We start from the raw sequence: 44890 nt of genomic DNA on the forward strand, positions 1-44890 counted from the left end.
GTCCGGTCAGAGCGGGCGACAGGGTCCTGACGAACTTCCAGGTCACCTCCTCCCCACGGAACCGGACCGATGCCACCCGGTCCGCATGTTCCGTGAGGAACGCGAACATCCAGCCCTTGGGTGCCATCCCCGGGCCGAAGACCGGAGCCACCGCCGCGTCTCCCTCCGGCTTGGCCGTTGCGGGATCGCCGCATTGCCGTGCGTCGAAACCGCCGGAGAGTCCCGTCTGCGCCAGGCAGAGGTGGCCCTTCGTCGATTCCCAGAGGAAGCTCGCGTGATCAGGCTCCCGAGCAAGCTCGGAGACGCCCGCCTCGGTGGGCGTTTCGCCCGCGGCCGCCGCCTTGGCCAGCGCGGCCGCCTTCAGGTCGACTGCCGTCGGAGTCGCGGTCGGCTCCGACGGGCCGGCGACGCTCGGCGCCTGTCCGGTGGGCGCCGTGGCCGACCGGTCCACCGCGCCGCAGCCGAGGAGGAGCCCCAGGGCGAGCGGCGCAGGAACCAGGCGGGCCAGACGCCGTATCAGTCGGCCGGTCAATTGCGGGGATTCCGGACGATGCTGGCCGACAGTTGGACCTGGTTCTCCGGGATCGCCGAATACGTCACCGGCTTCCAGTTGGTCACGTTGAATGTCCCCCATGTCCTGGTGGAAGTGTGGCCGTCCGCGTAGTGGTACGTCGTCTCGTACGGGGTGAGGACACCCGAGGGTGACAGGCCGAACCGCTGGCCTCTCTGAACCTCGGTCGTCCTCGTCACCGCCACCGTGTCCGACGTCGTATCCGTCTTGCTGTCACCCCAGGTGTAGGAGCCGTTGACGCCGACGGTGACACCGATCTTGCCCTCCGCCACGAGGGGGATCTTCCCCTTGAATTCGGCGTTCACGCTCACACTGGCCCCGAGCGTCTTGGAGACCTGCTCGGTGGTCTGAACCATGGCATTGATCGTGAAGGTGTAGGCGATGGTCTCCTTGTCCATGTCCTCCACGGAGTAGAGCGCACTCGTGTTGTAGTCGGTGTAGTCCCCCGGTTCGTAGCCGATGGTGTCGGCCCACATCACGTCCTTGCCGCCGTCGGGCACCACGACACCCTTGGGCAGCTTGGGCGGCAGCGAGCGACAGCCGTCGCAGTAGTGGCCGCCGGCGTCGGAGCCGCGCGTGGTGCGACCGCCGCCGCCACCACCGCCGCCACCGCCGCCACCGCCATTGGGGTACTCCCACGGGCGCGGGGACGGGTCTTCGAGTTCGTCCCGGGAACAGTATTTGATGTCGTACTGGCAGGAGTTCGGCATGGAGCCGAGTTCCGTTCCGGCCGGGTCGCTCAGGCTGACCGGATTGTTGTTGCCGTACTGGTAGGCGTTGTGCTGGCGCGGGTCGTCCACCACGAAGAGCGGGTCGACCGAGACGAAGCGGCCCAGGGCTGTGTCGTACTCGCGGGCCCCGAGGTGCACCAGGCCGGTCGCGACGTCGTTCGTACCGCCGACGAAGCCCTTGTCACCGGTCCAGCCGGACGGCTGGGTACCGCGGGTCCCGCCGAAGATCGCGGTCTTGCGGCGCCTGACGACCTGCGCCGCGTCGGCCGTGACCTGCGTCGTACCCGTGCCGTGGTGGTCCGTGACCGTGAAGGCCAGCTTCGTTCCCGTCCGTACCGCCACGGTCTGAGATCCGGCCGTGTAGTAGCGGGTACCCGTGACCGTGCCCGACTTCGACAGCCGCAGCTCGTTGCCGCCCGGCAGGTACAGAGTCGTACCCGTGGTGTCCTTGGCGACCAGTCGCTGGCCTTCGGTGTCGTAGACGTAACTCGCGATCTCGGTGCTGTCGGTCTTGACCGATGCCAGGTTGCCCTCGTCGCTCCAGTTCAGCGTCTGCTGGGCGGCAGAACCGATCTTGCGGGTCTTGGTGTTGCCGGACCCGTCGTAGGTGAAGACCTCGTCGTGGGCGTTGGTGCCGGTCTGAGTGACCTTGGGCAGGTCGTGCTTGCCCGCGGCCGGGGCGGAGTAGGTGCGCAGCGTGTCGGCGCTGGGCCCCGAGGCCGTCTTGTGCTGGGTCTCCGTCTTGCGGTTGCCCATGGCGTCGTACGTGTACGAGGTCCAGTAGGCGTCCTGGCCGCCGACCACGGACGCCGACGGAGCGGAGGCGCAGGCCTCGCCGGTGTTGGTCCAGGCTTCGGAGATCCGGCCCAGGGCGTCGAGCGCCAGGCACTGGGTGTCGGTGGTGCGCCCCGCGTCCTGGCCGTAGGCGGTGCCCATGGAGGTGATGTTCCCCGACGGGTCGTAGCCGTACTTGGTGTCCTCGATCCGCTGCGGTGCGACCTCGCGGTCGGTGGTGCTGCGGGTCAGGGACCCGGTGTGCTCGTCGTACTCGCTGGTCGTCCACAGGTGCCGGCCGAAGTCGCCCAGCTCCGTCCGCGTGTTGCGGCCGTAGTGGTCGTACGTCATGTCGGAGACCAGGGCGTCGGCGCCGGCGCCCATGGTGGCGAGCAGGCCGGACTGCGCCGTGTACGTGTTGGTGACGGTTTCGGCCGGCAGGTCGCCGATGGCGGGCTGCTTGGTCCACATGATCTGGCCGGTGTTGGCGTTGTACGAGGTCGTCCACTTGTAGACGCCCGCCAGCGCGCCCTCGCTGTCCGGGATGGTCAGCTGGGTGAGGACCGGCTTGTAGAGGGAGCTGTAGGAGGTGACGGCCGACTCGTAGGCCTTGCCCCCGACCCAGCGCGTGGACTTCGACAGCCGGCCCTTGGCCACTGTGTCGTACTCCCACGAGGTGAGCGTGGTCGCGCCGTTCTTCACGGCGGTCTTGCGGCCCAGTGCGTCGTAGTCGGTGTGCAGCGTGGTGCCGCGCGCCACGTTGGTGACGTCCGTGAGGCGGTCGCCCTGGTCGTAGGCCGTCTTGGCCGTGCCCTTGTCGGGGTCGTCCGTCTGGATCTGGCGCCCGCGGACGTCGTAGGTGTACGTCCACTTCGCGTTCGACGGGTCGGTGATCGAGGAGGCCCGGCCACGCTTGTCGAACGCGTACAGCGTCGACTGCGAGGTCGTGCGCGCCGCGTTCGTGTACTGCTTCAGCTCGACGGTGCGGCCCAGCGCGTCGACGACCGTGGTGGCCACGGTGCCGCCCTGCGGCGGGATCACCGTCGTGGAGTCACCGGTGTAGGAGGTCGTGACCCGCTTGGTCTCGTCGCCGAACCGCTTCGAGATCACCGCGGTCGGGCGCCCCGCGCCGTCGAACTCCGTGTCCGTGGAAGCGGGGTAGTTCAGCTCCTGTCCGGTCACGAGCACGGGCTCGGCAGCACCGGTGGCGAAGTAGGTTCCGGAGTTGCGCCCGCGCCGGCCGAGTCCGGGACGGCCTTGCCTTCCAGGCCCCGGAAGAAGCGCTCCTCCGTCAGCGTGCGCGGGTCGTCGGCCGCGCCGGTACGGGTCTGGACCCGCCCGTAGCCGCGGGCGACCGAGTAGGTGCGGTCCTCGGCCTTGGAGAGCTCGTCGGTGCCCTTCGTCCAGGCGGCGCCGTCGAGGTAGGAGTACGAGGTGACCTTGTCGGGGGTGGAAGCCAGGTTGTCGCCCTCGACGACCTGCGTGACCACGTACGAGTTGAACCAGTCCGGCTTCGCGTCGTTGCCCTCGTACGCCCACTTCACCTGGTAGCAGCGGGTGGTGTTCGAGCCGTCGGCCGGCGGCAGGGTGCTGCTCGTGCACTCGGGCTGGGAGTAGGTGACCCCGATGGTGGCGCCGGTCTCCGTGGTGACCTGGTAGAGGCGCAGCCGGATGAAGGGGGCGAGGCCGTCACCGGTCTGGTCGACGCGGTTCGCCTTCTGCTCGCCCGCGAAGGTCACCGGGGGAGTGGAAAGGGTCCCGCCCACCTTGCCGGTGCGCTGGATCGACTTGAGCCACATCGGCGTGGAGACGCCGTCACCGGAGGCGGGGAAGTCCTGGGCCAGGGCCCAGCTGTCGACGTCCTTGTAGGCGCCGCCGGTCAGCACCTTCGTGGTGATCGAGGTCAGTCGCTTGCGCGACCAGAAGGTCGCCGCGAACTGGTCCATGCACTCGGTGGCGCCGTCCTTGCAGTACTGGTCGAACGGGACGTCCGGCCAGTTCTTGGCATTGGTGTCGTCGAAGGTGCCGCAGCCCGTCAGGCAACGCTCGGAGACGTCGAACTTCGCGACTGCGGCGGTCAAGGTCGCCGCAAGTGCGCGCGCGTAGGAAATCGACACACCTGTCCCTTCTCTTCACGTTCTCTTCATGAGGTAAAGACGTCGCAGGCTAGCAACGAGCGCCCGCTCGCAGGAGGGTGGTTGAGCTGGATCTGAGCAGGTGGGGGCGTGTCGCCGGGGCAAGTCTTGAAATCATCGGAAATCCATTGCGTGACATGTAAAAATGCCGCATGATCCGCGGGTCGTCGAATTCATGGAGATGGTTTGCTGGCGGTCAACCCGATGGATTTCAAGAGGTTCCGCGCAAAGATCTTCCGAAAAGCCGCGCGAGGGGGGTCGACCCGTCCGACCACGGGCTCGTCGCCGGCGCGTCATCGGCCGGCCCGGAGGAGCTCCCGGCACCCGCAGGTGCTGGGCAAAGATCCTCCCTGAGCAGTAGGGTCAGATTTTTGCTAACGCATTACTCTTGTTGCAAGGCCGCGCACGGTGGCCATGGAGGAGTGAGATGAGGAGCAGCAACCCGGTCTTCTCGCGACGGGGGTTCAGCCGCGACAACGGTGGCTACGCGGGCTTTGACGCGCAGCACCAGCAGGCCGGGACCAACCCGTACGCGACGAATCCTTACGCCGCTGACGTCACCACCGGCATGCCGCAGGCGCCCGCCCGCGCCGACGTGATGACCATGGACGACGTCGTGAGCCGTACGGCCATGACGCTCGGCACGGTCATCCTCACGGCGACGATCGCGTGGATCGCCATGCCGGTCGACCCGGCGAACGTGAACAAGTCGTACGGCATCGCCATCGGCGCCGCGCTCGTCGCGATGGTCCTCGGGCTCGTGCAGTCCTTCAAGCGCAAGGCCTCCCCGCCGATCATCCTCGCGTACGCGGCCTTCGAGGGCTTCTTCCTCGGCGTCCTCAGCGCGGCCACCAGCACCTACTTCGGTGCCGGCGTGGTCATCCAGGCCGTGCTCGGCACGATGTGCGTCTTCGCCTCCGTGCTGTTCGCGTACAAGATGCGCTGGATCCGCGTGACCCGCCGTTTCTACGGCTTCGTGATGGCGGCCGCCATGGGCTTCATGCTGCTCATGGTCGCGAACCTGCTGTTCTCGGTCTTCGCGGGCGGTGACGGCCTCGGCTTCCGCAGCGGCGGCCTCGGCATCCTGTTCGGCATCGTCGGCGTCGTCCTCGGCGCCTGCTTCCTCGCCCTGGACTTCAAGCAGGTCGAGGACGGCATCACCTACGGCGCCCCGCGCGACGAGGCCTGGCTGGCGGCCTTCGGCCTCACGCTGACCCTGGTGTGGATCTACCTGGAGCTGCTGCGCCTGTTCCAGATCCTCTCCGGCGACGACTAGTCGTACCGGTGTCCGCGCCGGCGCGGACGACAGGGGGAAGGCCCCGCGAGCTCACCGCTCGCGGGGCCTTCCCGCGTCTCGGGGTCGGGGACGGGGGATCGAGTCGGGTCGGGGGATCGGGTCGGCGGAGGGCTCAGCCGAATTTGCGGGCCGCCCTGCGCAGGTCGTACTCGTGGATGATCGCCTTGGCCTGGCCGTACGAGAGCTCGTGCGCGCCGCGCAGCCAGCTGACCTTTTCCTCGAACCGGACGAGGGAGGGGCCGTCGTCCACGGCGCGGAGCCAGTCGGACACTTCACGACCGGTGGTCAGGGGGATTCTGTCGATCATGTTGCGGTGGGTCTGCTCGGAGAACTCTACGGACATGGGCGCCTCCGGAGGTATCGCCGTGCTGTGCTGTTCTCTTCACGCCACCGTGCCGGAGAGTTCGCCCGTTGGCAATGGCGCCGCGGCGGCGCGTAAGGTCGGCCGGGTGCTTGATACTTCGCCTCTGACCGCCGCCGTGGAACGTTTCGCCGACCGGCTGCGGGCCATGCCGCAGAGCCGTCTCCAGCGGGGGGCCGCCGCCGAGGCGCTGGAGCTGGCCCGGGAACTCTCCGTACGGGCCCAGGCGCTGGAGGCGCCGCGGCGGGGCGCGGGGGCGGCTCCGGCGCGGGAGATGCCCGACGCGGGCGTGTTCGTGGTCGGGGACCAGGTGGCGGTGGCCGGACTGGACCTCGCGGAGGCGCTGCGCGCCGCCGCCGAAGACCCGCTCGGGCCCCCGGGAACAGCGAAGGCCCCGTCCGAGATGCTGGACGAGGCCGTACGGCTGGTGGAGCAGGCGGAAGCCGGAGCGACACGGTGATCACGGCGGCGCCGTGAGCGCGGCGGCGCCGTGGATCAGGCCGTGGATCAGAGCGACGCGATGACGCGGTCCGCGAGGATGTAGACGTTGCTGTCCGGGTCCTGGGTGTCACCGCAGGAGAAGGTCAGCGCGTAGGCGCCGGAGATGCCGGAGCCGCCCAGCAGCACCGGCGCGGTGCCCGAGCGCAGTGCCTCGGCGAGGCGCTCCGCCGTCTCCCGGTGACCCGGGGTCATGCAGAGCGTGGTGCCGTCGGTGAAGACGTACACGTCGAGCGTGCCCAGCGGGCCCGGGCGGACGTCCGCGAGGGCCGTACGGGCCTCCGCGAGCTCCTCCAGGCGCGAAACGGTCCGCTCGTGGTCGGCGCCGGGGGCCGGGGCCTGGACCGGTACGAAGTCGGGGTGCGAGGGGTGGCGCCGGCGGGCGGCGGCCAGCTCGGCCGAGTCCTCGGGGTAGTCGTCGGCGGCCTCGTCGCCGAGGACCGGCTCCAGACCCACCAGGTCGGCCTGGCGGGGCAGGAAGACGGCCGGGCCGTCCTCGCCGAGGCCGGGCAGTCCGCCCAGCAGCGAGGGGGCGTCGGCCGCGTCACGGGCCTCCTGAGCGGCCCAGAACGCCCGCGCCTCGGCGAGCTCGCGCTCGCGCTCCTCGGCCAGGGCCTCGGCGACGGCGGCTCGTATCTCGGCGGCGGGGGACTGCAGGGCAGTGCGGGCGTGCGGGACGGTCGTGCCGCGGGTGTGGGCGGGCGTCGTCGCCAGCTCACCGCGGAGGGCCGTCACCTGCTTGCGCAGGCCGTGTACGGCGTGCAGCGCAGCAGCGCCCACGGTCGCGGCGGCGGCCGTGGTCAGCAGCAGGGCAAGAGACATGGCGCTCACTGACTAACTCCTGATTGATTCGATCCCCCGACTTCCTACATCAGAGTGTCCTGACCTGGGAATGGCGTGCAGTGCATTACGTCACGAATTGGACAGGGCTTTCGTCACATCCAGGACCTGCAAATCTGCCCTGACCTGCGGAAATGCCAAACCCCCAGGGCGAAGGTCACATCCTGGGGGAGATTCGGTCACAGGTCGGCCGCGACGGGATTAGATTCGGCGTCAGTACGCCGCAAGGGATCAAGCGGATCCCTTGCGGCGTCTGGACGGTGAACCCGCCTCTGTCGGTCGCGCCGACCTTCGCCACCGCTGCGGGCACGTGCCGCCGTTCGTTCCTCACGGCGACCCCTACCCTCCGCTCCGGCTCAGCTCAGGCGCTCGCCTTTGCCGGTCGCGCTGACCTTCGCCACCGCTGCGGGCAGGTGCCGCCGTTCGTTCCTCACGGCGACCCCTACCCTCCGCTCCGGCTCAGCTCAGGCGCTCGCTTCTGTCGGTCGCGCCGACCTTCGCCACCGCTGCGGGCAGGTGCCGCCGTTCGTTCCTCACGGCGACCCCTACCCTCCGCTCCGGCTCAGCTCAGGCGCTCGCCTCTGTCGGTCGCGCTGACCTTCGCCACCGCTGCGGGCAGGTGCCGCCGTTCGTTCCTCACGGCGACCCCTACCCTCCGCTCCGGCTCAGCTCAGGCGCTCGCTTCTGTCGGTCGCGCCGACCTTCGCCACCGCTGCGGGCAGGTGCCGCCGTTCGTTCCTCACGGCGACCCCTACCCTCCGCTCCGGCTCAGCTCAGGCGCTCGATGACCATCGCCATGCCCTGGCCGCCGCCCACGCACATGGTCTCGAGGCCGAACTGCTTGTCGTGGAACTGGAGGCTGTTGATCAGCGTGCCGGTGATGCGGGCACCGGTCATCCCGAACGGGTGACCGACGGCGATGGCGCCACCGTTGACGTTGAGCTTCTCCAGCGGGATCTCGAGGTCCCGGTACGACGGGATGACCTGGGCCGCGAAGGCCTCGTTGATCTCGAACAGGTCGATGTCGCCGACGGTCAGCCCGGCGCGCTTGAGAGCCTGCTTCGAGGCCTCGACCGGACCGAGGCCCATGATCTCGGGGGACAGGCCGGTGACACCGGTGGAGACGATCCGGGCCAGCGGGGTCAGGCCCAGCTCCCGCGCCTTGGTGTCGCTCATGATGACCAGCGCGGCGGCGCCGTCGTTGAGCGGGCAGCAGTTGCCGGCCGTGACCAGGCCGTCGGGGCGGAAGACGGGCTTGAGGCCCTGGACGCCCTCCAGGGTGACGCCGGCGCGCGGGCCGTCGTCCGTGGAGACGACCGTGCCGTCCGGGGTGGTGACCGGGGTGATCTCCCGCTCCCAGAAGCCGTTCTTGATGGCGGCCTCGGCGAGGTTCTGCGAGCGGACGCCGAACTCGTCCATGTCCTGGCGGGTCACGCCCTTGAGCCGGGCCAGGTTCTCGGCGGTCTGACCCATCGAGATGTAGGCGTCGGGGACGAGGCCCGCCTCGCGCGGGTCCTGCCACGAGGAGCCCTCGCTCTGCGCGACGGCGGCCGTACGGGCCTCGGCGTCGGCGAAGAGCGGGTTGTGGGTGTCGGGCCACGAGTCGGAGTTGCCCTTGGCGAACCGCGAGACCGTCTCGACACCGGCCGAGATGAACACGTCGCCCTCGCCCGCCTTGATGGCGTGCAGCGCCATGCGGGAGGTCTGCAGGGAGGAGGAGCAGTAGCGGGTGATCGTGGTGCCGGGCAGGAAGTCCATGCCCATCTGCACGGCCACGATGCGGGCCAGGTTGTTGCCCTGCTCGCCGCCCGGGAGGCCGCAGCCGAGCATCAGGTCGTCGATCTGGCGCGGGTCCAGCTCGGGGATCTTGGCGAGGGCGGCCTGGATGATCGTGGCGGTCAGGTCGTCCGGGCGCACGTCCTTGAGGGACCCCTTGAAGGCGCGCCCGATGGGGGAGCGGGCGGCGGAAACGATGACTGCTTCGGGCATCGGGGCTCCAAGGGGGGTGAGTTGCGGCTCGTTGCTGGACCGCAAGCGAAGTTACCGGCCCGTACGGTCGAGGTCACCGACTTGGGCATGTGATGCCGGTCGCTCCGCCGGTGGAACGCGCCCGGCGGGGCTTCTGTTCCGGGCCCACGGCCCGCCCCGCGCCCAGGGGCCTCCGGAACGCCCGCGGGGCCGGACGTGCCCGGCCCCCGGGGCGTCAGCTCGCGGACGGGGAGTCGGCCCGGGGCGGCAGGGCCGGGCCGGCCGACCGCGAGGCCGAAGCCGTGAGGTCCTCGGCCGGGACCCGCCTGCGGCGGCGGTGCTTCAGCAGGGCCCACGGCCCGCGGGCCGCGGTGACCTCCGTGCCCGCCTGCCCGGCGGCGGCCGACGCCGCCTTGGCCACCGGCAGCATGTCCTCGTTCCGCGCCACCTCCAGCCGGTCCGACTCCGGCCACAGCGACAGCGCCGCACACAGCGTGGGCAGGACGGCCATGGCCGCCGTCGCGTAGCCCTCCGCCGACGGGTGGTACGAGTCCGGGCCGAACATCTCGCGCGGGTTCGCCGCGAACTCCGGACCCAGCAGGTCCCCCATGGAGACCGTACGGGCCCCCAGGGCGACGACCCCTATCGTCTGGGCGGCCGCCAGCTGGCGCGAGACCCGCCGGGCCAGCCACCGCAACGGTTGGTACACGGGCTCGATGGTGCCCAGGTCGGGGCAGGTGCCGACCACCACTTCGGAGCCCGCGAGCCGCAGTCTCCGTACGGCCGAGGTCAGGTGGCGCACGGACTGCGTCGGCGGCATGCGGCGCGTCACGTCGTTCGCGCCGATCATGATCACGCACACGTCCGGCGGCGGCCCGTCCCCGTCCAGGAGCAGCCCCGCCTGCCGGTCGAGGTCGTCGGACATGGCCCCGGAGAGGGCCACGTTCCGCATCTCCACCGGCCGCTCGGCCACCGCCGCGAGCCCCGAGGCCAGCAGCGCGGCCGGGGTCTGTCTGGCCCGGCGCACGCCGAGCCCGGCGGCCGTGGAGTCGCCCATCATGCCGAGCCGCAGCGGGGCCGGGCCCGGCTGCGGACCGGCGGCGGCCAGCGCCGCGAACTCGCTCCCGTACAGCCCGTCCGCCCGCGGCGGATCGCCGAGTCCGGTGCCCACCGTCCGCTTCGCGAACTGCACCTCCGCCAGCACCAACCCCACGGCGGCGGCTCCGACCAGCCCGAGCCCGCCTCCGCCGTACGCCGCGCCCGCCGCGATCCGGCGGGCCGTCCTCGCTCTGGACACCCCTCGAGCCACCTCCCTTTCCCGTCCGGTCTCGATGACCTACCTGCCCCGTAGTGCCGGTCGGCCAATCCCTTTCCGCTTAGTCTGGCGGGACCTCCCGGAGAACCCGTGGAGTCCCCTCCCTGGAGAACATGGTGCAATTCCACGACTCGATGATCAGCCTCGTCGGCAACACCCCGCTGGTGAAGCTCAACCGTGTGACCGAAGGCCTGCAGGCCACCGTCCTTGCCAAGGTCGAGTACTTCAATCCCGGCGGATCCGTGAAGGACCGGATCGCCGTCCGGATGATCGAGGCCGCCGAGCAGAGCGGTGCCCTCAAGCCCGGCGGCACCATCGTGGAGCCCACCAGCGGCAACACCGGTGTAGGACTCGCCATCGTGGCCCAGCAGAAGGGCTACAAGTGCATCTTCGTCTGCCCTGACAAGGTGTCCATGGACAAGATCAACGTGATGCGCGCGTACGGCGCCGAGGTCGTGGTCTGCCCGACCGCCGTCGACCCCGAGCACCCGGACTCGTACTACAACGTGTCCGACCGCCTCGCGCGCGAGCCCGGCGCCTGGAAGCCCGACCAGTACAGCAACCCGAACAACCCCCGTTCGCACTACGAGACCACCGGTCCCGAGCTGTGGGAGCAGACGGACGGGAAGATCACCCACTTCGTCGCGGGCGTCGGCACGGGCGGCACGATCTCGGGTACGGGCAACTACCTCAAGGAGGTGTCCGGCGGCAAGGTCAAGGTCATCGGCGCCGACCCCGAGGGCTCGGTCTACTCCGGCGGCTCGGGCCGCCCGTACCTGGTCGAGGGCGTCGGTGAGGACTTCTGGCCGACCGCGTACGACCCGAACGTGACGGACGAGATCATCGCGGTGTCCGACAAGGACTCCTTCCAGATGACCCGCCGCCTCGCCAAGGAGGAGGGCCTGCTCGTCGGAGGCTCCTGCGGCATGGCGGTCGTCGCGGCGCTGAAGGCCGCCGAGGGGCTCGGCCCGGACGACGTGGTCGTCGTCCTGCTGCCGGACAGCGGCCGCGGCTACCTCAGCAAGATCTTCAGCGACGAGTGGATGGCCGGTCACGGCTTCCTGGAGGAGGCGGGCCCCGCCGCGCGCATCGGCGACGTCCTGAACGACAAGGAGGGCGGCATCCCCTCCCTGGTCCACATGCACCCCGAGGAGACCGTGGGCGAGGCCATCGAGGTGCTGCGCGAGTACGGCGTCTCCCAGATGCCGATCGTCAAGCCCGGTGCCGGCCACCCGGACGTGATGGCCGCCGAAGTCATCGGCTCGGTCGTGGAGAAGGAGCTGCTGGCGGCGCTGTTCGCGAAGCAGGCCTCGCTGTCCGACCCGCTGGAGAAGCACATGAGCCGGCCGCTGCCGCAGGTCGGTTCCGGCGAGCCGGTGTCCGAGCTGATGTCCGTACTGGGCGAGGCGGACGCGGCGATCGTGCTGGTCGAGGGCAAGCCGACCGGTGTGGTGAGCCGTCAGGACCTGCTGGCGTTCCTCGCCAAGGGCGCGAAGTAGCCGAACTGCCGCAAGGAATGGCCGAAGTGCCTGTCGCACAAAAGGTACGGGCCCGTCATGTGACGGCAGCACCGGCTTAACACGGCTCCGGCACAGTGGTGGTTGTCGGCAGGAGCGCAAACGCTCCGGCCGGCACCACCGAACGGCGTTGGCGCAATTCCGGAGCGGCTCCCGGACCGCGTGAACGCCACGGACGCGGACGGCCCTGACCCGGCCCGTGTCCTTCGCGGGGACCGCCGTCGTCCCGCCCCTCGCTCAGGCGAGGGTGCGGCGGTCCCCGCGCACACTCCTCCCGGTCCGGTGCTACTCGGCCCGGTCGCGGGGGCGCAGGCGCTTCGTCGCGTGGACGAAGTTCACGCCGAGTACGCCCGCCCACGCGACCAGCAGCCCGCTGAACCCCGCCTGCGTGGCACCGATGGCCGACAGCGGGATCGCCAGGACCAGCGTGACGATGGCGAAGCCGAAGCGCTCGCCGAAGCCGCCCTCCAGCGGGGACGGCCCGCGGCCGGGGCCGCCGCGGGCGGCCGCGAGCCGCTCCTCGGCCAGCCGGCGCCGGACCTGGGTGTCGACCTTCTCCACGAAGGAGTCCACGAGCGCGGCCTCGTAGTCCGGCCCCAGCTCGCGCCGGGCGTCCAACGTCGCGTCGAGTTCCTTCTTCAGCTCCTGGGACTCCATGCGCCCAGCGTAGGAACGGCCGTGGGCCGCGGGCACGGGGGTTAGCCCCCGTATTCCGTGCCCTCCCCGCCCGCCGGCGTCTCGCGGAGCGGTCCGCGGCTTGCCGTGCTGCATAACCGCATGCAGAGTGCTCGGTGACTGAATAACCACGGGGACGGAGGGGTCGGGATGAGTGACAGCCCGGCAGCGCGGCTGCAGAAGCTGTTCGAGGGGCACCGGCTGACACCCACCCAGCGCCGGATCGCCCACTGCATGGTGCGCGGCGCGGCCGACGTGCCGTTCCTGTCGAGCGTGGAGCTCGCGGAGCTGGCCGGGGTGAGCCAGCCCTCGGTGACCCGGTTCGCGGTGGCGCTCGGCTTCGACGGGTATCCGGCGCTGCGCCGGCACCTGCGCGAGGTGGCGCCGCCCGAGCGCGCGGCCGCGGCCGCGCAGGACGACGCGTACAACGAGTACCAGCAGGCCGTCCAGGGCGAGATCGAGAACCTGCGGCGGCTGTCGGCGATGCTCGCCGACCCGGCGCCGGTCGAGGAGGCCGGGCGGTTGCTGGCCGCCTCCAGCCCGCTGCCCGTACTGGGGCTGCGGGCGGCGTCCTCGCAGGCGCGCGGGTTCGCGTACTTCGCCGCCAAGGTGCATCCGGACGTACGGCTCCTCGACGAGGGCGGCTCGATGCTCGCCGACCGGATCGACGCGGCGGCGGGTGCGGGGGCCTCGGCGCTGCTGTGCTTCGCGCTGCCGCGCCACCCGCGGGAGGTGGCGGAGGCGCTGGACCACGCGCGGGAGGCGGGGCTCAAGGTGGTGACGGTCGCCGACTCGGCCTTCGCGCCGGTGGCCCGCTCCTCGGACCTCCTGATCCCGGCGCCGGTGGGTACGGGCCTGGCCTTCGACACGGCGTGCGCACCGATGCTGCTGGGCCGCGTCCTCCTGGAGGCCATGGCCGACGCCCTCCCCGACGCCCAGGCCCGCCTGGAGGCCTTCGACGCCCGTGCGGCGTCCCGCGGTCTGTTCGTGGAGTAGCGGCCCGCGGAGCGGGGCTGCGTCACAGGAGCGCGTCACGGAAGTCGCCGCCCGCCTCCGTCACCAGGGACGCGGGGGGCTGGGCCGGGCGGATCGGGGTGAAGCGGGTCCCGCCGGCCGGGGTGGTGCGGAAACCGTGGACCGGGGGGCGGGGGAGGCTGTTGTAGCCGTAGTGGGCCGTGAAGAAGTACGCGCCCGTGTCCGGGACCGCGATCAGGTCGCCGGGGGCCAGCTCCGGCAGGTCCCGGGCCGTGGCCAGGAGGTCGCCGGCGAAGCAGGCCGGTCCCGCGATGTCCTGGGGGACCGGCGGGCCCGTCTTCGGGGCGCCCTTCGCGTCGTACGGCAGGATCCGCAGTGGCCAGGCCGCCGGGGCGTACACCGTACGGGTGGCCAGCTGGACCCCCGCGTGCGTGAGCGCGATCCGGCGGCCCCCGGTGGTCTTCGTGTACTCGACCCGGGAGAGCGCCAGCCCGTGCTTGGCCAGCAGTGACCTGCCGAACTCCGTCACCAGGCCGTAGCGGCCGCCGAACAGGGCCGGGACCGCCTCCCGCAGCGCCGCCGCGTACTGCGCGTACGTCGGCGTCTCGGCGTCCGAGGCGAAGTTCACCGGCAGGCCCCCGCCGATGTCGAGGGTGTCGACCTGGCGGCGTCCGGCCGCCGTGTTGATCTCCTCGGCGAGGGCGTGGAGGTCCCGGACCCCCTCCGCGATCAGGGAGAGGGGGACGCCCTGGGAGCCCGAGTGGATGTGCAGCCGGGTGAGCCACGGGCGGTCGAGGTAGGCGCGCACCAGCCACTCGCGGGCGCCCGGGTCCCGCAGGGCGATCCCGAACTTCGACGTGGCCGTCGCCGTGGAGAGGGCGTCGATGGTGCCCGCGCCGGTCTGGGGGTTGATCCGGATCCCGACCGGTGAACGCGGGGGAGCGCCCGCGACCAGTTCGTCCAGGCGGTCCAGCTCCTGGCGGTTGTCCGCGTTCACCGCGATCCCGAGCGCCAGCGCCTCGCGCAGCTCTGCCACCGTCTTGGCGGGGGAGTCCAGAACCGTGCGCTGCGGCTCCACCCCCGCCGCCCGGGCCAGCGCCAGCTCGCCCGGGCCGGCCACCTCGCAGCCCAGGCCGAGCTCCGCCAGCAGCCGCAGCACCGGTACGAGCGGGCAGGCCTTCACCGCGAAGGCGTGCAGGACCGGCGTACCCGGCGCCACCGCCGCCGCGAAGGCGGCGGTCAGGGCGGCGGCGGAGGCGCGGATCCCGGCCACGTCCAGCAGGCAGACCAGGGGCGGCGTGCCCTCCGCCCCGCCCACCAGGCCCTGCTCCACCGCGGCCCGTACGGCCAGATCCCGGCGCGCCGTCGCGTCCGGAGCGTCCATCGCGTGCGTCTCGGCAGCCATGTCCGCCAGCCAATCATCCGGCCGCCCGGCCCGCAGCTGTTGACTGAATCTATTCAGGAAGTCAGGATGTGAATAGATTGCCCAACATCGGAGGAGGCACCGCCATGTCAGGACCCCGCCCCGTACGTGCTGCGCGAGGCACCGAGCTCAGCACCCTGGGATGGCAGCAGGAAGCCGCCCTCCGGATGCTGCAGAACAACCTCGACCCCGAGGTCGCCGAGCACCCCGACAAGCTCGTCGTCTACGGAGGCACCGGCAAGGCGGCCCGCGACTGGCGCTCGTACGACGCGATGGTCCGCACCCTGCGCACCCTCAAGCAGGACGAGACGATGCTCGTGCAGTCCGGCCGCCCGGTCGGCGTGATGCAGACCCACGAGTGGGCGCCGCGCGTGCTGCTCGCCAACTCCAACCTGGTCGGCGACTGGGCCAACTGGGAGGAGTTCCGCCGCCTGGAGTCCCTCGGTCTGACCATGTACGGCCAGATGACCGCCGGTTCCTGGATCTACATCGGCACCCAGGGCATCCTCCAGGGCACGTACGAGACCTTCGCGGCCGTCGCCGCCAAGAAGTTCAACGGGACCCTCGCCGGCACCATCACCCTCACCGCCGGCCTCGGCGGCATGGGCGGCGCCCAGCCGCTGGCCGTGACGATGAACGACGGCGTCGCGATCTGCATCGACGTCGACCCGCGCGCCATCGACCGCCGCATCGAGCACCGCTACCTGGACGTCAAGGCCGACAACCTGCGCCACGCCCTCCAGCTGGCGGTCGAGGCCCGTGACGCCCGCAAGCCGCTCTCCATCGGCCTCCTCGGCAACGCCGCCGAGCTGCTCCCGCAGATGCTCGCCGAGGGCGCCCCGATCGACATCGTGACGGACCAGACCTCCGCCCACGACCCGCTCGCGTACCTGCCGGTCGGCGTCGACTTCGACGACATGGCGGCGTACGCGGCCAAGGACCCGGCCGGGTTCACCACCCGCGCACGCGAGTCCATGGCCAAGCACGTCGAGGCCATGGTCGGCTTCATGGACGCGGGCGCCGAGGTCTTCGACTACGGCAACTCCATCCGCGGCGAGGCCCAGCTGGCCGGCTACGACCGCGCGTTCGCCTTCCCCGGCTTCGTCCCGGCCTACATCCGCCCCCTCTTCTGCGAGGGCAAGGGCCCCTTCCGCTGGGCGGCCCTGTCCGGCGAGGCCTCGGACATCCACAAGACCGACAAGGCGATGCTGGAGCTCTTCCCCGAGAACGAGTCCCTCCACCGCTGGATCAAGATGGCCGGCGAGCGCGTCCACTTCCAGGGCCTGCCGGCGCGCATCTGCTGGCTCGGCTACGGCGAGCGCGACAAGGCGGGCGAGCGCTTCAACGAGATGGTGGCCGACGGCACCCTCGCCGCCCCGCTGGCCATCGGCCGCGACCACCTCGACTGCGGCTCGGTGGCCTCCCCGTACCGCGAGACCGAGGCCATGCTCGACGGCTCCGACGCGATCGCCGACTGGCCGCTGCTCAACGCCATGGTCAACGTCGCCTCCGGCGCCTCCTGGGTCTCGATCCACCACGGCGGCGGCGTCGGCATGGGCCGCTCCATCCACGCCGGCCAGGTCACCGTCGCCGACGGCACCAAGCTCGCGGGCGAGAAGATCCGCCGCGTGCTCACCAACGACCCCGGAATGGGCGTCATCCGCCACGTCGACGCGGGCTACGACATCGCCGAGACGGTGGCGGACGAGCGCGGCGTCCGCGTCCCCATGCGCGAGGGCGACGACGCGTGAGTGACAACCCCGCCGGGGCGGCCTCGTTCCACGGCATGTGGAAGGAGCTCGCCCCCGTCGGCCGCAACGCCGAGTCCGGCGGCTACCGCCGCTACGCGTGGACCGGGGCCGACGCCGACTGCCGGACCTGGTTCCAGGCCCAGGCCGAGGCCCGCGGTCTCGCGTACGAGACCGACCGCAACGGCAACCAGTGGGCCTGGCTGGGAGATCCCCTCGCCGGTGACGCCGTCGTCACCGGCTCCCACCTGGACTCCGTGCCCGACGGCGGCGCCTTCGACGGCCCCCTCGGAGTGGTGTCCTCCTTCGCGGCGCTGGACGAACTCCGCAGGAGGGGCGCGGAGTTCGCGAGGCCACTGGCCATCACCAACTTCGGCGACGAGGAAGGGGCCCGCTTCGGCCTCGCCTGCGTCGGCTCCCGGCTCGCCGCCGGGCAGCTGACCAAGGAGAAGGCGTACGAGCTCCGCGACGCAGACGGGATCAGCCTGCCCCAGGCGATGGAGGCCGCCGGGTACGACCCCGAGGCCATCGGGGCCGATCCCGACCGCCTCGCCCGCATCGGTGCCTTCGTCGAGCTCCACGTCGAGCAGGGCCGGGCGCTGGACCTGTCCGGCGACGCCGTCGGCATCGCGTCCGCCATCTGGCCGCACGGCCGCTGGCGGTTCGACTTCCGCGGCGAGGCCAACCACGCCGGCACCACCCGTCTCGTGGACCGCCGCGACCCGATGCTCACGTACGCGTCGACCGTCCTGGCCGCCCGTACGGAGGCGGCCCTCGCCGGCGCCGTCGCGACCTTCGGCAAGATCTCCGTCGAGCCGAACGGGGTCAACGCGATCCCCTCGCTGGTGCGCGGCTGGCTCGACTCCCGCGCCGCCGACCAGGCCACGCTGGACACCGTGGTCACCGCCATCGAGAAGGCCGCCCGCGAGCGCGCCGACCAGGACGGCATCGACCTGGCCGTCGTACGGGAGTCCTTCACGCCGGTCGTCGAGTTCGAGCACGCCCTGCGCGACGAGATGAACCGCATCCTCGGCGGCTCGGTCCCCGTCCTCGGGACGGGGGCGGGACACGACGCCGGAATCCTCTCCGCGGCCGTCCCGACCGCGATGCTGTTCGTACGGAACCCGACCGGCGTCTCCCACTCGCCGAAGGAGTTCGCCCCCGAGGACGACTGCGTGGCCGGTGTCCTCGCGCTGGCCGACGTACTGGAAGGACTGGCCTGCCGGTGAAGACGTACTGGTTGGAACACGCCTGGCTCGGCACGCACGTCGAGCCCGGCGTGGCCCTGACCGTGTCCATCAGCGGCTCCGCCGCGGGGGGCGGCGACGGGCGGATCGCCGCCCTGCGGACCGGGGTCGAGACCCCGCCGCCGGGCGCCGAGGTGCTGCGGGGCCTGACCCTTCCCGGGCTGGCCAACGCGCACTCCCACGCCTTCCACCGGGCGCTGCGCTCGCTGGTGCAGGTGGGCTCCGGGACCTTCTGGACCTGGCGCGAGTTCATGTACCAGGTCGCCCAGAACCTCACTCCCGACACGTACTTCGCGCTCGCGCGGGCGGTGTACGCGGAGATGGCGCTGGCCGGCATCACCAACGTCGGCGAGTTCCACTACGTGCACCACGCGCCGGGCGGCGCCCCGTACTCCGACCCCAACGCGATGGGCGAGGCGCTGATCGAGGCGGCCGCGGCGGCGGGCATCCGGATCACCCTGCTCGACACGGCGTACCTCTCGTCGGGCTTCGGCGGGGCCCCCGACCACCACCAGCTGCGGTTCTCGGACGGGACGGCCGAGGCCTGGGCGGAGCGGGTCTCGGCCCTGAAGCCGCGCGGGCACGCGCTGATCGGGGCGGCGATCCACTCGGTGCGCGCCGTGCCCGCGGACCAGCTGGGCACCGTCGCCCGCTGGGCGCAGGAGCGGCGGGCCCCGCTGCACGTGCACCTCTCGGAGCAGACCGCCGAGAACGAGGCCTGCCAGGCCGCGCACGGGCGCACACCGACGCAGCTGCTGGCCGACCACGGGGTGCTCGGCCCGCGTACCACCGGGGTCCACAACACGCACCTGACGGACGGGGACATCGCCCTGCTGGGCGGGACGACGACCGGCACGTGCATGTGCCCCACCACCGAACGCGACCTCGCGGACGGCATCGGCCCGGCGCCCCGCCTCCAGCAGGCGGGCAGCCCGCTGTCCCTGGGCAGCGACAGCCACGCGGTGATCGACCTGCTCGAAGAGGCCCGTGCGATGGAGCTGAACGAGCGCCTGCGCAGCCGCACCCGGGGCCACTGGACGGCGAACGCCCTGCTCACGGCCGCCACCGAGGACGGCCACGCCGCCCTCGGGCTGCCGGACGCGGGCCGCCTGGAGGCGGGCGCGCTCGCGGACTTCACCACGATCGCGCTGGACTCCGTACGCACGGCCGGTCCGCCGGCGCGGCTCGGCGCCGAGACGGCGGCCTTCGCCGCCACCGCCTCGGACGTCCGCCACACGGTGGTCGGCGGCCGCCACGTCGTCCGCGACGGCGCCCACACCCTCGTCCCGGACGTCCCGTCCGCCCTGTCCGAGTCGATCGCAGCCGTCCGCGGCTGACGCCTGGAAGTCCCCTACCCGCCCTTCCCCCGTTCCCCGGGGCACCGCCCCGGACCCCGATGCCGGGCGTTCCGCGCCCGGTGCACCCGGGGGTCCGGGGGCAGAGCCCCCAGGAGCGGGGGCCGGGGCCGCAGGCCCCGGTTTCGGGAAGGGGCGGGGTGGGGGGAACGAACCTCCCGAGAGGAACCCATGACCACCACCCTCGTCACCAACATCGGCAGCCTCGTCACCAACGACCCCGCCCTCGGCGACGGGTCACCCCTCGGCCTGATCGAGAACGCGGCCGTCGTCATCGACGGCGAGACCATCGCCTGGGTCGGCCCCGCCGGCCAGGCCCCGACCGCCGACTCCGCGTTCGACGCGAACGGCCGCGCAGTCATCCCCGGCTTCGTCGACTCCCACTCCCACCTCGTCTTCGCCGGCGACCGCACCCAGGAGTTCAACGCCCGGATGTCCGGCCGCGCCTACTCCGCCGGCGGCATCCGCACCACCGTCGCCGCCACCCGCGCCGCCACCGACGCCGAGCTGGAGGCGGGCCTCGTCCGCCACCTCGACGAGGCCCGCCGCCAGGGCACCACCACCTTCGAGACCAAGTCCGGCTACGGCCTCACCGTCGCCGACGAGGCCCGCGCCCTGCGCATCGCCGCCGCGCACACCGAGGAGGTCACCTACCTCGGCGCGCACATCGTCTCGCCCGACTACGCCGAGGACCCGGCCGGCTACGTCGACCTCGTCACCGGCGAGATGCTGACGGCCTGCGCCCCGTACGCCCGCTGGGTCGACGTGTTCTGCGAGAAGGGCGCCTTCGACGGCGACCAGGCCCGCGCGATCCTGACCGCCGGCGCCGCCGCCGGGCTGATCCCGCGCGTCCACGCCAACCAGCTCTCCTACGGCCCCGGCGTGCAGCTCGCCGTGGAGCTGGAGGCCGCCTCCGCCGACCACTGCACCCACCTCACCGACGCCGACGTCGACGCCCTGGTCCAGGCCGCGGACACCACCGTCGCCACCCTCCTGCCCGGCGCCGAGTTCTCCACCCGCGCGCAGTGGCCCGATGCCCGCCGCCTGATCGACGCGGGCGCCACCGTCGCACTGTCCACGGACTGCAACCCGGGCTCCTCGTACACGAGCTCGATGCCCTTCTGCATCGCGCTCGCCGTGCGCGACATGGGGATGACCCCGGACGAGGCGCTCTGGTCCGCCACCGCCGGCGGCGCCCGCGCACTGCGCCGCGGCGACATCGGCCGGATCGCCCCCGGGGCCCGCGCCGACCTGGCCCTCCTGGAGGCCCCGAGCCACGTCCACCTGGCCTACCGGCCGGGCGTTCCGCTGGTCTCGGCGGTCTGGCAGAAGGGCGTCCGCGCGCACTGACGAACGGTCAATCCCGGCCTGTCCTTTGTCTTCCCTCCGTAAGGCCCCGGGCGTACCTTGAGCCACCAATCTGATGTCCCGTCAGGAATTTGTGGCACGAGGGGAAGACGAAGGTGTCCGACCGGAAACGCTCCACCGCGCTCGCGCTGGCCTCCGCGCTGGCCGGAACGGCGGTCCTGCTGGCCGCCCCCGCAGCCCATGCGGACGTCGTCGACGTCGCGTACGACTGCAAGACCCCGATCGGGGACAAGTCGGCGGTCTCGCCGATCGACATCAAGGCCGTCAAGGAGGGCGACGGGTACAAGCTGACGATGTCCTTCCAGAAGGGCGTCTCGTCCAGCCCCGTCGAACTCGGCAAGGGTGCCATGAGCCCCAGCGCCGTCGTCCTCGTCCGCGGCGCCGACACGGCGTCGGTGCCGGTCTCGGGCGCATCCAACCCCGAGGCCGTGCCCGCCAACACCCCCATCAAGATCACCGACCTCTCGGGCACCTACACCCCCAAGAAGAGCGGCAAGGTCACCTTCACCGCGGGCGTGCTCACCATCAAGGCGCTGGGGACCACCACCACCTGCACCCCGGGCAACAGCCCCAAGCCCTCCCTGGAGCTGGACGTGACGGGCGCCGCGTCGCCCGGCGGCTCCGGCGGTGCTCAGGACACCCTCCCGCAGACCGGCCCCACCGACTCCGCCCTCGCCCTCGGCACCCTCGGCGCCACCGTGCTGCTGACCGGCGCCGTCGGCGTGCTCTGGCTGACCCGGCGCGGCCAGCGGGCCCGGTCCTGAACGGAGCACCCCCGGCCATGCCCGTGCCCCCCACCCCCACCACCGGCCGGCGCCTGTGCACCGCGTTGCTCGCCGCGACCCTGCTGCTCGGGGCCGCGGGCGGCGCCACCGCCGCCACCGCTGCCGCCACCGCCGACGAGGCCGGCTGGACCGCCGAGCCCGCGGCGGCGGGCGCCGCGCCGGCGCGCCCGTACTTCTACCTCGCGGGCCCCGCCGGAACCGTCCTGGAGGACCGGCTGGCCCTGACCAACACCTCCGACCGGGAGCGCACCGTCACCCTGCGCGGAGCCGACGCCTACAACACGGCCGCCGGCGCCCTCGCCGTACGCCCGGCCGACCTCGCGGCCGGGGGCCGCCGGGACGGCGGGGTCCCGGGCGCCGGCTCCTGGTTCAGCTTCGGGGCCGCCACCACCGTGAAGGTCCCGCCCCGCACCCGCGCGGTGGTCCCCTTCACCGTCACCCTGCCGCCCGCCTCCCTCCCCGGCGACCACCCGGCCGCCGTGATCGCCGCCGCGGACGGCCGGGAGGTGGGCGTACGGGTCCACCTGCGCGTCGGCGGCCCGACGCTGGCCGCCCTCACGGTCGAGGACGTCTCCGTACGCGGCCGGGGCGCCCGCGCGGTCGTCGCGTACACCCTGGTCAACCGGGGCAACGTGGCCCTCGCCCCCGAACTGGCCCTGCGCGCCGAGGGGCTCTTCGGCGAGGTCCCGGGCCGCACCGCCCGCGCCCTGCCCGTGGAACTGCTCCCCGGCCAGCGGGTGTCGCTGACCGAGCCCTGGCCCGGAGCCCCGGTCCTCGACGACGTCGACCTCACCCTCACGGTCACCGCCCCCGGCGCGGCCCCGGCCACCGCCACCGCCTCCGCGCGGTTCGTGCCCTGGGGTGTCGCGGCCCGGCTCGGCGCCGGGCTGTGCGGGCTCGGCGGGGTCGTCCTGGCCGCGCTGCTCCTCGTACGCGGCAGGCGGGCCCGCGGCGCGGCGACGGCGGACGGGGAGCCCGTACCCGGGGAGAACCGGGCACCGGAACACGAGCTGACGGGAGCATCCAGGTGAGCGCGACGGTCGGCGGCAAGGCCATGGCCCTCATCGCGGCGGGGCTGGCGCTGTGCGCCCTGGTCCTGTTCCCGGCCCCGGCGGCCGTCGCCGCCGAGGGCGAGCCCGCCGTGGCGCTCTCGCTCCAGGAGGCCGCGAAGGGCACCGAGATCACCGTCACCGGCACCGGCTGGCGCGCCAAGACCCTGGTGATGCTGCTGGTCTGCGGGCAGAACATGATCGGCGGCACCAACAGCTGCGCCAACGCCGAGGGCGCCGCGGTCCCGGTCGGCGACGACGGGCGCTTCGCCGCCCGGCTGGCCGTGGCCGCACCGCCCAAGCCCTGCCCCTGCGTGGTCAACGTGACCTCCGTCAACGGGGACCAGTCCACCGTCGCCGCCCCGCTGAAGATCACGGACCATCCGGTGGCCGAGCTGCCCGCCGAGTCCGGCACGGCGCGCCTGGCGATGCTCACCGGGGTCCGGCTGGAGGGCGGGGACGGGGTGCTGACCTGGTTCGGCGCCCCGCCCAGCCGGACGTTCACGGTCACCGTCGGAAACCTGGGCTCGGCGCCCGTCAAGGATCCGGTCTTCCGGCTCGGGACCGCCCACGGGGTGTTCGCGCCGCTGTGGGACGAGGTCCGCTGGAAGGGCACGATCCCGCCGGGCGGCAAGGCGGAGGTCCGGCTGGGCGTCAGCCTCGCGGCGGGGGCGTACGGGGACTACACCGTCTCCCTCAAGTACGGGGACACGGTCGTGGCGACCCAGCCCTGGGGCGTGGACCGCCCGTACGGGGTGCTGCTGTTCTGGGGCCTGCTCCTGCTGGTGGTCCCGGCCGCGGTCTTCCGCGTCGGCATGGCCGTCGTGGACAGGGTCCGGCCGCCGGCGGCCGCTCCGGGCGGCGGCCGCCACCGGGGCGCGAAGGCGCCGGTGGCGGAACAGGAGTCCGCTCCGGCGGCCGCGCCGTCCTCCCCCCGAGCCACCACGGCGGTCCTGCCGTGGTTCACCCCGGACAGCGCGCCGGGGCCGAGATCACCACACGTACCACAGGCGTCCGCACCGTCTGAGAACAGTCCGACGACGAAGGGACCTTTGTGAAGACCCAACGGAGGGTGAGCGCGGCCGTGATCGCGCTGCTGCTCGGCGGCGCCGGCATCGCCATCGGGGCCACTCCCGCCCAGGCGGCCGAGACCAAGTTCAACGTCAAGTGCGTACCGCCGGCGGGCGGCGGCGACCCGGTCCAGGGAGAGACCACCGCCAAGATCAGCGCCCCGGCTTCGGCGAAGGTCGGTGACGAGGTCGACGTGTCCTGGGAGACGGTGAAGCCGGCCTCGAACAACACGGACCTGATGGACATCCCGCAGGACTCGGTCCAGCCCACCGGCTGGATCACGGTCGGCGGCGGGGGCGGCGAGCTGAAGGTCGTCGGGGAGAAGAAGAACCCGCCGATCCCCAAGAAGGCCCCCATGCAGATGTCCACGATGAAGGGGAAGCTGAAGCTCACCAAGGCGGGCAAGATCACGCTGACCCCCGGGAAGTACGACGTCGCGGTCACCTTCTCCTTCGGCACCTTCGTGACCAAGTGCGCGCCCACCGGTGACGTGGGCGTCGGGGCCACCATCGACGTGGCGGCCGGCACGAGCGGCGGCACGACGAACGGCGGCGCCACGAACGGCGGAGCGACCGACGGCGGTGCCACGAACGGGGGTGCCACCAACGGCGGCGCGGCGAACGGCGGTGCCACCAACGGCGGCGCGGCGAACGGCGGTGCCACCAGCGGCGGCGCGGCGAACGGCGGTGCCACCAGCGGCGGCAGCGGGGGCCAGACCGACTTCCCCGGCAAGCCCGTGGAGGTCGCCTTCGACTGCGGGCCGGTCGTCCCCGGCGGCATCAAGACGCCCGTCACGATCAACGCCAAGAAGAACGGCGGCAGCTACGGCCTGACCGTCAAGACCGCCAAGGGCGCGATGGCCAGCCCCATGGCCCTGCCGGCCGGCGCCCTCAAGCCCTCGATGAACATCAAGCTCGGCGGCGCCGACAGCGGCACGGTCAAGGTCTCCGGCCCCGCCAACGCCGAGCCGATCCCGGACAAGGCCCCGGTCAGCCTCAGCGACATGACCGGCACCTACAAGCCCGGCAAGACCGGCAAGGTCACGCTGAGCCCGGACCAGCTGACGATCGACGTCACGATGGCCCCGGGGGCCACCCCGATCAACGTGCCCTGCAAGGCGGCCAGCAGCGGCGTCTCGCTGGAGCTCGACACCACCGCCCAGTCGGGCGGCTCCGGCTCGCCGTCCACCACCGGCTCCACCTCCGCCTCGGGCGGCCTCGCCGAGACGGGCGCCGAGGACGAGGGCGGCATCAAGGCCCTGGCCCTGGTCGCCGGCACGGTGATCCTGCTCGGCGGCGCGGTCTTCACCTTCACCCCGTGGCGCCGCCTGCGCGGTACGCGGTAATCCGTACGGGCGAACGACACGGCGGCCCGGCACACCTCATGGTGTGCCGGGCCGCCGCGTGCGTCAGAGGGGGTGCGTCAGTGCACGTCGCCCATGAGCGCCTGGACCTTCTTGCGGTACGCGTAGACCGCGAAGCCGGCCACGACGGCGGCTGCCGCCTGCAGGGCGATCACGCCGAGACCGTTCAGGTCCACACCGCCGATGGAGAGGAGGCTGGTGATGCAGTCACCGGCGGTGACCGCGAGGAACCAGACACCCATCATCTGGGAGGCGTACTTCTGCGGAGCCATCTTCGTGGTGACCGAGAGGCCGACCGGGGAGACGCAGAGCTCGCCGATGGTCTGGATCATGTAGATCGAGACCAGCCACATCGGGGAGACCTTGACGTCGCCGCCCGCCATGTTCATCGGGATGATGAAGACGAAGAACGAGGCACCGATCAGGACCAGGCCCATCGCGAACTTCACGATGGTGTTCGGCTCCTGGTTCTTGCGCGCCAGCCACACCCACAGCCAGGCGAAGACCGGGGCCAGCGCCATCACGAACAGCGGGTTCAGCGACTGGTACCAGGTGGCCGAGAAGCCGAGGCCGAAGACGGTGTCGGCGGTCTTGTCGTCCGCGAACAGGGACAGCGTGGAGCCACCCTGGTCGTAGATCATCCAGAAGACGGCCGCGGCGATGAAGAACCAGATGTACGCGGTCATCTTCGACTGCTCGGCGCCCGAGAGGTCCTTGTCGCGCTTGATGCGGGTCAGGACGGCGATCGGGATGAACAGACCGGCGAGGGTCAGCGGGACCAGAGCCCAGTTCAGCGTGTACGCGCCGAGGGCGACGACCGCGCCGTAGAAGACGGCGATGCCCACGACCGCGAGGACGACCTTGGTCAGGACGGCCTTGCGCTCCTCCGCCGACAGCGGGTTCGGAACGATGCTGCTCTTCGGGCTCAGGTGCTTGGTGCCGAGCAGGAACTGGGTCAGACCCAGGCCCATGCCGGCGGCGGCGAGGGCGAAGCCCAGGTGCCAGTTGTGCTCCTTGCCGACCGTGCCGACGACGAGCGGGGCGACGAAGGCGCCGAGGTTGATGCCGATGTAGAAGAGCGTGAAGCCACCGTCACGGCGCGGGTCCTCCGGGCCGTTGTACAGGTGACCGACCATCGTGGAGATGTTGGCCTTCAGCAGACCGGAGCCCGCCGCGACGAGGATCAGACCGACGAAGAACATCGCCTGGCCGGGGACGGCCAGGGAGAGGTGACCGGCCATGATCACGAAGCCGGCGATGGCGACCGTCTTGCGGGCGCCCCAGACACGGTCACCGAACCAGCCGCCCGGCATGGCCATCAGGTAGACCATGGAGACGTACACGGAGTAGATGGCCGTGGTGGTGGCCGCGGTCATGGCCAGACCGCCACCCTGGCTGCCCGTGGCGGCGTCGGCGCCGCCCGAGACCAGGTAGTACACCAGGAGTGCACGCATGCCGTAGTAGGAGAAACGCTCCCACATCTCGGTCATGAACAGAGTGGCCAGGCCACGGGGGTGGCCGAAGAAGGTCTTCTCGGTGGACGGGTCCGCCGAGTCCCTCGTCAGGCTGGAAGCCATGGTCGATCCTTGCTTGCTCGGGACGCTTCGCTTCGTGAGCGGAACAGCGCCCGGTGGGGGGTGGCCGGCACCGGCGACGAACGTCCCACCCCACGCCCAGGGGTCTGCCCCCGTCCTCGAAGGAGGGGGGCAGGGGATGTCCGTAACCGGGATCCACGCCCCGGCGCGAACGGTCGCACGCGGGGCCCGGCCCACAGGTCATTCACTGTCATCTGGGCCGGATGAAACCGACCAGAGCAGAATTTGAGGTCTTTGGCTCGCTTTTCGGCACAAAGGTCCCCTGGGTAGTGCATCAGGCGTCTCGCCACCATACGACAGGACACTGCGGCATATGGAAGGACTTGAGATATGGATCACAGGATTCCGGGGAACCGTTTGATCGTATTCGAAGGCCGTTAGTAGTTCATAAGCCCAGATCGAAAGGGGTCTTGAGGCACGCCCCTGCGCGCACCTGCCGCGGACTACCATCACCCACATGACGCGTGTACTGCTCGCCGAGGACGACGCATCCATCTCGGAACCCCTGGCCCGCGCCCTGCGCCGGGAGGGGTACGAGGTCGAGGTCCGGGAGGACGGCCCCACCGCCCTGGACGCGGGACTTCAGGGCGGCGTCGATCTCGTCGTCCTGGATCTGGGCCTGCCGGGCATGGACGGCCTCGAGGTCGCCCGCCGGCTGCGCGCCGAGGGCCACGGCTTCCCCATCCTCGTACTCACCGCCCGGGCGGACGAGGTCGACACGGTCGTCGGCCTGGACGCCGGCGCCGACGACTACGTGACCAAGCCGTTCCGACTCGCCGAACTGCTGGCCCGGGTCCGGGCCCTGCTGCGGCGCGGCGCGGGCGACGCCACCCAGGCCCCCGCCACCCACGGCGTGCGGATCGACGTCGAATCGCACCGCGCGTGGATGGGCGAGGAGGAGCTCCAGCTCACGGCCAAGGAGTTCGACCTGCTCCGGGTCCTGGTCCGCGACGCCGGCCGGGTCGTCACCCGCGACCAGCTGATGCGCGAGGTCTGGGACACCACCTGGTGGTCCTCCACGAAGACCCTCGACATGCACATCTCCTGGCTGCGCAAGAAGCTCGGCGACGACGCCGCGAACCCGCGCTACATCGCCACCGTCCGCGGGGTCGGCTTCCGCTTCGAGAAGAGCTGAGCGGCCCCCGGAACCATGCGCCGCCGCCTGATCAACTCCACGCTCGCCGTGGTGCTCGTCGTGATCGCCGTCTTCGGGGTCTCCCTCGTGATCGTGGAGACCCGGACGATCACCAGCAGCGCCCAGGACCGCATCGAGTCCGAGGCGCTGCGCCTGGTCGGCATGGTCGAGTCGAGCGTCCTGGAGCGCAAGCCCATCGACGCCCGGGCCCTCGCCGAGCAGCTGGACATGGGCGGGTACGCCCGGATCACCGTCCCCGGGCAGCCGCCCGTGGAGGTCGGCGACCGGATCCCCGACAGCGTCATCCGCGGCACCGCCAAGGGGGAACAGGGCGAGACCGTCGTCGTCGAGGAGTCCCGCTCCACGGTGACCCGGGAGGTCGGCCGGACCCTCGCCGTGGTCGGAGCGGTGGCTCTGCTCGCCGTCGTGGCGGCCGTACTGCTCGCCGTACGGCAGGCCAACCGGCTGACCTCGCCGCTCACCGACCTGGCCGAGACCGCCGAGCGGCTCGGATCCGGCGACCCGCGGCCCCGGCACAAGCGGTACGGGGTCCCCGAGCTGGACCGGGTCGCCGACGTACTGGACTCCAGCGCGGAGCGGATCGGGCGGATGCTGACCGCCGAGCGGCGCCTCGCCGCGGACGCCTCGCACCAGCTGCGCACCCCGCTCACGGCGCTGTCGATGCGGCTGGAGGAGATCACGGTCACCGACGACCTGGAGACCGTGAGGGAAGAGGCGACGATCGCCCTGACCCAGGTGGAGCGGCTCACGGACGTGGTCGAGCGGCTGCTGACGAACTCGCGGGACCCCCGGACGGGCTCGGCGGTCCCCTTCGACCTGGACGAGGTCGTCAAGCAGCAGGTGGAGGAGTGGCGGCCGGCCTACCGCAGCGCGGGGCGGGCCATCGTGCGCTCCGGCAAGACGGGCATGCGGGCCGTCGGCACCCCGGGCGCGGTCTCGCAGGTGCTGGCGACCCTCGTGGAGAACGCGCTGATGCACGGTGGCGGCACCGTCGCGCTGCGTACCCGCGTGATCGGGAACCAGGCGGTCCTGGAGGTCACGGACGAGGGGCCCGGGGTTCCGCCGGACCTCGGCAACCGGATCTTCGAGCGGGCGATCAGCGGGCGCAACTCCACCGGGATCGGGCTGGCGGTCGCCCGGGACCTCGCGGAGGCCGACGGGGGGCGCCTGGAGCTGCTGCAGACGCAGCCGCCGGTGTTCGCGCTGTTCCTCAGCCGGACGGCGCCGGAGCGCCCCGAGCCGGAGCAGACGGTGCGCTGAGCGGGCGGGCCGCTACTTGCGGGCGGGCTCGGGGGCCCGGCTCCCGGCGGCCCGGCCGCGCGGCGAGGAGACCACGGAGGCGGGGACCGGGGCCCCCGCGGACGCCGGTTCCGGCAGGGCCTTGAAGACCCACGTCCGGTACGACCAGAAGCGGAACACGGTGGCCGTGCCGATGCCGATGAACTTGAACACGTTCGTGGCGAGCGGGCCGTCCCAGCCGAACCCGTAGGTGGCGGTGTACAGCACGCCGTTCTCGATCACCAGGCCGATCACGCTGAAGGCCACGAACAGCGGCAGCTCGCGGGAGCCGCCGGTGCGGGCGCGGTCGCGGTAGGTGAAGTACCGGAAGCCCAGGTAGTTGGTGACGATGGCCACGACGGTGGCTATGACGCTCGCCCGGACGACCTGGAGGTCGGTCGTGTGGCGGATCAGGTTGAAGACGCCCAGGTTGACGAGTACGCCGATGCCGCCGACGGCCCCGAACTTCGCGACCTCGCGGGCGAGGCCCCTTACGCGTTCGAGCGCAGAACCCTGCTGCGGCCTACTCATGTGATGGATCAGTCCTGTCGTCCTCGCCCCGCTCGGGGGGCGTCCGTGGAGGCGTCTGCCACCTCCGGTCAACCCGGCCATGCTAAGTGTCGCCCCACGGGCCCGTCTGTGCCTTCGCACACCGTGCGACGCACGGCACACGGAGCACGAAACGCTACGCGCGTCGACCAGAACGGGCCAGGGGCACGTCCGGATGGCGGAATACCGGCGGATACCCTGGAGAGGTGACGTTCCCGGTAGTCGGCATGGTCGGCGGCGGTCAGCTCGCCCGCATGACCCACGAGGCGGGTATCCCCCTCGGCATCAGATTCAAGCTCCTCAGTGACACCCCACAGGACTCGGCGGCCCAGGTCGTGAGCGACGTCGTCATCGGCGACTATCGCGATCTGGAGACGTTGCGCGCCTTCGCGCGCGGCTGCGATGTGATCACTTTCGACCACGAGCACGTGCCCATCGAGCACCTCCGGGCCCTGGAAGCGGACGGCATCCCCGTCCGCCCGGGGCCCGACGCGTTGATGCACGCCGCCGACAAGGGGGTGATGCGTGCGAAGCTCGACGAGATCGGCGCCCCGAGCCCCCGCCACAGGATCGTGAGCGACCCGGCGGACGCGGCGGCCTTCGCGGCCGAGGCGGGCGGCTTCCCGATCATCCTCAAGACCGTGCGGGGCGGCTACGACGGCAAGGGCGTGTGGTTCGTCCGCACCCCCGAGGACGCCGAAGCGCCCTTCAAGGCGGGCGTGCCCGTCCTGGCGGAGGAGAAGGTCGACTTCGTCCGCGAGCTCGCGGCCAACATCGTCCGCTCCCCGCACGGCCAGGCCGTGGCCTACCCGGTGGTCGAGTCCGTCCAGGTCGACGGCGTGTGCGACACGGTGATCGCCCCCGCCCCGAACCTCTCCGAGGCCCTCGCGGGCGAGGCCCAGGCCCTCGCCCTGCGCATCGCCAAGGAACTCGGCGTGACCGGTCACCTGGCCGTGGAGCTGTTCGAGACCGTTGACGGCCGGATCCTCGTCAACGAACTGGCGATGCGCCCGCACAACAGCGGCCACTGGACCCAGGACGGCGCGATCACCTCCCAGTTCGCCAACCACGTACGCGCGGTCCTGGACCTCCCCCTGGGCGACCCGCGCCCCCGGGCCCGCTGGACGGTCATGGCGAACGTGCTCGGCGGTGACTACCCCGACATGTACGCGGCGTACCTGCACTGCATGGCCCACGACCCGCAGCTCAAGATCCACATGTACGGCAAGGACGTGAAACACGGCCGCAAGGTCGGCCACGTCAACACCTACGGCGACGACCTGGACGATGTGCTGGAACGCGCACGCCACGCAGCCGGCTACCTCAGGGGAACCATCACCACATGAGCAACTCCACCGCAGGTCCCGTCATCGGCATCGTCATGGGCTCGGACTCCGACTGGCCCGTCATGGAGGCCGCCGCCCAGGCCCTCGACGAGTTCGAGATCCCGTACGAGGTCGACGTGGTCTCGGCGCACCGCATGCCGCGCGAGATGGTCGCTTACGGGGAGCAGGCCGCCGGCCGCGGCCTCAAGGCGATCATCGCCGGGGCCGGCGGCGCCGCCCACCTGCCCGGCATGCTCGCCTCCGTCACCCCGCTGCCGGTCATCGGCGTCCCGGTGCCGCTGAAGTACCTCGACGGCATGGACTCCCTGTTGTCGATCGTCCAGATGCCCGCCGGGGTTCCCGTCGCCACCGTCTCCGTCGCCGGGGCGCGCAACGCCGGGCTGCTGGCCGTACGGATGCTGGCCGCCCACGACCCTGAGCTGCTCGGCCGGATGAAGGACTTCCAGCAGGAGCTGAACGACCAGGCCACCGAGAAGGGCAAGCGGCTGCGGACGAAGGTCGCGGGCGCCGACTCCTTCGGATTCGGCAAGTGAGCGCCGCGCAGCGCCTGAGCGAGGCGCGGGAGCTGCTCGCCGAGCACCCGGTCGTCGACGGGCACAACGACCTGCCGTGGGCGCTGCGCGAGCAGGTGCGCTACGACCTGGCCCGGCGCGACATCGCCGACGACCAGAGCGGCCGGCTGCACACCGACATCCCCCGGCTGCGCGCCGGCGGCGTCGGCGCGCAGTTCTGGTCGGTGTACGTGCGCTCCGACTACGCGGGCGACACGGCGGTCAGCGCCACCTTGGAACAGATCGACGCCGTCGCCCAGCTGATCGACCGTTACCCGGCGGACCTCGTACGGGCCCTGACGGCCGACGACATGGAGGCGGCCCGCGCCGACGGCCGGATCGCCTCGCTGATGGGTGCCGAGGGCGGCCACTCCATCAACAACTCGCTCGCCACGCTGCGCGCCCTGCACCAGCTGGGCGTGCGGTACATGACGCTCACGCACAACGACACGATCGACTGGGCGGACTCGGCGACCGACGAGCCGCGCCACGGCGGTCTGAGCGACTTCGGCCGCGAGGTCGTCCGCGAGATGAACCGCATCGGCATGCTCGTCGACCTCTCGCACGTCGCCGCGACGACGATGCGCGACGCGCTCGCCGTCTCGGCCGCGCCGGTGATCTTCTCGCACTCGTCCTCGCTGGCGGTGTGCGAGCACCCGCGCAACATCCCGGACGACGTGCTGGAGCAGCTGCCGGCCAACGGCGGCGTCGCGATGGCCACGTTCGTACCGAAGTTCATCCTCCCGGCAGCCGTCGAGTGGACCCTGGCGGCGGACGAGAACCTGCGCGCGCACGGCTTCCACCACCTCGACACCACGCCCGAGGCGATGGCCCTGCACCGGGCCTTCGAGGCCGGGCGTCCCCGCCCGGTGGCCACGGCCGCCACGGTCGCCGACCACCTGGACCACATGCGCGAGGTGGCCGGCGTCGACCACATCGGCATCGGCGGGGACTACGACGGCACGGCCTTCACCCCGGCCGGGCTGGACGACGTGGCGGGCTACCCGAACCTGATCGCGGAGCTCCTCGCGCGCGGCTGGTCGCGGGCCGACCTGGCCAAGCTGACCTGGTCCAACGCCGTACGGGCGCTGCGCGACGCGGAGGCGGTGGCGCGCGAGCTCTCGGCGTCCCGCGGCCCCTCGAACGCGGTGCTGTAGCCGCCGGCGGACTCGGAGCCGGCTCTCCCGGCGGCTGTGGCGAGGGGTGTGACTTGCGGGTTACACCCGAACGCCACGTCCGCCGGGCGACCCGGCCGCCCCGCGTGTCACCGTGGCAGCATCTCTCTCCCTGCTGCCGCCGAGACCGGAGCCGAACGCCATGGCCGACCTGCAGGATGAACCGCACAGCGCCTATGCGGCGCACACCGCGTACACCGCCGACACGGTCCCTACGGGCCCGGGCGCCGCGGGAGCCGAGGACGCGCCCGCCCCGGTGACGGGCAGTGCGCTGGACCGGGCCGTCGCGCTGCTGTCCGTGCATCCCGTCGCCGACGGGCACAACACCCTCGTCTGGACCCTGCGCCAGAGCCCGTACCACGACATCGACACCCCCGACAGCGGTGTCGACACCGACATCCCGCGGCTGCGCGCCGGCGGGGTGGGTGCCCAGTTCTGGTCGCTGATGCTGCCGCGCGAGGCGGAGGCCGCCGACCAGGTGCTGTCCGACACCCTCGACCAGATCGACGTGGCGCTCGCCCTGATGCGCCGGTACCCGGACGGCCTGTGCCTCGCGCTGACCGCGGACGACATGGCCGATGCCCGCAACCGGGGCCGGATCGCCTCGTTCCTGGGCCCCGTGCCCGGCCGTACGCTGACCGACTCGCTGGGCGCGCTGCGCGCCTTCCACGCGCTGGGCGTGCGGATCCTCGCGCCGGCGGGAGCGCCCTGGGCCGGGGAGGAGCTGACGCCCTTCGGCCACGAGGTGGTCAAGGAGATGAACCGGCTGGCGATGCTCGTGGACCTGACCGGCTGCACGCCGGAGGTGGCCTGCCAGCTGGCAGGCGCCTCCAAGGCGCCGGTGATCGTCTCGCACACCGCGGCCGCGGCGCTGAACCCGCATCCGGGGAACGTCACCGACGAGGTGCTGCTGGCCCTGCGGGCCGCGCAGGGCCTGGCGATGGTCACCTTCGACACCGCGCAGACCGGGGACTCCCTGCACGCGGTGGCCGACCACGTGGAACACGTACGGGCGGTGGCCGGCCCGCACGGCGTCGGCCTCGGCGCCACCTTCGGCACCGAGCCGGGCGTCCCCCGTCCGACGGGCCTGACCGACCCCTCGGGCTATCCGCGGCTGATCGCGGAACTGCTGGACCGGGGCTGGTCGGAGACCGACCTGGCCCTGCTGACCTGGGGCAACGCCCAGCGGGTGCTGCGCGACGCGGAGTTCACGGCGCGTGCCGCCCAGCACCGCAGACCGGCGTGAGCGGTGTGACCGGCGTGCCCGGTCCCGGGCTCACCCGTGCGGGCGGCCCGGGCCTTACGCGCGCGGGCGGCCCATCGCGCGGTAGGTCCAGCCGGCCGCGCGCCAGCGGTCGGTGTCCAGGGCGTTGCGGCCGTCGAGGATCAGGCGGTCGGTGACGACCGCGCCCAGCTCCACCGGGTCGAGGTCGCGGAACTCGCGCCACTCCGTGAGGTGCAGGACGACCTCCGCGCCGCGGGCCGCCTCCAGCGCCGAGTCCGCGTACCCGAGCGTCGGGAAGACCCGGCGGGCATTGTCCATGCCCTTCGGGTCGTAGACGGTGACCTGGCCGCCCTGGAGGTGGATCTGCCCGGCCACGTTCAGCGCGGGGGAGTCGCGGACGTCGTCGGAGTCCGGCTTGAAGGTGGCGCCGAGCACGGCGACCCGCTTGCCGAGGAAGGACCCGCCCACGGCCTCGCGGGCCAGCTCGACCATGTGGCCGCGGCGGCGCATGTTGATGGAGTCGACCTCGCGCAGGAAGGTCAGCGCCTGGTCGGCGCCGAGCTCGCCGGCGCGCGCCATGAAGGCGCGGATGTCCTTGGGCAGGCAGCCGCCGCCGAAGCCGATGCCGGCGCGCAGGAACTTCTTGCCGATGCGGTCGTCGTGGCCGATGGCCTCGGCGAGCTTGACCACGTCGCCGCCGGCCGCCTCGCAGACCTCCGCCATCGCGTTGATGAAGGAGATCTTGGTGGCGAGGAAGGAATTGGCGGCGGTCTTGACGAGCTCGGCCGTCGGGAAGTCGGTCACCACCAGCGGGCTGCCCTCGGCCATCGGGGTCCCGTACACCTCGCGCAGCACCTTCTCGCCGCGCTCGCCGTGGACGCCGATCACGATCCGGTCGGGGTGCAGGGTGTCCTGCACGGCGAAGCCCTCGCGCAGGAACTCCGGGTTCCACGCCAGCTCGACCTCGTCGCCCGCGGGGGCCAGCCCGGCCAGCTTCGCGGCGAGCCGCTCCGCCGAGCCCACGGGCACGGTGGACTTGCCGACGACCAGGACCGGGCGGGTCAGGTGCGGGGCGAGGGACTCGATCGCGGAGTCGACGTAACTCATGTCGCAGGCGTACTCGCCGTGCTTCTGCGGGGTGTTCACGCAGACGAAGTGGACGTCGCCGAAGGCGCCGACCTCCTCCCAGGACTGCGTGAAGCGCAGCCGCCCGGTGGAGCCCGGCAGGCCCTCGACGTGCGCGGCGAGGAGTTCCTCCAGTCCGGGCTCGTACATCGGCACCCGGCCCGCGGACAGCATCTCGATCTTCTCCGGCACCACGTCCAGCCCGAGCACCTCGAAGCCCAGCTCCGCCATCGCCGCGGCGTGGGTCGCGCCGAGGTAGCCGGTGCCGATCACAGTGATCCTGAGGGGGGCCATGGATGCTCCAGAGGTGCGGGGCCGTTTGCGGCCACTGAGCATAGTCGGGCCGGTCACGGGGGACGTTCCCCAGGAGACCCGGCTGTCACGCAGCTCACGTACGCCGTACATATCGCTGCCGGGACGCCGGACACTAAGATTTGGGTTACTTAACGGTAGTTAGCATCACGCATCACACTTGGGGAGTGAGAGTCTTGGCGGGTTCTGCCGACTTCGACCTGTACCGCCCGGCCGAGGAGCACGACATGCTCCGCGAGTCCGTCCGCTCGCTCGCCGAGGCGAAGATCCTGCCGTTCGCCGCGGCGGTCGACGAGGAGGCCCGCTTCCCGCAGGAGGCCCACGACGCGCTCGTCGCCAACGACCTGCACGCCGTCCACGTCCCCGAGGTCTACGGCGGCGCCGGCGCGGACGCGCTGGCCACCGTGATCGTGATCGAGGAGGTGGCCCGCGTCTGCGCGTCCTCCTCGCTGATCCCGGCCGTGAACAAGCTCGGTTCGCTCCCGGTGATCCTCTCCGGCTCCGAGGACCTGAAGAAGAAGTACCTCGGCCCGCTGGCCAAGGGCGACGGCATGTTCTCGTACTGCCTCTCCGAGCCCGACGCGGGCTCGGACGCGGCGGGCATGAAGACCCGCGCCGTGCGCGACGGGGACTTCTGGGTCCTCAACGGCGTCAAGCGCTGGATCACCAACGCGGGCGTCTCCGAGTACTACACGGTCATGGCCGTCACCGACCCGGAGAAGCGCTCCAAGGGCATCAGCGCCTTCGTCGTCGAGAAGGGCGACGAGGGCGTCTCCTTCGGCGCCCCGGAGAAGAAGCTCGGCATCAAGGGCTCCCCGACCCGCGAGGTCTACCTCGACAACGTGCGGATCCCGGCCGACCGCATGATCGGCGCCGAGGGCACCGGCTTCGCCACGGCGATGAAGACCCTCGACCACACCCGCATCACCATCGCGGCCCAGGCGCTCGGCATCGCCCAGGGCGCCCTGGACTACGCCAAGGGGTACGTCCAGGAGCGCAAGCAGTTCGGCAAGCCGATCGGCGACTTCCAGGGCGTGCAGTTCATGCTCGCCGACATGGCCATGAAGGTCTCGGCCGCCCGCGCCCTGACCTACCAGGCCGCCGCCGCCTCCGAGCGCGGGGACGCCGACCTGACGTACCTGGGCGCGGCGGCCAAGTGCTTCGCCTCCGACATCGCCATGGAGGTCACCACGGACGCCGTCCAGCTCCTCGGCGGCTACGGCTACACCCGCGACTACCCGGTCGAGCGCATGATGCGCGACGCGAAGATCACCCAGATTTATGAAGGCACGAACCAGGTCCAGCGCATCGTCATGGCAAGGAACCTGCCGTAGCAGTGTTTTCGCAGGTCAGCATCCTTCTCCGATGAACCGGGAGCAGTGATCGGCTTCCGGTCCGGTCGGGCCCGTTCCAGGCTGTTCCTGGGCGTCATGCTGGGGAAATCCTGGGCTGACACTGGGCTGGAAATGTGTGCTGACCTGCACAAACGACAAGGCCCCCGGCGCGATGCCGGGGGCCTTTCGTGTGGTCGGATCAGGCGACCTCATCCCGCTCGGTGGGGTCGTCCGCACCGGGGGTCAGCATGGTCGCGATGGCTGCACGTCCGCGCTGCCCGGCCCCTTCGAAGAGGTAGTGGTAGTGCTCGCGGAGCACATCCGTACTGCTGTGCCCCATCCAGTCGGCCACGTCGTTCTCAGGGACGCCCGCGTAGAGCAATCGGGACCCGTAGTAGTGCCGCATGGAGTGCGGTTTGCAGTAGGACACCTCGCCCTTCGTCAGGGCCACCAACCAGATCTGCCGGTAGAAGTACGAGGCGTACACGTACCCGGTCCGGGTGATGTTCGGGAACAGCAGACGCTCTGGTCCCCATGTGCCGTGGTTCTTGATGTGCCTGCGCAGCTCGAAGGCCACGTTCGGCGGAAGGGGCACGACGCGCCCCGGCTCCTCCTCGTCACGGGCCTTGATGTGCCGCCGCTGTAGCGCACTGTTCTTCCCCGACTTGGATTCGCCGTCCTCCGCAATCTGGAAATCGACGCGCAGGACCTCGGCCTGGAAGTCGATCTGGTCGCGCGAGACCGCCATGGCCTCACCGATGCGGAGCCCGCATCCCGCCATCAGCCAGAGCATCGCTCTGTACCGGGGTGGGGCCCCGTTCAGCATGGCCAGGACTTCCCGAGTCGTCAGCCGCCGGGCGTTGTTCTTGTGCTCGCGGATCTCCTTGGCGCGGCTGCCAGCGTGCCTGACCTTCTTGCACGGGTTGCGCCCGATGATCTCGTTGACCACGGCCCAATCCATCATCCCGGAGAAGAACGAGAACCGTTGGCGTCGGGTCCGGGCTGCCAGCTTCCGGTCCTGCTCCATCCACAACAGCCACTGCTCGATGTCCGCGACCTTCAAGGACACGATGGAGCGAGCCTTGAAGAACGGTTCAAGGGTCGTGTTCTGGATCGAGCGGTACTGCTTCTTGGTGCTGTTCTCCAGCTTCCTTTGATTGGTCCACTGCTCCCAGACCGCCGTCACGGGCTGCTTCCCCAGCTTGTCGTCCAGGTAGGTCCCGGCGTCTAGCTCCTGCTCCTTCCGCTTCCGGTGGTCGTCGGCGCGCTTCTTGGTCTCGAACGACTTCTGACGCTGCTTGCCATCCGGGTCGTACCAGAACGTCGTCCACTTCTTCACGTCGTCCTTCGAGCCCGCTACCCATGCCCTTGCCACAGCAGTGCCGGCCTTTCAGTCGATGAATGGGCCGCCCCCCCGGTGTCGTGCATGGCCGCCCCGGCCTCAGTCTGCACACTGACCACCCTGGGTTGTCAACACAGGGTGGGTCACCCCGGGTGGTGTACGGTGGGGGGCATGAAGGTAGACGAGAGCGGATTCGAGATCACCCAGCAGCAGGGCAGTTGGGTGATCCGGATGTGGTGGCCGACTGGGTCGATCACGGGAGGCCCGCAGCGCATGACCTTGGAGCCGGTCGACGGTGCCGAGCCACGTGACGTTGCGCGCGGGATCTCTACGACTGTTCTCAGGAGGCTGGACATTGCCGCAGCGTTGAACCTGGCCAAGAAGGCGCCAGAGGCCCAGCGAACGCTTGAGGACCTCTCGCGGCAGGTGGAAGCTACGGGCGAGGCTGCCGGGCGCCTCCTGGCGGCCGAGGGAGTCTCAGAGCGCTATCTGGCGACGCTCACGCTGGCGTACTCCGCCATGGCGGAAAGCGGTGCCCCAGCGCCGATTCCTTGGCTTGCCCGCTTGATCGAACGTCGGCCCGAGACGGTCAAGGATCACCTGAAGAAGGCGCGGCGGGACGGTTACTTGGGCACCCTCGCAGGCAAGGCCGGCGGAGAGGTGACCGACAAGGCCAAGGCGGTACTGGGACTCGATGGTGAGTAGTGACGGTTGGTTGGACCCGTAGTTCCCGAACTTCATATTTTCTATGGCCCCCGAGGCGACTCGGGGGCTTTTTTGTTCCCGAGGAGATCACGTGAACAACCGCATCCTGCCCTTCCTGCTCGGTGCGGTCCCGATGCTGGACGACGACCGCGTGAGCCTGCCCAAGGTGGACGGCTCCGAGCTGTCAGACGCTTACGGAGGGGCCACCGCACGGCCCCGTGTGATCACGCTCTCCGAGGACGCCCGTCCGTTGTGGCGGATCGTTCGCCGGTACGCGCGCATCTTGGGCGAGACCTTGCCCGAAGGGCAGGCGGTCTTCATCGAGCGGACTGCGGAACAGACCCTTCGGGTGGCCGCCTGCCTTGCCGCTTCCGAGTGCTCCGAGACCGTCACGGACGAGATCCTGTCCGCAGCCTTCACGCTCGTGCGCCGTTCCGTCCAGGACGCGGTACGGATCACCAAAGGGGCCGACGCCCCGAGAGCCAAGCGGCAGCCCCTCGGTCTTGCGGGCAAGGTCCGTGCCCGGATCGAACTGAACGGTGGACGGGCCACTTCCTCTCAGGTCCTCCCGTACGTGGGGGCGACCGCTGAAGAGGTCAAGGCACTGCCCGGAATAGTGGCCACCGTGGAACGGCCGGGAAAGACCGGTCGACCGGCCACCGTTTTCACGCTCCGCGGTGACACTCCCGTTCACGCAGAGCAGCCGGACCCTTCTCCCACCCCTCAGCCGGCCAGCGCGGACCGTGACGTGAAGCGCGCCACGGTCGTCCAGATGGACGCCTACCGTCCCACCCCGAAGAAAGCCCCCGTGGATGTGCCAGTGCAGCGGCAGGCAGCCCCGGTTAACGATGCCAACCCGTTCCGCGCACTGCTCTGAACGGTCCACCAAACGAATCAAGCCCCGGCCAATCGGCCGGGGCTTGATTCGTTGCATCGACTACTTCAGAGGACAGGGCAGATGGCGTTCAGCGCGGTTCGGTGAGCAGGTCACTACGGCCACGGAGTGGAAGACCTTGCCGCTGAGATAGTGGCCCAGGGACACATCCCCGCCCCACGTCAGCCGCTCGACAGCGGACTTCACCAGGAGCACGAGACGCGTCGCCTCAGCGTCTTGGATGGAGCCAAACCGGGGCGCGAACTCAGCGAGTTGAAGCCCCACCCATTCCCCGGCCTCCTTGGGCTCCTCCCACGTGCCGCGTACCAAGGAGGCGGGCTTCATAAGCCAGTGCGCTGTCTGGATAGGCGGGAGGTCGGAGTACGGGAACTCCGCCGCCGCCTGACGGTGGCGCTGTCTCACATCTTCCGGACTGGTAGCGGTTGGCTGCTCCCCGGGCGGCCGACGAAGCCCCTCCTTGTCGAACGCTGCCTTCTCCCCAACCCATGCGTAGCCGTGGTGATGCACTGCTCTGCTCCGATCCTGGGAATGGCGACGGCCCCGCCCGTCGGCGTGTGGGCGGGGCCGTCAGTCAGGTGGTGCTTAGGGATCAGGCGGAGAGGTCGAACCGCCTGGGGTCGATACCCGCCGCGTCCAGCTCCGCCGTGGTGAAGCGCAGCGGCTCCGCGTCCGGCCGCTTGCTGTCACCCATGGCCCACGCGTTCGGGCCGATCTTGGCGAGGGTCACGCACGCCTCGCCGTCCGGGTGGGTGTTGCCTCCGCATGCCTTCGAGAAGGCGGCGGTGTCGATGTTGAGCGCGTACAGGTCGGTCATCGTTGCCCTTCCTGATCATCTGACGGCCCGCTGAGGGCCGTCTCCCGCCCTCAGTGGGCGGAAGCTCTGGTGGCCCTCATGGCCTCGGCTATCTGCTCCACCACGTCCGCCGGGAGCATCCCCAGGTGCACGTACGCGAGGCCGTTGTAGGTGACCGTGGGGCGCACACCGCTCCAGGCGCTCTCGGGGACGCCGAGAGCGGCCAAGGCTGCGCGTAGGGATTCGACAGCGTCCGTGGCCCGTGTGTGGCCGTCTCGCCAGGTCTGCATGTCCATCACGCGGCCACCGCACGGGCGGGGCACTTGTCGTGCCGATAGACGGGGGCGGGCGCGCCCGAGGTACGGTCAATGGCCCCTCGGAGGGCCGGCTCCAGGTCCCCGATGGGCCGGTGACAGGCGGAGCACTCGTGTCCGGGCGCGTAGGTCAGGTACTCCCACGCGTCCCGGTCGAACTCCGGGGCCTTCGTCTTCTTCGTCCTCGCCATGTCGCGCCCCTAACCGCACACGCACACTGTGCGGTGCTCGCCGTTACTCGGCGTGAAGACGACGTTAGAGAGGGCACCAGTGGGGCATCCAGGGTCTTGCGCGAGCTTGCACGCGAACTACCCGAGTGAGGTAATCGCGTCCGAGATCAGAGCCCGGGCGGGGGCGCCGTAGACAGCGAGCTTGGACAGCTCTGAGAACGCCTTGGCGTACGTGGCAACCTCGCTGGGCGCCGTGACGTTCACTGCGGCCGTCAGCAGTTCCACGCTCGCTTGACGGCCGTCGAACAGATAGAAGGCTTCCAGGGGCCAGACAAACCGCTGGGCCGTGAAGGGGATGACCCCAAGGCTTACGTTCGGCAGCGCCATGACAGCCAGCAGATAGCCAAGCTGTCCGGCCATGGCGGAGGCGTCGCCAATTCGGTAGCGGAGCACCGTTTCTTCCAGCAGCAGCGCGAAGCGGTGGCTACCTTCGTGGAGAACGCGCGAGCGTTCGATTCGGGATTCCGCTGCTGTCTGCGAGTCGTCAGGGGTGCCCTGAAAGGCGGCGATGGTCGATAGCAGGGCTGCCGCGTACGCCTCGGTCTGGAGCATGCCCGGCACCACGTTCGAGCAGTACACGCGGAAGTGGCGGGTCTGCTCGTACAGGGGGACAACTTCCTCCTGCGCCCGGCGCATGCCGTGGCGGTGCAGCTTTTGCCAGTGGACGTACATCTGGTCGGCTTGGCGGTTGGCCGCGATCAGGTCGTCTGTCTGGTCTTCTGCTCCGCACGCTTTGCACCAGGCGCGGATGTCGGCCGCCGATGCAGGGGTCTTGGCGCGCTCGATGCGTGACGACTTCGCGGGACTCCAGCCGCATCGAAGAGCCAACTCATGCCCGGTCAGCTCCGCGTCTTTGCGTAGGCCCCCGAGACGGGCGGCGATGGCTTCGCGGGCGGCTTGGGCGCTGGACGAGGGGGACGCAGACATGAGTGGGCTCTTCGTATTCCGTCAGGTCAGACCGTGAACTTCTCGTGCGGGATGCCGCGCTCCCAGACTGCCTCGAACGCAGCCGAGGCCAGCCGCGCAACAGCGGGCTCGGAACGAACCTCCCAGCCAGGCTCAGACCAGTTCCCATCCCCGGAGAAGTGGTTGAAGAGCACGATCTCTCCGTCGAAGACCCAGCAGTCGTTTCCGGGGAGCGCGATGTCCGAAGCCTGCCGCCGGGGCAGCCAGCGGACTTGCTCCCCGGCGTGAAGGTTGACCACGGTGCCGGCGTGCTCGTACCGGATGTAATCCGTAACCGGTTCCGATACGACGCGGGCGCGGCGGACGGCCACGCCTCGGGCCACGGTGCTGCGAATCAAATCAACCCACGGCGTCCAGTAGGCGGACGCCGGGTCGATGTCGCGCTGGCCCGTACGCGTCCAGGTCTCGAAGTCCTCGGCCTCATCCCCGACGCCGTACGAGTCGCGCAGCTCCAGGTGCACAGCCGAGTGCTTGGCTGCGGCCAGCAGCTCGTTAAAGCCCGGCTCGTTCTGCGACATCGCACGCCTTCCTGAGCATCGGCACCATACGGGCCGGAATCCGAATCACGGCTTCGTGCGGAGGGATGCCCGGAGCGTGCCCGGGAACCTCGAACGCCGCGCACTCCGCCTCTAGCTTCTCGTCTGGCTTCCAGCCCTGGAGCACCAGCTCCGCCTTCTCCTCGTCCACCCATACGGTGGGGGAGCCCTGCTGCCCGGTGTCTGGATCAATCCCGATGAACCGTAGTGCCATGGCTGCCTCCGGTGTCGAGTGGCTTACGCCAACTTGCACGAGCTTCGTCGTGGCGGCGCGCGAGCGTCAAGGGGGCGGGAACAGCCCTTGAGCCGGGATGGAACGGCGCGCCTTGCTCTGACCAGGGACGACGCGCTAGCGATCATGGGGGAATCCTGGGGTGACCCCCTATGTAAAGGGTGTCGATGCTGGTCAGAGCTACATGTGCCGTAAAGCCCCCAGATCTACGAGGGCACGAACCAGGTCCAGCGGATCGTGATGGCCCGCAACCTCCCGTAACCCGGCCTGCCCCGCAGACCCGAGAACGGCCCCCGGCACCCGCCGGGGGCCGTTTCGCGTTCGAGGCCGGCACGCACGGGGGGCAAACGGCGATTTGTCACCCGGACGGGCCTAGACAAGGGGGTGCCCCCGGGCCGGGGGCGTGAGGTGGGGGCACGATCGGCTGGGGTCGTGGTTTAGCCGTACGGCCCGCACGTGCGTGGTGAGGGGACGGAAACGCCAGTGACCGACAGCGCAGGCATACCGGGCGGCACCGAAGCGGCCGGAGGCTCCTCGAAGCCCCCGCGCCGCCGCCGGCGCCGTCTCCTGCGCTGGATCGCGCTCGGTCTGGCCCTGCTGGTCCTGTGCGGGGGCGCGGTCGGCTGGTGGCTCTACCGCAAGCTCGACGGGAACATCACCGAGGACACCTCCGCGGCGGCGGAGCTGGAGCGCTACGAGCGCGAGCGCCCCACGCACGCCGTGGGCGGCTCGCAGAACATCCTGCTCATCGGCTCGGACTCGCGCTCCGGCAAGGAGAACGCCCGCTACGGCCGGGACCGCGGCACCGAGCGCTCGGACACCGCGATCCTGCTGCACCTGCCCGCGGACCGCAGGAGCGCGACCGCGGTGTCGATACCGCGGGACCTGATGACGCAGATCCCCGCCTGCCTGACGGCGGACGGGAGCCGCACCGCCGAGCGCCTCGCGCAGTTCAACTGGGCGTACGAGTGGGGCGGGGCCGCCTGCACGATCCGTACGGTGGAGAAGCTCACCGGAATCCGGATCGACCACCACATGGTGGTCGATTTCACCGGGTTCAAGAAGATGGTCGACGCGGTCGGCGGGGTGGAGGTCTGCCTCAAGCAGCCGATGAACGACTCGGAGGCGAAGCTGAAGCTCCGGGCCGGCCGGCAGACCCTGCACGGCGAGCAGGCCCTCGGCTTCGTCCGCGCCCGCTACAGCCTGGGCAACGGCAGCGACACCGAACGGATGGAGCGCCAGCAGCAGTTCCTCGGCTCGCTGGTCAAGAAGGTGCAGAGCACCGGGGTGCTGCTGAACCCGGGCCGGCTGTACCCGCTGCTGGACGCCGCGACCTCCTCGGTGACCACGGACCCGGGGCTGGCCTCGCTGCGGGGTCTGTACGAACTGGTGCGGAGCATCCGGGACATACCGGCCGAGCAGGTCAAGTTCCTGACGGTGCCCCGCCGCCCGTACGTCGCCGACCCCAACCGGGACGAGCTGGTGCAGCCGGAGGCGGCCCGACTGTTCGAGCAGCTGCGGACGGACAAGCCGCTCACGGTGACCCCGCCGAGCCCGGCGGCGGCCGAAACCGAACAGGCCCCGGAGGGCGCCCGCGCCGCCGAAGACGAGGCCCCGCAGCCCTCGGAGGGAACCGGATCCACCCCCGCGCCCGTCCCCACCTTCACGGGAACCACGGCGGGCACGGCCGATTGCCGGTAAAGCAATCCCCAAAGGCGGTACCCGAACCGAAGGCCTTGGGGGGTTTGGCCCGTTATAAGGGGAGTGGAATTTGTCACCACCATGGTTTGCGGTCAACTGGGGCGGATAAGGTGAGCGATCCGGTGCCCCGGCCAGACCATGAGGCCGTGCACCAGCAGCCGGATCGTTGACCGAGCGTCTTGGGGGAGGCGCGTCGCGAGGCACCGACGGAGGATTCGAGCAACCGTGGATGCGCAAAGCCGTGGGCGGGCGGAAGAAATCGACCCCGCAGACCAGTGGGTGCTCAACCCCCGCACTGGCAACTACGAACTGCGACTGGACCGTTCCGCTGCGCAGCAGCCCTCCGTCGCCACTCCCCGCAGACCGTCCTCGGGACGCGCCGGTGCGCCGGGCGCGCCGGCGGCCCCGAAGGCCCCGTCCCCGGCGGTGCCCGGGCCGCGGCGCGGCGACGGTCCGCCCGGACG

Annotated in this window: 42 protein-coding genes and 1 pseudogene (1 of these 43 cut by a window edge); 23 read left to right on the plus strand and 20 right to left on the minus strand. The window is 71.1% G+C overall.

Annotated elements, in window-relative coordinates; translation table 11 throughout:
- The 3 genes in view from K7B10_RS24485 to K7B10_RS24495 are tightly spaced (each overlapping or abutting the next) and all read right to left on the minus strand, a layout consistent with a single transcriptional unit that may run on beyond the window.
- On the minus strand, positions 1-532 hold the 5' portion of the coding sequence (locus tag K7B10_RS24485) for a hypothetical protein (RefSeq protein ID WP_229339123.1). 104 nt of this gene lie to the left of the window's left edge; only the first 532 of its 636 coding nucleotides appear in the window; the start codon lies at positions 530-532; its stop codon lies off the left edge, out of view.
- Positions 529-3258: an RHS repeat-associated core domain-containing protein gene (locus K7B10_RS24490; protein WP_229339125.1), complete on the minus strand. Its 2730-nt coding sequence runs from the start codon at positions 3256-3258 to the stop codon at positions 529-531. Before K7B10_RS24490 ends, K7B10_RS24485 begins: the two co-directional genes overlap by 4 nt.
- The gene (locus tag K7B10_RS24495; protein ID WP_229339128.1) at positions 3255-4193 is read right to left on the minus strand and encodes a hypothetical protein; all 939 of its coding nucleotides are present in this window, start codon (positions 4191-4193) and stop codon (positions 3255-3257) included. Before K7B10_RS24495 ends, K7B10_RS24490 begins: the two co-directional genes overlap by 4 nt.
- 445 nt (positions 4194-4638) lie before the next feature.
- On the opposite strand from K7B10_RS24495, the gene K7B10_RS24500 reads away from it, so the two are divergent.
- Positions 4639-5487, plus strand: coding sequence for a Bax inhibitor-1/YccA family protein (locus K7B10_RS24500; RefSeq protein WP_229339130.1), 849 nt, complete (start codon positions 4639-4641; stop codon positions 5485-5487).
- Between the two features lie 133 nt (positions 5488-5620).
- Here the strand turns inward: K7B10_RS24500 and K7B10_RS24505 are convergent, their stop codons facing one another.
- The gene (locus K7B10_RS24505) at positions 5621-5851 is read right to left on the minus strand and encodes a DUF4287 domain-containing protein (RefSeq protein WP_030865915.1); all 231 of its coding nucleotides are present in this window, start codon (positions 5849-5851) and stop codon (positions 5621-5623) included.
- Positions 5852-5957: 106 nt separating this feature from the next.
- Between K7B10_RS24505 and K7B10_RS24510 the strand changes: the two genes are divergently transcribed.
- Positions 5958-6329, plus strand: a complete 372-nt coding sequence (locus K7B10_RS24510) for a hypothetical protein (RefSeq protein WP_229339132.1) — start codon at positions 5958-5960, stop codon at positions 6327-6329.
- 47 nt (positions 6330-6376) lie between these two features.
- Here K7B10_RS24510 and K7B10_RS24515 read toward each other — a convergent pair whose 3' ends face one another.
- The 3 genes from K7B10_RS24515 to K7B10_RS24525 form a co-directional block, all read right to left on the minus strand.
- Positions 6377-7189 carry a hypothetical protein gene (locus K7B10_RS24515; protein ID WP_229345358.1) on the minus strand — a complete coding sequence of 271 codons (813 nt, stop codon included), beginning with the start codon at positions 7187-7189 and terminating at the stop codon, positions 6377-6379.
- 786 nt (positions 7190-7975) lie between these two features.
- Positions 7976-9196: an acetyl-CoA C-acetyltransferase gene (locus K7B10_RS24520; protein ID WP_229339133.1), complete on the minus strand. Its 1221-nt coding sequence runs from the start codon at positions 9194-9196 to the stop codon at positions 7976-7978.
- Positions 9197-9410: 214 nt separating this feature from the next.
- Positions 9411-10472, minus strand: a complete 1062-nt coding sequence (locus tag K7B10_RS24525) for an SGNH/GDSL hydrolase family protein (protein ID WP_229339135.1) — start codon at positions 10470-10472, stop codon at positions 9411-9413.
- A 134-nt stretch (positions 10473-10606) separates the two neighbouring features.
- On the opposite strand from K7B10_RS24525, the gene K7B10_RS24530 reads away from it, so the two are divergent.
- Positions 10607-11989 carry a cystathionine beta-synthase gene (locus K7B10_RS24530; protein ID WP_229345361.1) on the plus strand — a complete coding sequence of 461 codons (1383 nt, stop codon included), beginning with the start codon at positions 10607-10609 and terminating at the stop codon, positions 11987-11989.
- Between the two features lie 303 nt (positions 11990-12292).
- On the opposite strand, the gene K7B10_RS24535 is transcribed toward K7B10_RS24530, so the two are convergent.
- The gene (locus K7B10_RS24535; RefSeq protein WP_229339137.1) at positions 12293-12664 is read right to left on the minus strand and encodes a hypothetical protein; all 372 of its coding nucleotides are present in this window, start codon (positions 12662-12664) and stop codon (positions 12293-12295) included.
- Between the two features lie 168 nt (positions 12665-12832).
- On the opposite strand from K7B10_RS24535, the gene K7B10_RS24540 reads away from it, so the two are divergent.
- Complete coding sequence (locus K7B10_RS24540) at positions 12833-13678, plus strand: MurR/RpiR family transcriptional regulator (RefSeq protein ID WP_229339139.1); 846 nt, start codon at positions 12833-12835, stop codon at positions 13676-13678.
- Positions 13679-13700: 22 nt separating this feature from the next.
- Here K7B10_RS24540 and K7B10_RS24545 read toward each other — a convergent pair whose 3' ends face one another.
- Positions 13701-15062 (minus strand): type III PLP-dependent enzyme domain-containing protein, encoded by a 1362-nt coding sequence (locus tag K7B10_RS24545; RefSeq protein ID WP_229339141.1) that lies wholly within the window; start codon positions 15060-15062, stop codon positions 13701-13703.
- Positions 15063-15166: 104 nt separating this feature from the next.
- Here K7B10_RS24545 and hutU point away from each other — a divergent pair, with 104 nt between their 5' ends.
- From hutU to K7B10_RS24585, 8 genes are all read left to right on the plus strand, one after another.
- Entirely contained in the window at positions 15167-16831 is a 1665-nt protein-coding gene (hutU, locus tag K7B10_RS24550) for a urocanate hydratase (RefSeq protein ID WP_030865943.1), read from the plus strand.
- Between the two features lie 35 nt (positions 16832-16866).
- Positions 16867-18057: an allantoate amidohydrolase gene (locus K7B10_RS24555; protein WP_229345364.1), complete on the plus strand. Its 1191-nt coding sequence runs from the start codon at positions 16867-16869 to the stop codon at positions 18055-18057.
- Complete coding sequence (locus K7B10_RS24560; RefSeq protein ID WP_229345365.1) at positions 18048-19412, plus strand: formimidoylglutamate deiminase; 1365 nt, start codon at positions 18048-18050, stop codon at positions 19410-19412. The genes K7B10_RS24555 and K7B10_RS24560 overlap by 10 nt, the downstream gene beginning before the upstream one ends.
- 189 nt (positions 19413-19601) lie before the next feature.
- Positions 19602-20780: an imidazolonepropionase gene (gene hutI / locus K7B10_RS24565; protein WP_229339143.1), complete on the plus strand. Its 1179-nt coding sequence runs from the start codon at positions 19602-19604 to the stop codon at positions 20778-20780.
- Between the two features lie 113 nt (positions 20781-20893).
- Positions 20894-21562: an LPXTG cell wall anchor domain-containing protein gene (locus tag K7B10_RS24570; protein ID WP_229339146.1), complete on the plus strand. Its 669-nt coding sequence runs from the start codon at positions 20894-20896 to the stop codon at positions 21560-21562.
- 17 nt (positions 21563-21579) lie between these two features.
- Positions 21580-22614, plus strand: a complete 1035-nt coding sequence (locus K7B10_RS24575; protein WP_229339148.1) for a COG1470 family protein — start codon at positions 21580-21582, stop codon at positions 22612-22614.
- Entirely contained in the window at positions 22611-23690 is a 1080-nt protein-coding gene (locus tag K7B10_RS24580) for a neocarzinostatin apoprotein domain-containing protein (RefSeq protein ID WP_229339150.1), read from the plus strand. The genes K7B10_RS24575 and K7B10_RS24580 overlap by 4 nt, the downstream gene beginning before the upstream one ends.
- Positions 23691-23704: 14 nt before the next feature.
- Positions 23705-25048 (plus strand): hypothetical protein, encoded by a 1344-nt coding sequence (locus tag K7B10_RS24585; protein ID WP_229339152.1) that lies wholly within the window; start codon positions 23705-23707, stop codon positions 25046-25048.
- 77 nt (positions 25049-25125) lie between these two features.
- On the opposite strand, the gene K7B10_RS24590 is transcribed toward K7B10_RS24585, so the two are convergent.
- Positions 25126-26643: a peptide MFS transporter gene (locus K7B10_RS24590; RefSeq protein ID WP_229339155.1), complete on the minus strand. Its 1518-nt coding sequence runs from the start codon at positions 26641-26643 to the stop codon at positions 25126-25128.
- Positions 26644-27118: 475 nt separating this feature from the next.
- Between K7B10_RS24590 and K7B10_RS24595 the strand changes: the two genes are divergently transcribed.
- Positions 27119-27796, plus strand: a complete 678-nt coding sequence (locus K7B10_RS24595; protein WP_048479095.1) for a response regulator transcription factor — start codon at positions 27119-27121, stop codon at positions 27794-27796.
- Positions 27797-27811: 15 nt separating this feature from the next.
- A complete protein-coding gene (locus K7B10_RS24600; protein ID WP_229339157.1) occupies positions 27812-29077 on the plus strand; it encodes a sensor histidine kinase in 1266 nt (421 codons plus the stop codon).
- A gap of 12 nt (positions 29078-29089) precedes the next feature.
- Here K7B10_RS24600 and K7B10_RS24605 read toward each other — a convergent pair whose 3' ends face one another.
- Positions 29090-29626: a GtrA family protein gene (locus K7B10_RS24605; protein WP_229339159.1), complete on the minus strand. Its 537-nt coding sequence runs from the start codon at positions 29624-29626 to the stop codon at positions 29090-29092.
- A 224-nt stretch (positions 29627-29850) separates the two neighbouring features.
- Here K7B10_RS24605 and K7B10_RS24610 point away from each other — a divergent pair, with 224 nt between their 5' ends.
- The 4 genes from K7B10_RS24610 (at position 29851) to K7B10_RS24625 (ending at position 33962) form a co-directional block, all read left to right on the plus strand.
- Positions 29851-30990, plus strand: coding sequence for a 5-(carboxyamino)imidazole ribonucleotide synthase (locus K7B10_RS24610; RefSeq protein ID WP_229339161.1), 1140 nt, complete (start codon positions 29851-29853; stop codon positions 30988-30990).
- Positions 30987-31523 carry a 5-(carboxyamino)imidazole ribonucleotide mutase gene (gene purE, locus K7B10_RS24615; protein WP_030865969.1) on the plus strand — a complete coding sequence of 179 codons (537 nt, stop codon included), beginning with the start codon at positions 30987-30989 and terminating at the stop codon, positions 31521-31523. Before K7B10_RS24610 ends, purE begins: the two co-directional genes overlap by 4 nt.
- Positions 31520-32698: a dipeptidase gene (locus K7B10_RS24620; RefSeq protein WP_229339162.1), complete on the plus strand. Its 1179-nt coding sequence runs from the start codon at positions 31520-31522 to the stop codon at positions 32696-32698. The genes purE and K7B10_RS24620 overlap by 4 nt, the downstream gene beginning before the upstream one ends.
- A gap of 112 nt (positions 32699-32810) precedes the next feature.
- Positions 32811-33962, plus strand: a complete 1152-nt coding sequence (locus K7B10_RS24625) for a membrane dipeptidase (protein WP_229339164.1) — start codon at positions 32811-32813, stop codon at positions 33960-33962.
- Between the two features lie 54 nt (positions 33963-34016).
- Here K7B10_RS24625 and K7B10_RS24630 read toward each other — a convergent pair whose 3' ends face one another.
- Positions 34017-35360, minus strand: a complete 1344-nt coding sequence (locus K7B10_RS24630; protein ID WP_229339166.1) for a UDP-glucose dehydrogenase family protein — start codon at positions 35358-35360, stop codon at positions 34017-34019.
- Between the two features lie 194 nt (positions 35361-35554).
- Between K7B10_RS24630 and K7B10_RS24635 the strand changes: the two genes are divergently transcribed.
- Positions 35555-36712, plus strand: coding sequence for an acyl-CoA dehydrogenase family protein (locus tag K7B10_RS24635; RefSeq protein WP_229339168.1), 1158 nt, complete (start codon positions 35555-35557; stop codon positions 36710-36712).
- A 199-nt stretch (positions 36713-36911) separates the two neighbouring features.
- Here K7B10_RS24635 and K7B10_RS24640 read toward each other — a convergent pair whose 3' ends face one another.
- Positions 36912-38087, minus strand: coding sequence for a tyrosine-type recombinase/integrase (locus K7B10_RS24640; protein ID WP_308284634.1), 1176 nt, complete (start codon positions 38085-38087; stop codon positions 36912-36914).
- Positions 38088-38225: 138 nt separating this feature from the next.
- Here K7B10_RS24640 and K7B10_RS24645 point away from each other — a divergent pair, with 138 nt between their 5' ends.
- A complete protein-coding gene (locus tag K7B10_RS24645) occupies positions 38226-38759 on the plus strand; it encodes a hypothetical protein (RefSeq protein WP_229339172.1) in 534 nt (177 codons plus the stop codon).
- Between the two features lie 91 nt (positions 38760-38850).
- Positions 38851-39636, plus strand: coding sequence for a YfjI family protein (locus tag K7B10_RS24650; protein ID WP_229339174.1), 786 nt, complete (start codon positions 38851-38853; stop codon positions 39634-39636).
- A 60-nt stretch (positions 39637-39696) separates the two neighbouring features.
- On the opposite strand, the gene K7B10_RS24655 is transcribed toward K7B10_RS24650, so the two are convergent.
- From K7B10_RS24655 to K7B10_RS24685, 7 genes are all read right to left on the minus strand, one after another.
- On the minus strand, positions 39697-40161 hold the full coding sequence (locus K7B10_RS24655; protein WP_229339176.1) for a hypothetical protein: 465 nt from the start codon (positions 40159-40161) through the stop codon (positions 39697-39699).
- An 82-nt stretch (positions 40162-40243) separates the two neighbouring features.
- Positions 40244-40468, minus strand: coding sequence for a DUF397 domain-containing protein (locus tag K7B10_RS24660; RefSeq protein ID WP_229339178.1), 225 nt, complete (start codon positions 40466-40468; stop codon positions 40244-40246).
- A gap of 50 nt (positions 40469-40518) precedes the next feature.
- Positions 40519-40674 carry a hypothetical protein gene (locus tag K7B10_RS24665; protein WP_229339180.1) on the minus strand — a complete coding sequence of 52 codons (156 nt, stop codon included), beginning with the start codon at positions 40672-40674 and terminating at the stop codon, positions 40519-40521.
- A 68-nt stretch (positions 40675-40742) separates the two neighbouring features.
- The gene (locus K7B10_RS24670; protein ID WP_229339181.1) at positions 40743-40952 is read right to left on the minus strand and encodes a hypothetical protein; all 210 of its coding nucleotides are present in this window, start codon (positions 40950-40952) and stop codon (positions 40743-40745) included.
- Between the two features lie 117 nt (positions 40953-41069).
- Positions 41070-41918: a helix-turn-helix domain-containing protein gene (locus K7B10_RS24675; RefSeq protein ID WP_229339183.1), complete on the minus strand. Its 849-nt coding sequence runs from the start codon at positions 41916-41918 to the stop codon at positions 41070-41072.
- 26 nt (positions 41919-41944) lie between these two features.
- A complete protein-coding gene (locus tag K7B10_RS24680) occupies positions 41945-42475 on the minus strand; it encodes a DUF6879 family protein (RefSeq protein ID WP_229339185.1) in 531 nt (176 codons plus the stop codon).
- Positions 42450-42707, minus strand: coding sequence for a hypothetical protein (locus tag K7B10_RS24685; RefSeq protein WP_229339187.1), 258 nt, complete (start codon positions 42705-42707; stop codon positions 42450-42452). Before K7B10_RS24685 ends, K7B10_RS24680 begins: the two co-directional genes overlap by 26 nt.
- Positions 42708-43208: 501 nt before the next feature.
- Here K7B10_RS24685 and K7B10_RS24690 point away from each other — a divergent pair.
- Both K7B10_RS24690 and K7B10_RS24695 read left to right on the plus strand, forming a co-directional pair.
- Positions 43209-44426: an LCP family protein gene (locus K7B10_RS24690; RefSeq protein WP_229339189.1), complete on the plus strand. Its 1218-nt coding sequence runs from the start codon at positions 43209-43211 to the stop codon at positions 44424-44426.
- A gap of 225 nt (positions 44427-44651) precedes the next feature.
- Positions 44652-44890, plus strand: a pseudogene (locus tag K7B10_RS24695) (LCP family protein); the annotation flags it as partial.

This window comes from Streptomyces flavotricini (genome assembly GCF_020639365.1).
GTDB lineage: Bacteria > Actinomycetota > Actinomycetes > Streptomycetales > Streptomycetaceae > Streptomyces > Streptomyces flavotricini.

Bases quoted from the DNA above. Each gene is read 5' to 3' on its own strand.
- K7B10_RS24500 (WP_229339130.1), top strand. From the start codon at position 4,639: ATGAGGAGCAGCAACCCGGTCTTCTCGCGACGGGGGTTCAGCCGCGAC.
- K7B10_RS24505 (WP_030865915.1), bottom strand. From the start codon at position 5,851: ATGTCCGTAGAGTTCTCCGAGCAGACCCACCGCAACATGATCGACAGA.
- K7B10_RS24515 (WP_229345358.1), bottom strand. From the start codon at position 7,189: ATGTCTCTTGCCCTGCTGCTGACCACGGCCGCCGCCGCGACCGTGGGC.
- K7B10_RS24520 (WP_229339133.1), bottom strand. From the start codon at position 9,196: ATGCCCGAAGCAGTCATCGTTTCCGCCGCCCGCTCCCCCATCGGGCGC.
- K7B10_RS24535 (WP_229339137.1), bottom strand. From the start codon at position 12,664: ATGGAGTCCCAGGAGCTGAAGAAGGAACTCGACGCGACGTTGGACGCC.
- K7B10_RS24540 (WP_229339139.1), top strand. From the start codon at position 12,833: ATGAGTGACAGCCCGGCAGCGCGGCTGCAGAAGCTGTTCGAGGGGCAC.
- K7B10_RS24545 (WP_229339141.1), bottom strand. From the start codon at position 15,062: ATGGCTGCCGAGACGCACGCGATGGACGCTCCGGACGCGACGGCGCGC.
- hutU (WP_030865943.1), top strand. From the start codon at position 15,167: ATGTCAGGACCCCGCCCCGTACGTGCTGCGCGAGGCACCGAGCTCAGC.
- K7B10_RS24555 (WP_229345364.1), top strand. From the start codon at position 16,867: ATGTGGAAGGAGCTCGCCCCCGTCGGCCGCAACGCCGAGTCCGGCGGC.
- hutI (WP_229339143.1), top strand. From the start codon at position 19,602: ATGACCACCACCCTCGTCACCAACATCGGCAGCCTCGTCACCAACGAC.
- K7B10_RS24575 (WP_229339148.1), top strand. From the start codon at position 21,580: ATGCCCGTGCCCCCCACCCCCACCACCGGCCGGCGCCTGTGCACCGCG.
- K7B10_RS24590 (WP_229339155.1), bottom strand. From the start codon at position 26,643: ATGGCTTCCAGCCTGACGAGGGACTCGGCGGACCCGTCCACCGAGAAG.
- K7B10_RS24595 (WP_048479095.1), top strand. From the start codon at position 27,119: ATGACGCGTGTACTGCTCGCCGAGGACGACGCATCCATCTCGGAACCC.
- K7B10_RS24600 (WP_229339157.1), top strand. From the start codon at position 27,812: ATGCGCCGCCGCCTGATCAACTCCACGCTCGCCGTGGTGCTCGTCGTG.
- K7B10_RS24605 (WP_229339159.1), bottom strand. From the start codon at position 29,626: ATGAGTAGGCCGCAGCAGGGTTCTGCGCTCGAACGCGTAAGGGGCCTC.
- purE (WP_030865969.1), top strand. From the start codon at position 30,987: ATGAGCAACTCCACCGCAGGTCCCGTCATCGGCATCGTCATGGGCTCG.
- K7B10_RS24630 (WP_229339166.1), bottom strand. From the start codon at position 35,360: ATGGCCCCCCTCAGGATCACTGTGATCGGCACCGGCTACCTCGGCGCG.
- K7B10_RS24645 (WP_229339172.1), top strand. From the start codon at position 38,226: ATGAAGGTAGACGAGAGCGGATTCGAGATCACCCAGCAGCAGGGCAGT.
- K7B10_RS24660 (WP_229339178.1), bottom strand. From the start codon at position 40,468: ATGACCGACCTGTACGCGCTCAACATCGACACCGCCGCCTTCTCGAAG.
- K7B10_RS24670 (WP_229339181.1), bottom strand. From the start codon at position 40,952: ATGGCGAGGACGAAGAAGACGAAGGCCCCGGAGTTCGACCGGGACGCG.
- K7B10_RS24675 (WP_229339183.1), bottom strand. From the start codon at position 41,918: ATGTCTGCGTCCCCCTCGTCCAGCGCCCAAGCCGCCCGCGAAGCCATC.
- K7B10_RS24680 (WP_229339185.1), bottom strand. From the start codon at position 42,475: ATGTCGCAGAACGAGCCGGGCTTTAACGAGCTGCTGGCCGCAGCCAAG.
- K7B10_RS24685 (WP_229339187.1), bottom strand. From the start codon at position 42,707: ATGGCACTACGGTTCATCGGGATTGATCCAGACACCGGGCAGCAGGGC.